Raw genomic sequence first — 56,073 nt, forward strand, 5'->3', positions numbered from 1 at the left:
CCATCAATTCCTAAAGAACTGATCGATGAGTTCGTCAAGGGTCCAATGAGTGCCGAGGCGATCCAGTCGGCGTCGATGGCCTTCAAGAAGGCGTTAATCGAACGGGCGCTGGGCGCTGAACTGGGCCATCACCTTGGATATCCGGTGGGCGCTGAACGGCCTGAGGAGCTCACCAATCACCGTAACGGCAAGAGCGCCAAGACGGTACTGACCGACGACGGTCCGCTGCGTCTAGAGATCCCGCGGGATCGCGACGGCAGCTTTGCACCCATCCTCATTCCCAAGCACGAGCGCCGCTTTACCGGCTTTGACGACAAGATCATCGCCATGTACGCCCGAGGCATGACGGTGCGCGAAATCCAGGGCTTTCTGATTGACCAGTACGGCACCGACGTATCGCCGGAGTTCATCAGCTCGGTCACCGATGCCGTCATGGACGAGATCGCCGTCTGGCAGTCCCGACCGCTCGAGCCGATGTATCCCGTCGTGTTCTTCGATGCCCTGCGCGTAAAAATCCGAGACGAAGGCGTGGTGCGCAACAAGGCCATCTACCTGGCTTTGGGCATGCTGCCGGATGGCACACGCGACATACTGGGGCTGTGGATCGAGAACACGGAAGGTGCCAAGTTCTGGATGAAGGTGTTTGCCGACCTGCAGACGCGAGGCGTACAGGACATCCTGATCGCAGTCACCGATGGCTTGAAAGGCATGCCCGAGGCACTCGCCGCAGTGTTTCCGGCCACTACGCTGCAGACGTGCATCGTGCATTTAATTCGCAACAGTCTGGACTTTGCGAGCTGGAAGGACCGGCGAGAGCTAGCATCAGCGCTCAAGCCAATTTATTCGGCGGCAAGCGCCGACGCGGCACAGGCTGAACTTAATGCGTTCGAACAAGGCGCCTGGGGTCAGAAATTTCCAACCGTCGTGGCGGCATGGCGACGCGCCTGGGACCGGGTGATTCCGTTCTTCGCGTTTCCGCCAGCAGTGCGCAAGGTGATTTACACGACTAACGCCATTGAGAGTATTAACGCGCGGTTACGCAAGATTGTGAAGACTCGCGGTCACTTCCCCAGCGACGAAGCCGCGACCAAGCTGATCTGGCTGGCTCTGCAAAACATCACCGCAAACTGGGGCCACGCGGCTCATGACTGGAAAGCGGCGATGAATCAATTTGCTATTCTCTATGAAGATCGATTCACCCGGCCGAGTTCATAAGGTTTGAGTCTGGTCCGCTGCGAAGCGGGCCTTTAACGCCTTGCACACAAAAACACTGACAGTTCCAAAAAGAAATGACGTGCCGCCACGCACAGTGGCTAATAGTGATAAAGAAATCAGCCAAGATATAACCTGCGAAGACCTAAAAAGCAGCAACCCGGCATTGAACCAGAACCGCTAACGCCAAACCCGTGCAACCCGACATTGAACCAAACCATTAACCCTCGAACCACCCCATCCACCCCAAGTGCAAACGAAAACCAATTTCCTGATAGCCACAAAACCAAATCCAGAGAAAAATCATACGTAAAGCTAAAACTTCCAACAACTCCGCTAGCCTACTTAACCTCCGACACCTGCACTAACGCATCAATCGCAAGCGCATAACCCTTGACACCCAGACCCACGATAATCCCACGCGCTGCCGGCGAAATATACGAATGGTGACGAAACGATTCCCGCGCGTGGACATTAGAGATATGCAACTCGATCAGCGTGACGCTCGCGCCCTTAATGGCATCATGCAACGCGATCGACGTGTGTGTAAAAGCGCCCGGGTTCATCACGACGCCCAGCATGTTGCCCGCCGCTATCTCGCGACCCGCTTCATGAATCCAGTCGATCAGCACACCTTCGTGATTCGACTGCCGGCACTCCACCTCCACGCCGAGCCGATCACCGGCCTCCATGCAAAGCGCCTCGATCGTAGCAAGCGTGTCGGACCCATACTGCGCGGGTTCACGCTGGCCCAGCAGGTTCAGGTTAGGTCCGTTGAGAACGAGCACCTTCTTCATGACACCACCTCATCAATATTTGATCTGCGAAACCGCGCGCAGTTGCTCAGGCGTGGCCGTGCCGAAACCAAAAAATTCAAGGTAGGCCGGTATCATTTCGAAGAGCATGTCGGTACCGACCTGCACCGCACAGCCCTTCTCTTTGGCAGCACGCAGCAACGGTGTGTATTCGGACTTCATGACGACCTCGCCAACGAACGTGCCGGACGAAATGCGGTCGATATCGAATGGCAACGGGTCGCCCTCGTTCATACCGAGCGGCGTTGCATTGACGACCACGTCGTAACCCGCAGGATCTTTGGACCCTGTCGTGACCACAAGCTGCGAATAGTGCTTGCGCAAGCGGTCGGCGAGGGCTTCGACTGCCGGGGTGTTGGTATCGAAGAGAGCAAGGTCCGCCACGCCCGCCGCCGCCAGCGATGCCGCGATAGCCGAGCCCACGCCGCCGCTGCCAAGTACAAACGCACGCGCGCCCTTCAACGGCCGGCCCTTTCGTTCGACGCCTCGCGTGAACCCCGCACCATCGAACTGATCGCCGAGCAGCGTGCCGTCAGGGCGTCGAAGAATGGCGTTGCACGCGCCGGCGATGCGAGCCGTCGGTGTCAGTTCATCGACGAGCCTCGCCGTCGTGACCTTATGCGGCATGGTCACCAGCGCGCCGCGAATGTTGGTCAGCCGGAACAACGACGGCAGCACGTCTATGTAGTCTTCCGGCTTCACGCCCATCGGCATCACCACTGCGTCAATGCCGTTCTGCTCGAACCAGGGGTTATAGATCATGGGCGCCTTGAATCCCTCCGTCGGATAACCGAGGTGAGCAATCAGGGTGGTTTTTCCGCTAATCATGGTTGCATGCCTTAATAAGTTCGCCGCTCAGTCGGTCAAATCAATCGGCTAAATCAACGCGGCGTACATCGCCGACAATAAACACATAGGACAGCGCACCAATCAGCGCGGCTGCTCCGACGTAAGCCAACGCATAGAAGAACGAGCCGGTCTTCGCCACGATCACGCCGATCACAAGCGGCGTGACAATACCCGCAAGGTTCGCGCAGAAGTTGAAGATGCCGCCGGTCAGGCCCATCAGGTTCTTCGGCGCGATGTCCGAGATCAGCGTCCAGCCAAGTCCGACCATGCCTTGCCCGAAGAACGCGATAGAAAGGATGGTGATGACCATCGCGTCGCTGTTGACGAAGTTCGCCGAAATGATGGTCGATGCCCCCAGCAAACCGACGATAATCGGCAGCTTGCGGGCAATGTTGGCCGAGCCGGTTCGCTTGAGCAGAAGGTCGGACACCCAGCCGCCGAACATCACGCCGACCGCTGCCGCAAGGAACGGCATGACGGCGAAGAAACCCACTTTGAGCCAGCCCATGTGGCGCTCGGTCGCAAGGTAAGTCGGGAACCAGGTCAGGAAAAAGACCAGCGTGGTATTGCCCGCGAACTGGCCGAGGCAAGCACCTGCGATCTGGCGGCGCTTGAGCAACCGGCCGACGTTACTCCATGAGAACGCCAGCGTTTGCCGTCCGCCGGGCGGCTCGAGTCCGCCGCCAGCGGCAATGTAGTCGAGCTCGGCTTGATTGACGGATTTCGAATCGCGCGGCTCGCGGTAAAAGATCCACCACACGATCCCGAACGTAATTCCGAGAACGCCGACTGCAATGAACAATGCACGCCAGCCGAAGTTGCCCATGATCCAGAACAGCGCCGGTGCGAAACACGCAAGTCCGAGGTATTCCCCCACCGTATAGATCCCGGTCGCGCGAGCCCGCTCGTGCTGCGGAAACCACGTGGCGACCACGCGGCTGTTGACAGGGAAACACGGCGCCTCGCTAACGCCCAGGCCAAAACGAAACAGCAGCAATGACTTGAGGCCAACGGCGAATCCCTGGAACAACGTAAAGAGCGACCAGAACGATAATGCAAGGAAGTACGTGACCTTGCTGCCGAAGCGATCGAGGAAGACGCCGCCGGGTATCTGTGCAAGCGCGTAGGTCCATGAAAACGCGGAGAAGACAATCCCCATCACGGCCGCGTCGATACCGAGTTCCTTGGTCATCGTCGGCGCGGCAATACCGAGGACCGTACGGTCAAGGTAGTTGATCATGGTGCCCAAGGCGAGCAGCGCGAGGATCACGAAGCGCGTACGCGAGCGTGTGCGGACCGCGGCGCCGGCGTGCACCGCCGGGGATTTATGAACGTCTTGCATGAGGCGCCTCCTGACTCAAAGTAGAGATATACCCACCCTGCGAGTGTGTTTCGCGAGCGATGTTATTGGTGTGGTGATCCTGGCGGCGATCCTGGAGCATAAGCCTGCACAACATTGAAGCTCGCCGCGGTCGCCGGGTATTCACCAAGATAAGAGCGGCGCCGTGCGTAGCAAGCCTCGTATCAGAAGCGGTGAATGATACCCACCCCTGCCGCAAACTGGCTTGGCGACGAGGAAGGCGCGGACTGGAATCCATCGCCCAATGTCGCCGTTGCATTGATGATGCTGGATGCACCCGGCGTTCCCAGTGTCTTGCCCTTCGCGCGCTGGTACGCCTGCAATGCATACAAGCCGGTTCGTTTTGACAGCGAGTAATACTCGGACAAATTGAACTGGTGGTATTGGGCGACGCTGTCTATGCCGTTCGATTTCGTCGCGCGCGTGTAGCTGTATCCGGTCGCCAGATCGACCGCTGCCGCCGCGTGCCAGTGAAGCACGGCGCCGGCCGTGTTGAAGATCGCGGTATCGCGGAACAGCGAGTGAATACCGGGAATGTACTGCACATTCGAATAGACAGCGGACACGTCCCACGCGCTGTTGAACGTATAGCCGGTACCAACGGCGATCCGCTGTTGCGCCTGCGCCGTCTGGTACCCATTCGTCACCGCTGATACACCCGACTGCCCGCCAGAATTCGTGGTTGAGTCCGTTCCGAATGCGCCGCCGCCCGGCGTCGAGTTGTTGATGCGCGTGATGGCCGCTGCAATCCCGAACGGACCGTTGGCGTACTGGACCGCGCCACTCCAGGTTGAACCCTGGTTCACGCTGCCCGGCACACCCGCGAATGAATACGAGCCGCTGAACGTGAAGCCGTAGAGTTTCGGAGACGTATAGACCAGCGAGTTATTCGCGCGGTAGAGGGTGTCCAGTTCATCGAGATCGCCGGGATGAGCGCCGTAGAATCCGGTCAACCAGTTGGTCGGGCTATACGCCGAGAGCAGCGTGTAATAGGACGTGTACTGGCGTCCGGCCGTGAACGTGCCGTACGTAGGATTCGTTACTCCAACCCATGATTGCCGGCCGAATTCGGCGTTGGCGTACTGCTGCCCACCGGTCGCACTATTAAAACCCGACTCGAGCTGGAAGATCGCCTTGGTGCCGCCGCCGAGGTCCTCTGCCCCCTTCAGGCCAAAGCGGCTTCCCGCCCATACGCCCGACGACACCTTGATGTTGGAACGTCCGCCCTTGGTTGAACCCAGCGTGGTCTGGCTGCTTTGGTAAGTCATCGAGTTATCGACAATACCGTACAGCGTCACGCTGGTTTGTGCATGCGCCGTCGTGGCCATTGCTACTGTGATGACAACCGCGGCTCCCGCTTGTCTGGATTGCTTCATCTATGTCTCCTCCGATTCAATTGGTTGGGGTAGTGCTGCAAGTATTTTTAATCAGCTTTCCTAACCTATATCGCTAAGTGCCGATGGCAGTCGGAAGGTTCTGGTACTAAAGGAATTTTGATGTCGCCTGAATGTGCCGCTGTTTCGTTGTTAAATCAGCACGTCCTCAGAATAGAGTGATGTGCAAACGCGGGCAATGTTTTGGGCTTGAAAGAAATCGATTATCGAACGCAAACGTCCGATAATCGCACACTAATGGGGTTTGCACTGAGCCTGGAAATCGCTCGCGCACAGAGTGGGCAGTGCCTCGCCGGCCGGACGGCGATCAAGCGGTTTAGTCAGACGCCTGAGTTGTTGTATCGGCGGAGATGTCGCTCACAAGAGCGAATACTCAAGCCTCCCGCGCCTTGCCGAGAGCAATCAAATTCCCTTCCCCGAATCCGTGATCGCCACGCCTCTCCACGATTTCGAAAAACATATCGCCGCGATCGCGTTGGATAAACGTCTGCAGGAAGAGCCGCGTGGTCCCGTCCGCGGCAATGGTCCCATCCACAAGGATGCCCCTCGAACGAAGCGCTTCGACGTCCAGTCCATGCCCGGGTAGACGTTCATCGAGTTGCTCGTAGTACCGTGCCGGCGGTTGCACGAAACGAATGCCTCGCGACCGCAGGATATCCACCGATGCGAAAATATCCTTCGCGACCAGCGCTATATGCTGGACGCCCTCGCCCGTGTGATCGGGCAGATAGTCCTGCATCAGGCTCGTGCGGTACGTCCCTTCCTCATACACAGGAATGCTCAACGTCTGGCAAGGTGACACGATCACAGGCAGATCCTGCGCCACCTTCCAGTCCGGATGTACTGCATGGATTTCCTTGAAATGAAGGACCTGCAGATAAAACTCGAGCCAGTCCGCCAGCCGCCCCGCTCCCACCGTCTGCGTGAAATGGTCGACCTTGCTCAACCCCGCATCGTTGGAATGGAGCGCCGTGCGCGTCTCCTGTGGGTCGAGCCAGGCGAAATCAATATCGTAGATGGACCGGGCCTTGTCGCTTGGCGCCTGCCGGCCTTCCCAATGGTCCACGAAGTAAATATGTGAATCGCCAATACCCTGGATCGCGGGTATCAACAATTCGTTCGGGCCGGTACGCTCGCCCTCGAAATCCCACGCCCCGGATTCAACGGCACGTTCGTGCGAAGTCTCCGCGTCGAACACCCTCAGCCCGATCGCGCAAATACCCACCCCATGATTTACCGCGAAGCGTGCCGCAAACGAATCGTCGTCGGCGTTGATAAGGAAATTCATGCTGCCCTGACGAAACAGGGTGACGTCCTTGCTCACATGGCGCGCCACTTGCGTAAAGCCAAGCTGCTCGAAGAGCGTCCGCAACCGCGCCGGGTCCGGGCTCGAAAATTCCACGAATTCAAGCCCGGCGACGCCCAGCGGATTGTCGCTGTCCTGCAGGGTTTGCGCCGAGGCAGCGCCAGGCAGGGAAGCATCGTTGGTCATCGGAAATCACCTCTGAGAAAGTCCGGTCCGTCTCTGTCTGTGCATTCGCGCGTCAGTCGTTGCACCTTGTCCTGCCGCGCTGACGTCGACACAGATTATCGTCTCCGGTAGCAAGGCGTCAAACTGTCGAGCACTACTCATGCCGGCAAACCACGGGCTCGGTCACGTCTTCCAGTCATCGCTCTTGATGGCGTCGCTGGGCATGGGCCGCGAGGCGAACCGGCGCGTTCACCGCGCCATAACCGTCGTAACCGCCCTTGCGTTGCACGACCTCCAGGAAAAACCGGTCCGCGAACTGCTCCGTGTAAACCTGGAAAAACTCGGCGCCCGCGTTGTCGCGGTCATACAGGATGCCGCCTTCACGCATATGTGCGATCTGGGCCGGATCGAAATCGTAGCGCGCCTCGAGATCGTCGTAATAGTTGCGCGGAATGTGCAGAAGCGGCACACCCCGCTCGCGCAGTCCCGCGACGGCAGCGAAAATGTCGTCGGTCGCGAATGCAACGTGATTCAGCCCGGAACCGCGATAGGTCGACAGTGACTCCACAACGGCCGTATGCCGGTCCGCCGACGCGTTGAGCACGATCCGCACGGAACCGTCGCGGCTGCGCACTGCGCGGCTTCTCACGAGCCCGTAGGGGTCTGGCAACAGGACAGACGGCTCGGCATCGAAACCAAACGTCGCCTTGAAGAAAAGCACCCACGTATCCAACGTGTCGGCGGGCAGGTTCAGGCACACGTGGTCAATACGGCGAAGGGCATCGGCCCGATCCTGCTTGCCGGTATCGGTCAGGTTGAAGTCGGTTTCGTAGAGCGTGGGCTCGCCCGGCGCCTCATCGACGAAGTACTGCAAGCTGTTGTCGGGCGCCTGCACGCTCGGCACCACGCGCTCGTTGGGACCCACCTTGCCCGAAAAAGGCGCGTAGCCAAAAGCGGCCGCGCGCTCGAAGGCTTGCGCGGCGTTATCAACCCGATACGCCGACGCGCACACCGACAAGCCATGCGCCTGGTGAAACGCGCTCGCAAAGGAATCGGATTCGCCGTTCAGGAGAATGCACGCGTCGCCCTGGGCGTAAAGCGTGACATCCTTTGAACGATGCCGGCCAGCCGCGCGAAATCCCAAGCGCTCGAGCCATTGCGCAAGCGTTGGACCGCCGGCTGGATCGACAGCGAATTCGAGGAACTGGAACCCCGTATGTGTAGGCGCGGCTGGCGGATGGAACGAGGTCTCTTCAGACGCAGGTTGTAAAGCGCCCGCACATTGCTCTTCCAAAAACAGCAGCGAACGATAACCATCGACCGCCGTCGCAGCGTTCGGCGCCGCGCGAAAACCGTCATTGAAAATTTCCAATGACAGCGGCCCCGCGTATCCCGACGCCAGCACCTGACGCGTAAAGCCAGCCACGTCGAGATCGCCTTGCCCCGGGAAACACCGGTAATGCCGGCTCCATTCAAGCACACTCATTGCCATCTTCGGTGCGTCCGCGATCTGTACGAACGCGATCCGGTCTGCTGGAATTCGAGCGATCTCATCGACTGAATCGCCGATAGAAAGCGTATGAAAACTGTCAAGAATCAAACCGAGGTTCGGATGATCGAGCGTGTCGACCAGCTGCCACGCATGTTTATAGGAGTTGACGTGGCGCCCCCAGGCAAGCGCTTCGTAACCCGCCATCACGCCTTCCGAGCGCGCGAGATCGGCGAACTGGCCGAGCTGATCCGCGATCAATGAGTCATCGCCGATTGTGTCCGCCGATGCGTTGCTGCACACCAGCACGCGATCCGTGCCGAGTTCATGCATCAGTTCGAACTTGCGCCGTGCGCGTTCAAGATTGCGTACCAGTCGTTCCGGCGATACCCCCTCGAAGTCGCGGAAGGGCTGGAACAGCATGATCTGGAGGCCGAGGTCGGCGCAGATGCGCCTGACGTCCGCGGGGGAGCCATCGAAATACAGCAAGTCGTTTTCAAAAATCTCGACGCCGTCGAACCCGGCGCGGCTGATGGCCTTGAGCTTCTCGACCAGCGTGCCGCTGATTGAAACGGTGGCAATTGAACGTCGCATCGTGAGTTCTCTTTCAACGGGCAGGCCATCGCCGAGATGCGAGGCATCGCCGTATTCCTGTAGCTATACCGGTTACCGGCGGGAGGCTAAAGCGCCGGTAAATGCAGCAGTTCCCGGGCCTGCGCCGCAGTTGCAACCGGACGGCCGTAGTCGCTGCACAGTGAGGCCACACGGCTCACCAGTTGCGCGTTGCTCGTAGCAAGCGTGTCCTTGTCCCAGCGAATGTTGTCTTCGAGACCGGTACGGCAATGACCACCCAGTTCAAGCGTCCAGTGGTTCACCTCAAGCTGGTGCCGGCCGATGCCCGCGGCGGTCCAGGTTGCATCGGGCAGCTCGGCGCGCAAGCGCTCGACTTCGAACGAGAGGATTTCGCGCTTGGCGGGTAATGCGTTCTTCACACCCATCACGAACTGGACATGAACGGGAGACGCCAGCAGCCCCTGCGCCACCAAATCCACAGTGCTATAGAGCATCGCCAGATCGAAGATTTCTATTTCAGGCTTGACCCCGTGATCCAGCATCGATTTCGCAAGCGAGCGTACGAAGTCAGGCGGGTTCTCGTAGACCGTGGTTGGAAAGTTGACCGAGCCCGTCGCGAGGGAAGCCATGTCCGGCGCCAAGTCGAGCATCGCGCCGCGCTGCTCGAAAGAACGTCCGCGTCCACCTGTTGAGAACTGGATGATGATGTCCGGGCAATGCTGCCGGATACCGTCCTGAAGCGCCTCGAAACGCGAGCGATCCGAGCTTGAATTCTCCTGCTCGTCGCGCACATGCAGATGCACGAGCGATGCGCCCGCTTCGTATGCCGCATGCGTGCTCTCGACCTGCTCGCTGATCGAAATAGGCACTGCCGGATTGTCCTTCTTGCGCGGCACGGAGCCCGTGATTGCAACCGAGATGATGCAAGGATCAGTCATGATTTTATTTCCATTAATGAGGGATGCGCGTCCATACGGAGAACTCAGCGCTTTATGCTCATGTTCGCTTCACGTCCGCTTCATGTCCGCTTCATGTCCGCTTCATGTCCGCTTCATGCCGCCGGCAACCAGCACGGAAATCAGGCAGCCAATAGCCAGGTACGCCGCAACCGGATGCCACGAACCGCCCGCGAAGCTCACCAGCGCCACGGCGATGAACGGCGTGAAGCCACCGCCGACCACGCTCGCCACCTGATAACCCACGCCTGCGCCGCTGTATCGATACTCGGTGCCGAACAGTTCGGTGAACATCGGCTGCTGGACGCTCACCACCATGTCGTGCGCGATGTTCGCCAGCATCACCGAGAAGATCACGATCCAGACGGTCGAGCGGGCATCGAGTGCGAGGAAGAACGGAATGGCGCTGAGCATGCCGACGATCGCGCCGATCATGTAGATACGGCGGCGTCCAAAACGGTCGGCGAGAATCGCGAAACACGGAATGGTCAGGATGCTGACCGCGCCCACCAGCAAGCCGATGTTCAGGAAGAACTGGCGCGGCATGCCGAGGTTGGTCGTTGAGTAGCTGAGCGCAAATGCGGTGACGATGTACATCGTGAAGAGCTCGGCAAGTCGCAGCGCGATGATCAGCAAGAATGCTTTCGGATGCTGGCGCAACGCTTCAAAGATCGGCAGCCGCCCGGCGCGCTGCCCCTTCTCGATGACCTTCTTAACGAACTCTTGCGACTCTTCCATGCTCGATCGCACCCACAGTCCGATCAGGACCAGTACGACACTGAACACGAATGGAACGCGCCAGCCCCAGGTCTTGAAGGTGGCGTCGTCCATGGTCTGGCTGAGGATGGAGACAATGCCGGTTGCGAGCACCAGTCCCACACCGTAACCGACCTGCACGCCGCTGCTGTAGAACGCCTTCTTTTTGCCGGGCGCGCTTTCGACTGCCATCAGCGCCGCGCCGCCCCACTCGCCGCCGACCGCGAAGCCCTGGATCGCACGCAACGCAATGAGCAAGACCGGCGCCCACCAGCCGATGGTCGCGAACGTGGGCAGCAAGCCGATCATCGCAGTCGAGAGACCCATCATCATCACGGTCAGCACAAGCATGCGCTTGCGGCCCAACCGGTCGCCGTAGTGGCCGAACACGAAGCCACCCAGCGGACGAAACAAGAAGCCAACGCCGAAGGTCCCGAACGCTGCGAGCGTGCCCATTGCAGGGCTGACCTTCGGAAAGAACTCGGTGTTGAAAACGATCGCGGCAATGATGCCGTAGAGCAGGAAGTCATACCAGTCGACCACTGCACCGACAAAACTGCCAAGCGCCGCCTTGCGCGCCCGGCCCTTTTCCCGGTCGACGGCTGCAACGTCTGAAGGCTGGATAGCGATAGTCATTACGTTGTCTCTATGTGTATTGATATGGGTTGCAGGACGTGTCCGGCAGGTGAAAGCGCACGGCGCGCCGCAGTGAATGGAGCATAGGGCGGGGGCATCATCCAATCAATGCTTGCCGCGAAAATGAAAACGATTATCGAACGTGAATGTGCGATTAGCGATCGTTTTCGGGGTTAGCACTAAGCGGGGATACCGGTGATTTGCGGGTGAACCGGGGAGTCTGAACTGCGCCGCAGCGCGTCCGGCGTGATCAGGTCCAGCAGATATCCATCGTCCGAACGAACGGACTTGGCAAGCTCCGGATAACCGAAAAACTCGAGATAAAGCGGCGTTTGCTGGATGAGCATATTGAAGCCGGGTTCTGCAATCAGTCCCCGTGAGCGCGCTGCGCGCAACAACGGCGTGGGCTGGTTTTTCATCAGGATGTCGCATACGACCGCGTCCGCGCGAATTGCGTCGACATCCACGGGAAGCGGATCGCTATCCTTCAAACCGAGTGGGGACGCATTGATGACCACGTCGTAATCATGCGGATCATTGGTCGGAACATCGCTAGCCTCGATATGGAAATCGCGCCTCAACATGGCGGCCAGATGCTGCGCTTTACCGTGGTCAGGATCGAAGAGCGTGAGCTTGGCCACACCGGCTGCGGCGAGCGCAGTCGCCACCGCCGACGCCGCGCCGCCAGCGCCCAGCATCAGTACCCGGCGGCCCGCGTAGGCCAGTCCTGCGCGGTCCATCAAGCCGATAAAACCAACGCCATCGAACAGGTCCCCTTCGAGTTCGCCGTCCGGATTGCGCCGGATCGCATTGACCGCATTCGCGGCCAGCGCAGCGCGGGAGCATCGGTCCACCGTCGCCGCCGCTGCCACCTTGTGCGGGATGGAGAGCGACACGCCGCCGACTGTCGGTGAAGCGAGAAGGCAACGCAGCGTTGCCGCAAGATGGCCTGCGGTGACACGCAGCGGCACCATCACGGCGTCGACTTCATGCCTCGAAAACACTGCGTTAAAGACCTCGGGCGCACGCACTTGATCGACGGGATCGGCGATGCAATAAAAAATCCGGGTCGTGCCGGTGATTCTCATGATGAGCCCCTTCGTTCCTTAAGCTAGTGGAACAAAGGATAAGGATTGCTCGTGTTTACACGAAGCAATGTTTCGAGAATCTGCGCGATAATCGCTCACACGTCACCACTGATCGCACGGAATGAGGGTTAATGCTTATGACTAAGCGACCGCCACTAGACAAGCGCGACTGGATCGCCGGACTTGAGAAAGGTTTGGCGGTACTCGAAGCATTCGACAGCGAGCACGCCCGCATGACCCCGACACAAGCAGGCGCCCGTACCGGCATGACCCGGACCGCGGCGCGCCGGCATTTGCTCACGCTGGAGAGTCTTGGTTATGTTGAAAGCGACGGCAAATTGTTCGGCCTGACGCCGCGCGTATTACGTGTTGGCTGGTCGTATTTCGATTCCGCGCGCTTGCCAAAACTGGTGCAGCCTTACTTGCAGCAACTGAGCGCCACGCTTAACGAGTCGGTTTATATCAGCGTGCTCGATGAATGGGAGCTGGTCTTTATTGCGCGCAACGGGACCTCGCGGGTCATGACCACGGGGTTCGTCCTGGGTGCCCGCGTGCCTGCGCCGCTGACGTCACCAGGGGTCGTTCTCCTTGCGTACAAGCCCGACGAAGAAGCCGTTCACGAGTGGTTGAACACGACCGTGCTGACGCCGTTTACGCCTCATACGCTGACGAATACCGTGCGTCTTGCTGAGAAAATCCGGCAGGCCCGGGCCGATGGATTCGCCGTCATCGAACAGCAATTGCAGGTAGGTGTGCGAGGTATTGCGGTGCCCATGAAGGACCGGCATGGTGAGGTTGTGGCGGCGCTAAGCACAAACATGCCGATGGGCAGGGAGACCACGGAGGCGGCAATTAACCGGGTAGTACATCACTTGCAAGAGACCGCATTGGCAATGCTGAATGTGCTTTAGGGCCGCGGCTTTTTGCAACCGGAGTTCTTCGCTCGCGTCGTCCCCAGTACCATCGAAAGCCCGACGCAGCCCGCAAATAGAGCCGACACAATCGCAATGCTCACCTGATAAGCATGCGCATAGTCCGCAGCCGATGTCCCCGCGGACAGAACCGAAAAGAAAGCCCCGCTGATGGCAGTCGCGCCGAACGCCGACCCGATCTGCAACATGGACGTGACCATACTCGATGCAAGTCCCGCCTGCGTCGGGCCAACTTCCCCGATCACAATCCGCACGACCGACGGCAGCACAATGCCATGCCCCATGCCGGCGAGCAGCAGTCCCGCATAAAACAGCGGGCCCGGTTCAACCCCTAGGAACAGCGCCCCCCCGGACGCCGCAAATCCCGCAGCGAGCAATGCAAAGCCAATGACAAGGATCCGGTTGCCGACCCGTCGCACAAGCAACGGCGACAACAACGGTCCGAGAATTGAACCGGCCCCAAACGGGAAAATGGCGAAGCCCGCCGCAAGCGGCGAAAAATGCAAACCATTCTGCAGATAGATACCGTAAGTCAGGAAAAAAACGCTGTCGCAATAGAAACAAAAGGCCAGTATCAAGCCAATTGCAAAAACAGGATTCCTGAAGAGTTCAAGGTCGACAAGAGGATCGCCGCCTTTCAGTTTCAATCGATATTCCAGCAACAGGAACATAGCTAAAACCGGCACACTCGCCGCTAGTGCAATGAGCGTCCATGCCGGCCATCCTGCCTCGCGGCCCTGTGTCAGCGGATAGATCACCAGCCCCATGAACAGGGACAAAAGCACCAGGCCCATTACGTCGATACCCGCGCTTCTTTCCGGACGATTCTCCGGCACGAAACGCCATGCGCCGATCAAAGCCAGCACTCCGACCGGCAAGTTGATCAGGAAGATCGATTGCCAACCGAGGCCGAATGGACGCATCGTGATCAGCGCGCCGCCGCCGATCTGCCCGACGACCGACGCAAAGCCATAGATGAATCCATACAGGCTCATGACTTTCGTCTGCTGCTCCTTGGGGAACACTGTCCTGATGGTGGCAAGGATCTGCGGCACCATCACCGATGCGGACGCGCCCTGAAGCAATCGCCCAATCACCAGGACCCTGCCGTCCGGCGCCCCGGCGCACAACGCCGACGACACCACGAAGCCCGCCATGCCGAGCATGAATATCCGCTTGCGTCCGAACATGTCGCCAAGCCGTCCACCCGTCACCAGGAAGACGGCGAAAGCAGCCGTGTACACGGACACGATCAGTTGCAACTCCGCCGAACTCGCATGCAAGCCTGAGCGAATGGCCGGCAGTGCGAGATTCACGATGAAGTAATCGAGCGGTGACAGGAACGCGCCCGTGAGCAATACGAGCAATGCCAAGGCGCCGGTCCGGGTCGATGCCGAATGCATGCCGACAGACGCGTTCTGCACAATTTGATCTGAGTTCATGACTGTATAGTCAATAAATAGGCAAAAAAATCAGCCCAAGGCACGCATGGCGACATCGACGGCCGAGGTCAGCCGCTCCTCGTCATGCACGATCTTCCCGAGAACTCGCAGGCCCTGTGTCATGCACAGCAGAAAGTCACCCACTGCTTTCTCATTCAGCCCCGGATTGAAGACCCCTTCCGCTTGTCCGCGAATAACGGCTGCAGCGAGCAAGGTTGATATTCGCCGCATGATCGACTCTATCCGCAACGCTACCTCGGGATCGCTGGGGATCATCTCTAATGCAGTATTCGTGATGAAACAGCCCGGTATGCCAGTCAAGGCCGACACCACCCGTGTATGGTGAAGCAACGCTTCACGCAAAGCCTCGTGAGGCGGAAGACCCGAATTCAGCCGCTCGGACAACCTGGCTATAGCACCCTCGGCGTAGTAATCCAGCGCCGCCAATAGCATGCCCCGTTTGTCGCCGAAAGCGCCGTAAAGACTACCGCGCAGAAGACCCGTTGCCTCGGTAAGATCGTCCAGCGAGGTCGAGTGATAACCGCGCTCCCAGAACACAAGGCCGGCGGCCTCGGATACGGAGGCCACGTCAAACTCACGCGGTCTGCCACGCTGCATGGCCGAAGCCGATTTTTTCGGACTGGAATAGGAACTCATGTCCAGAGTTTATGACTACGCAGTCAACAAATCAAGCACGGTTTTCCTGAGTTGCTCAAGGCGGTCAGCACGGAGCCACGAGGTTTTGATAACCTCTGCCGGTCCTTGACGCCTGATATTGTTTTCGTCACGCATGGCCTTCGCCACCACCTGCTCCTTGAACCACGCAACCATGAATCTCCGACACCTGCAGGCCTTTGTCGTCCTCGCGGAAGAACTCAACTTCAGCCGCGCGGCGGAGCGGCTGCACGTCGCGCAACCCGCGCTGAGTCAGCAGATCCGCGCACTCGAAGCACGCATGGGCACACAGTTGGTCGACCGCGGCAGCCGGCCGCTAAGGCTCACGGAGGCGGGCAGCTATTTGTGTATTGAGGCGCGCCAGATTCTTGCTTCCTTCGATCAGGCCGCGATTGGTACCCGGGAGATCGGCTTGGGCATGCGAGGCTGGCTGGGTATCGGCTTCACTCGTTCGGCCATGTACAGCGTGTTGCCGCCTGCGCTGAAGTCGTTTCATCGGGATTACCCCAAGGTCGAGTTGAAGCTCTTCGAAATGCTCACTGAAGAGCAAGCCGATGCACTGCATGAGACGCGCATTCATATCGGCATCGGGCGGCAGGTTCCTCCCATAGCGGGATGCACTACGTTGCCCCTGCTGCGCGAACGCGTGATGGTCGTGCTTCCGCCGGACCACCCGCTTGCGGTCGAAAAGAAAGTACGGATCACGCAGCTTGCCGACACGCCTCTCGTGCTTTACCCAAAGCACTCGAATGCACAGTTCTCACATTTTGTTGAATCGCTTTATCGCAATGCCGGCATTACGCCGCATATCGCGCATCGGGCTTACGAGATCCAGACGGCTATTGCACTGGTTGCAGCGGGGTTGGGCGTGACGTTCGTGGGTGAATCGGTCGCGCGGCATGGACGCTCCGACGTAGTGTATCGGCGCCTGAGCGGTCCGCTGGCGTCGCAGACCACGACGCTTGCGGCAAGCTTTCGCAGCGATGACAGCTCGCCCCATCTGCGCGCCTTTCTTACCAGTTTGTCGCCAACAGGGAAAGACTTGCCGCCAAATTCGCCTGAACTATAAGAAAATTATTATAAAAGGATAAAAACACAGTCTTGGACGTCCGGCACGGCGGTTCGTACCATGACATATCGAATCAATGGGGTCACAGGGCGCGCCGATGCCGATTTCGACCTTGTTCATGACATGTGCAAATCAAGTGCAAGTGGCATGCATCGCGCGAGATCGCCGGACACCGGAATAATGATTTTCGGATAACGCCCGTTTGCCACCGGTTTTCAACCGGCCGCGCGTCGTTGCCTCCTTGCTTATAGGTTCTTGTCGCGCTTTGATTGGCACCCGTCGAGGCTGTTAGCAATGCTTAGCAATCGTCGAACCGCGCAGAGGCACCTCAAACGGCCTTCAGACGCTGTACCGGCGGTATTGGCTGCGTCGTAAGCGCGCCCGAAGACTCGCGGCAGGGCTCCTGAATTTGGCCGAGGCGCCTCGTAGTCACAAGCAAACCACAACGACGTCCGACCCTACAGGCGCTCTACAGCAGGAGACATTTGATGATCGATCCGATCGAAAGCACGACCATGCGCCGCGTCTACGGCCGCCTCATGCCGTTGCTCTTCGCCATGATGTTCTTCAACTATCTCGACCGGATAAACATCGGCTTTGCCGCGCTCGACATGAACAAGCAGCTCGGCTTCAGCCCAGCCGTGTTCGGCTTTGCCGGCAGCATTTTTTTCTTCGGCTACATGCTCCTTGAAGTGCCCAGCAACCTGCTGCTCCATCGCGTTGGCGCGCGGCGCTGGATTGCCCGCATCCTGCTGACGTGGGGCGCGGTTGCCGCTGCAACCGCTTTCGTGTTCAACGAGTACAGCTTCTACGTGTTGCGTTTCCTCCTGGGCGTGATGGAGGCCGGGTTTCTTCCCGGCGTAGCCGTGTATCTGACGAAGTGGTTTCCACAGCGTTATCGCGCGCGGGCGGTCGGGGGTTACATCATCGCGGGCTCGTTCTCCGCCGTGCTCGGTGGCCCGATATCGACGGCGCTCATGACCTACGCGAATGGGCCGCTAGGCCTGCAGGGATGGCAGTGGATGTTCATCATGGAAGGGGTTCCGGCCATGCTCCTTGGGCTCCTGACGTTGCGCCTGATGACCGAGCGCCCGGCCGACGCCGATTGGCTGACCGACGCGCAAAAGCAGTGGCTCGAGTCCACGCTCGCGAAAGAACGCGAGGCCTTGGGCGCCGACAAACATTTTCCGATGCTGCGCGTAGCCAGCGACATCCGCGTATGGAGCCTCGCGTGCTTGTTCGGCTGTGCGCTCGTGGGTGTGTACGGCTTGTTCCTGTGGCTGCCGCAGATCGTCAAGAGCCTCGGTAACCTGAGCAACCTGGAGGTGGGTTTCCTGTCCGCCGCCCCGCCGCTGCTCGGTGTCCTCGGCACGCTGGTGATCAGCCGCAGTTCCGACCGGACCGGCGACCGGAAGAAGCATCTCGCGTTCGTGTACGGAATGAGCGCGCTCGCTATTGCAGGCAGCGCCTATGCGCCGAATCCGGTGATCGCCTATGTGCTCCTGTGCGTGACCGGGCTGTTCATCTATGCCGGCAACCCGCTGTTCTGGAGCCTCGCCTCTTCGTTCAGGACCGGCGCTGCCGGCGCCGCGACCATCGCGCTCATCAATACCGTCGCTCAGTTTGGCGGACTCGTCGGCCCCTGGAGCATTGGACTCGTACGCGCCGCCACGGGAAACTTCAAGTTCGCGCTACTGACTATTGCGGCTTTCCTGGTGGTGGCAACCATCATCGCGCTGGTCATGCGGGTCGCGCCTCCGGAAGAAGAGATTGACGCACTGCCGAGCGGTGAATCCCGTGCCGGCCACCTTCACTGAAATTCGCCTTAAATTTCGATCTGGAACCTCGCAATGATCATCGACTGCCATGGTCACTACACGACCTCCCCGCGCGAACATGAAGCCTGGCGCGCCGCCCAGATAGCCGCGCTCAAAGACGGTACTTCTCCCCCGCCACGTCCTGTCATTACGGACGAGCAGATCCGCGAGAGCATTGAATCAGGGCAATTGCGCATCCAGCGAGAGCGCGGCACGGATCTCACGATTTTTTCTCCACGGGCTGCGGGCATGGGTCATCACCTGGCCGGCGCCGACGCCAATGCGCACTGGTCGCAGGAAAGCAACGACCTGATTTATCGTGTCTGCCAGATGTTTCCGCGCAACTTCGTGGGAGTCTGCCAGTTGCCGCAAGCGCCCGGAGTAGCGCCTGAAAACTGCATTCCCGAGTTGCGACGCTGTGTCGAGCAACTTGGTTTCATTGGCTGCAATCTCAATCCGGATCCATCGGGCGGTTACTGGACCGGGCCGCCGCTGACGGACCGCTCGTGGTATCCGCTCTACGAAACAATGGTCGAACTGGGCGTGCCGGCCATGATCCACGTGTCGTCGTCCTGCAACCCCAACTTCCATGCGACCGGCGCGCATTACATCAACGGCGATACCTCGGCGTTCATGCAATTGCTCACGGCGGACTTGTTCGCCGACTTCCCCGACTTGCGGTTCATCATTCCCCATGGCGGCGGCGCCGTTCCTTATCACTGGGGACGATATCGCGGGCTCGCCCAGGACATGAAACGGCCGCTGCTCAAGGACTATTTGCTCAAGAACGTGTTCTTCGATACCTGCGTGTACCACCAGCCCGGCACCGACCTGCTGGCAAAGGTGATCCCGGTCGAGAACATCCTGTTTGCATCGGAGACGATCGGTGCGGTCCAGGGCATTGACCCCGAGACAGGTCACTACTACGACGATACCCGTCGTTATATAGACGCTATCCCCTGGCTCACGCCGGCCGATCGCCAGCGGATCTATGAAGGTAACGCGCGTGCCGTGTACGGGCGTTTATCAGACCAGCTTGATAAGCAATTTAATCATCAGCTTTCCTAAAGGAGATGAACTTGACGAATCCACCCGGATGGCGCCGTCATGCGTCAGCACCACAAGTCAGCCCGGACACATTGGAAGCACTGCGCGGTCTCGCCGTCTCCCTGCTCAGTGACAACATGGCGCGTGTCAGCGGCACGATCGGGCTCATTCCGTATCATCGTCCCAAGCCCATGGCAGGGACAGCGGTGACCGTGCGCACCCGTCCGGGCGACAACCTCGCCATTCACCGTGCATTCGATTTTTGCCGCCCCGGCGACGTGCTCGTGATCGACGGCGGCGGTGATATTACGCAAGCGCTGATGGGCGAAATCATGGCGACCTACGCTGAAAGCCTCGGCGTGCAGGGGTTGGTCATCGACGGCGCAATCCGCGACGTGGGCGCCATTCGCCAGCACGACTTCCCGGTCTATGCGCGTGCGGCTACGCATCGCGGCCCTTATAAGAATGGCCCCGGCGAAGTCAACGTGCCGGTTACCGTCGGCGGCATGGTGGTGCAGCCGGGTGACATTATCGTAGGCGATGAAGACGGTGTCCTGGCGATAGCGCCAGCGGACGTGGCGGCGGTCATCGAAGGCGCGAGACGGCAGGCGGACAAGGAAGCGGCCGCGTTACGTTCCATTGCCGAGGGCCGCTTTGATCGTGAATGGATCGGTCCGCAAGAGACGAAGATGATGGGTGGCTAAAAGAGCCTTGTTTCATTGCGGCAGCGCCTGCGGCGGGAGAGTCTGGAGAAACTCAGCGACATAGCTTTTCCAGACTTCGGGATGATCGATCGTCTCGTTCCCGTAAGAGCGCTCGCTCTCCGGCATTTCGACAAAACGCCCATGCGGCACGCGCGGTACAAGACGCTGCATGATGCCCAGGTCGGTCGGGTTCATCAGGTCGTCAGAGAAATTGACGGCGAAGAGCGGTGCCTTGATTGCCCCAAGGCCCGCTTCGGGATCGTAGTCCCACGACGACTCGAACCAGTACATCACGTCGTTGGCATCGTATTGGCGACCGCTGTAGACGGCGGCGTCGTAGGACCATCTCGAGGTACCCGGCGTAGGCGATAATGCCTGCATGCGTGCGGGATTCTTCGTGATCAGCGTAAAGACGGGCATGGCGCGCAACCATTGAATCGGCTGGCGCAAATAGTTGCCGTCGTTCCAGTCAGGGTCGCGCCGGATGGCGTCGATAATCATCTGCCGCCAGAACCCGTTGCGTCCGGTGAGCGCCACCGGTTGGCTTGCAATAGGCATGAGGCCGTCCATCATGTCCGGATAGCGTTCGCCCCATAACCACGTCTGCATGCCGCCCATCGAGGTACCGAGCACAAGCCGCACATGGTCAATGCCGAGTCCTTGCGTGACGAGCAGGTACTGCGCGTGGACGACATCGTTGTATCCGTACTCAGGGAACTCCGTGCGCAGCCCGTCGCTGGGTTTGCTCGATCCGCCCCGTCCGAGGCCATCCGGAATGATGATGAAATAACGGCTGGCATCGAGTGGCTGACCGGGCCCGAACAGTTCCTGGCGCATGGCAGCAGTAAGGAAAGCGCGGCCCGTGCCGGTTGTGCCGTGGAGCAGCAAGACAACGTTGGTGAAGTGTCCGTTGCCATCGCAGTGAGGCACGCCGAGGGTGACGTAGTGGAGCTTGACCTGGGGCAGCGAAGAGCCGTCTTCGAAGTGAAAGCCGGTGGCAATGAAGTCGCCGGATTGCTCGTATAACGGTGCCTGTTGCGCGGCGGCAGGGGGAACAAAACACACCAGGGCAAGCGCGAGCAGGAGGGAGCGCATGGTCTCCTCGCTAGTTGAGGTCTAAGCTTTTAGTTTAGGCCGATCCTTGCCGGCTCATCCGTATTTATATATCCCGATGCAACCGGACACAAACACGAACCCTTACGCGCGCCCCGCTCCGTTACGCAGTCGCCGTAACGTCTCCGATGGTAATTCGCCGAACTGCTCGCGATAGTCGTTGGAGAAATGGCCAAAGTGCCAGAAGCCCCAACGGGTCGCCGCGTCGGTGACCGAGCCGGCATGCAGCAGATCCTTGCGGACACGATCAAGCCGGACCGCACGCAGGTACGAGGCCGGATTCGTGCCGAGGATTTCATCGAATGCGTACTGGACCGTGCGCCGGCTGACGCCGAGCCGCAAGCATAGATCAGCGACCGATAGCGGGCAATCCGCCGACGCTTCCACCAGTTCGCGCACGGCGCCAACCAGTTTCCAGTTGCGTGACGGTCCGGTACGCGTGTCGGTATCACTCACATCGAGTAGTAAGTCAGATAGCCCCACGATCACCGAACGCTCAAAAGTCGCGCACGCGGTCGCGTCGGCGAGCGTCGATGGCGTGGACGTGACCGTATCCAGCAGACCCGCCAGCGTGCTCCTGAACGCTTGCAACCGGGCGGGATCGGCATTGAGCACCCCCGGCTGATTGCCGAGCGCTTGCTGGACGTTGTCCATAGCCAGGCGAAGCAGCGGGTCCGACAGTTCCAGCGGTGCTATCTCCAGATTCACGACCACGTGCTTGTCGGGCGATAAAAACTCGAACCCTCCGGGCCCCGAGAAGACATGCAGCCCATCGAGATGACTCACCTGGCCGCACAACAACGCGTGACCTTCGAGCTGGAACGGAATGCCCACAGCGATCCGCGAAACATCCACGCAACCGCGCTGGTACACCGTCCGGTTCATGCGTTCAACCAGAATACGCACCGCGCCCGCATGCACGGAGCTGACCGAGCCGTCGAAAGCGCCCCGCGAGATCTGGCAGTAGGTCTGGTTCCAGCTTTCGAGCAGCCGGGCCTGCTCGTCAATGCTCCGGCAGCAATGGATATCGACGGCCGGACGCACAAGTTGGACCGCTTGCATAAAAACTCCTTGGCGGACGGTACGCGTCAAAAAAGTGTAAACGACCAAAATCCCTGTCGATCATTCTGGCGTTCGCCGAGCGCCACGGCAAGCGCCCTGCGTGCGCGCGCCCATCGCTGAAAACCCTGTCCAGCGGGCCCTCGAACCTCCGCACGACACCGTTTGTAGTTTTTTTCCGATCTATCTCGCCCCTTTGCCAATTTTGGATAGTGCGTAAATTGTGTCGCGCCTAGCCTGAATAAAGGATAAACAACGAGAGGTCAGGAATGGGCAAATCCGAGTCTGTTGGCGGAAAACTCGCGGGCAAGATCGCGATCGTGTCGGGCGGGGCCACCGGTTGCGGCGGTGCGGCCTCCGTGCTGTTCGCCAAGGAGGGAGCGCAGGTCGCCATCGTCGATATCAACGCAGACGCCGGCACGCAGGTCGCGGCACAAATCCGCGAGAACGGCGGCGTGGCGGAGTTCTTCAAGGCGAATGTCGCGAAGACCGATCAGGTAGAAACCGCCGTGGCGCGGATCGCCGAGCGCTTCGGCACGATCGACGTGCTGTTCAATCACGCGGGCAGCATCGTCGTCAAACCCTTCCTCGATACCACCGACGAGGACTATCAGTGGCTCATGGACGTCAACGTCAAGAGCATGTTCACGATGACCCGCGCCGTGCTGCCGCACATGCTTGGGGCGGGCGGCGGCTCGATTGTCTGCACGGCGTCGATCTCGTCGACAGCGGCCACCCCGCTCGAAGTGCTGTATTGCACGACCAAGGGCGCGTGCGCGATGTTCGCGCGGGCGATTGCCGTGGAGTATCGCGAGCGTGGGATTCGTTGCAACGCGGTGTGTCCAGGTTTCATCGATACCCCGCACGGGCAGCGTGAAATCGCCGCGCTCGCGCAATACGGTTTCGATGCAAGCGAAGCAGCGCTGTCGCTTCAGCAAGGCCGTCTTTGTGCGCCCGAGGAAGTGGCCAAGGCGGCGCTTTTTCTCGCCAGTGACGACGCCAGCTTCATCAACGGCGCGCATCTCTACGTCGATAACTGCTTTACCGCCGCTTAAGTTCACAGCTGGTTTGCAGCTCCAATCCAACGTCCACCAGAAGCTTCAGCCATAAGGATCGACCACCATGGACATCAATACGGCAGTTCCGCCGCCAGAGAGCGCGGATAGCGACGTTTCATTGCTGCACAAGATGGGCTATGCACAGGAGCTCTCGCGCCGCATGGGCGCGTTCTCCAACTTCGCCGTATCGTTCTCTCTCATCTGCATCCTGTCCGGCGGAATCACCTCGTTCCAACTTGGTCTCAGCGCGGCCGGCGGTGCATCGATCGGACTGGGCTGGCCGCTCGGGTCCGTCTTCGCCTTGGTGGTTGCCGCCGCGATGGCGCAGATCGCCTCGTCTTATCCGACGGCCGGTGGCCTGTATCACTGGAGTTCGATCCTGGGCGGCAAGACCTGGGGCTGGCTCACCGCCTGGTTCAATTTGCTGGGACTCGTGTTCGTGGTTGCAGCCATCAACTTCGGTACCTGGGACCCGTTCTTTCGCACCCTGATCGCCCCGATGTTCGGTGTCAAGCCCGAGTCGCTCGGCTGGTGGCATCAGACCATATTTCTTACGTTGATTACTGCGTCGCAAGCTTTCCTGAATCACCGGGGTATCCGGATCGCCAGCAAGATCACCGACGTGTCCGGCTACCTCATCTTCGTCGTCACGGTGATCCTGGTTGCGTCGCTGGTGATCTATTCCCCGGTCAAGGTGGACTTCTCGCGACTCTGGACCTTCAAGAATTTCACGGGCGTGGACGGCGGACAATGGCCCGCGCAAACCATGGCGATGGCGTTCCTTTCAGGGCTGCTGCTGACCGCCTATACGATCACCGGTTTCGATGCCTCCGCGCACACGTCCGAGGAGACTCACGATGCTGCGCGCAACGTGCCGCGCGGGATCGTCAAGTCCGTGTTGTGGTCGACCTTGTTCGGGTACGTGCTGGTCTGCTCGTTCGTTCTCGTGATGCCGGACATTGGCGCAGCGATCAAGCAAGGCACCGGATTTTTTGAAGCCATCCTTGCGCCGATTCCCGGACCGCTGCGGATCGTGATCGAGTTGCTGCTGTTCTTCATCAACTACGTATGCGGGCTTGCCGCGGTGACATCGACATCGCGAATGATGTTTGCGTTTGCACGCGACGGCGGCCTGCCCGGGTCGAAGTTCCTGCGCAAGGTCAATGCGCACCGCACGCCCGGCATTGCGATCTGGGTGTCGGCCGTGCTGGCCATTGTCATCACGTTATATGGCGATGCATTTTCGGTGTTGAGCGCAGGCAGCGCGGTTTTTCTGTTCATCTCCTACGCCATGCCGGTCGCCGCCGGGATCTTCGCCGAAGGCAAGACGTGGACTGAAAAAGGGCCTTTCCAGTTGGGAATGTGGTCGAAGCCGTTTGCTGTTGCGGCAGTGATCGGTGCGTTGATTCTTGCTTATGTCGGCATCCAGCCACCGAATGAAAAAGTGATTTATGTGATTGTCGGCTTGCTCGCGGTACTGATGCTGATCTGGTACGGCGCCGGTGTGCGCAAGAGTTTTGCCGGGCCGCCAGTAGGCAATCTGTCGAAGGAACGGCGGGAGAAAATTGTCGGGCTCGAAGCGCAGTTGGAAGAGAACGTGGAGTAGGTTTTCGCTCGCGCCGGTGAACGGATCAACGTTTTACCGGCGCGAAAAAATCACATCGTCCGCCGCCGTTCAAACGACGCTATAAACAAAGCGTTATCCGCGGCGCTCCCAACACTCACCCGTATGCAGCTTTCATAACCCGGTTCGCGCCACGGCTTCACAATCACTCCATCCTCCAGCATCCGGCCAGCGAGCCTGGCCGCGTCTTCCCCGCAATCGAAGAACAGGAAATTGGCCCGCGAACGCGCCGGATTCACGCCCAGCCCGATCAACGCAGCGCGCATCCATTCGCGGCCGGAGCGGGCATCTTTCACGCTGGCCGCGACATGCGCCTGATCGCCAAATGCAACGGCGGCTGCCTGCTGCGCAATCTGGTTGATATTGAATGGCGTACGCACGCGGTTCATCAGCCCAGCGAGTTCCGGCGCCGACGCCACCCCGTATCCCACCCGAAGTCCCGCCAATCCATACGCCTTTGAAAACGTGCGCAGCAACAACCACGGCAAGCCTGATTCACGCAGCACGGCGAGACTGTCCGGGTAACCGTCTTCATCGCAGGCGTATTCGAAATAGGCCTCGTCCCACAGCACCAGCGTCCCCGGCGACACTGCGCTCAACAGCCGGCGCATTTCATCCACATTCATTGCGCATCCGACCGGATTACCAGGATTACTAATAATCAACATGCGCGTACGTGACGAAATGGTAGAAACCAATGCGTCGACATCGAATTCGAAGTCCGACCGCATGGGCACAGTGACCACCTTCGCGCCCACGCTCTGCGGATAGATGATGTGCAAGCCAAACGATGGGATCACGGTGATCACTTCGTCGCCGGGTGCGAGGAACGTATGGGCCGCGATGGCGAGCAAGTCCTCGGAGCCGTTGCCGAACAACAACTGCTCGGGATCGACCGCAAGCCGTTCAGCAATCAGCGCGCGTAGCACGCTGCATGAAGGATCGGGATAAAGCGCGAGCGCGCCGGACGTTGTCGACTCTGCAAGATGCGCAATCACAGCTGCGCTGGCACCACGCGGATTTTCATTGCTGCCGAGCTTGGCGACATGCAAAACGCCATAACGCGCCCGGACGTATTCCCCCGACAACCCCGCGTTATACGCAGGCAAGCCCCGCACGTCCGCGCGCAAGCTTTCTATAAACGCAGTTACGCTCATTGAGTTCCTTGTTCGGCAGCGGGCAGCACCTTGCCGGGATTGAGAATGCCGTGAGGGTCGAGTGCATGCTTGATCGCGTGCATGCAAGCGAGTTCGGCGGGGCTACGCGAGTAGCCGAGGAACGGCCGTTTAAGCACACCAATGCCGTGTTCCGCCGATATCGAACCGCTGTAATCGCGAACCATGCCGTACAACGCACGATCGACCTCTTCCACCGTCACGCCGGGAATCGAACGGGCGTCGAGCGTGACATGCAGGTTCGAGTCGCCAATGTGGCCGAAGTACAAACCATAATGCGTCGGCCAGCGTGCAGCGAAGTCCTTGCGGCAGGCATCGACGAAATGACCGATCTCGCCGACGGGCAAGCTGACGTCGGAATTGATCGGCTCGATCTGCACCGGCAATTCAGCGGTCGCTTCGCGAATGGCCCACAGCGCCTGAGTCTCCGCCTGCGACTGTGCAACGACCGCATCCAGCACCACGCCCGCTTCAAGCTGCGCGTTAAGCGCCGCGGCAAACCGCTCGCCGTGGTCGTCGGAGAACCCGGCCTGTTCGATCAACGCATAGAGCGGATACGCCTGACCAAGCGGTGACTTGCGGGAGCGTGTCAGCCCGACACCAAAGTCGTAGAACTCCGGCCACATGATTTCGAACGCGCCGATTTCATCGCCGAAAGTGGCTTGCAGCGAGCGCAGCAACGCGACTGCATCGTCGTAATCATTCAGTGCGCACAACGCGGTGTTGCGTGCCGCGCGGCGCGGTTTCAAACGTAATACCGCACGCGTGATCACGCCAAGCGTTCCCTCCGAACCGATGAACAGGTTTCGAAGGTCGTAGCCCGTATTGTTCTTGACCATCTTGTTCATTGAACTGAGCACGCTGCCGTCGGCAAGTACGACTTCGAGTCCGAGCACCTGGTCCCGCGCCGTGCCGGACTGCAGCACGCGCACGCCGCCGGCGTTCGTGGCGAGGTTGCCGCCGATCTGACATGAGCCGCGCGCGCCGAGGTCAAGTGCAAATTCAAAACCCGCTTCCTGCGCGGCGTCCTGCACGGTTTGCAACGTGGTGCCGGCAAGCACCGTCATGGTCGCTGCCGCACGATCAACCTCCTCGATGCCCACCAGTCGTTCGAGCGACACGCAAATATCGCCGCCGGAAGGAATGGCACCGCCCGCCAATCCGGTCATGCCACCCTGCGGGACAACGCTCTGACGGGCTTCGTTGCATAAGCGCAGCAGCGTTGCCACTTCGTCGGTTGAACGCGGCAGCACGACCGCCAACGGCGGCACCGGCGAGCGCCCGCTCCAGTCGCCGAGATAGCGCGGTTCGATGGCATCGCCGGACCGCACGGACCCGGCGCCCAGCGCATCGATCAGCTTTTGCACTATGCCGCTCATTGCGTTCTCAGCCATTTGCGCGCTTCTTTCTATAACCCATTGAATCGTTGATCCGCCCCAGGATGTAGTCGCCCGCAGCCACCGGTTCATACAGCGGCTGCATGCCCTCAAGCCCAAGATCGCGCGGGTCCACGCTCGCGCCATAAGTCGGGTCGTAGAAGGTCGCGATCGAATAACGTTCCTGGCCCGAGCGATTGATCACCCGATGCAGCGTTGATCGAAAGCGGTCGTTCGACCAGCGCGCAAGCAGGTCGCCGACGTTCACCACCAGCGTTCCGGGAATGGGTGGCGCGTCAATCCAGCTATCGGTTGCAAGCTCCTTCACCTGCAAACCACCCACGTTGTCCTGCCACAGCAGCGTGATGCATCCGTAGTCCGTATGCGGCGCCACGCCGAACTGATCCGCGTCCGACTTGGGCGCTTGGGGCGGGTAATAGACCATCTGCGTGCGCTGCATGCGCTTCGTGTATTTGCTCACGAAGAACGTTTCATCGATATCCAGGCTCACGGCCACCGCGCGCAACAGATCTGCACCGCATTCGCCGATCGCTTCGTAGTACCCATAAAGTGCCGGTCGCAACGATGGCATGAAGTCGGGCCAATTGTTCGGACCGCGCAGCGCTTCACCGGCGAGCACGCTTGGATCGTCTTCCGGCAACTCCAGTCCGATGCTGAAAAACTCCTTGTAGTCGGGTTTGGTGGCCTGATACATGACGGCATCGCCCAGCGCATTAAAACCCCGGTGCCGACGATTCACCGCGACACGCCGCTTCACCTCGGGCGGATACGCGAAGAATGCGCGCGCGGCTTTCACGGCGCTTTCAAGTACATCGGTTGGCACGCCATGATTGCTGACATAGAAGAAGCCGATGCTCGTGCACGCGTCACGGATCGCGGCGGCGGCTTCACGCAAGCCAGCAGGATCCAATGCACGAACCGCCGCCAGATCGACGATAGGAATGTGAGAAGTCGAGGTCATCCAGGCACTCCGAAGTTTCATCGCCGTCTATACCGTGCGGGCTGATTGCGCTCCTGCACGTTGGCGACGGACATCATGCCGAACCGGCGCAAGGCGCACGGCCGGCCCAAAAACAGTATCACTGCGCCTCGGCGCGTGATGTTTTCGCGGGACGCGACACATCCGGCGATGCACTGCCGGGACTCGGCCGCAAGCGTCTGCAGATAAGCCACGAACGCCCGCCGAAATCCAGATCAAGTCTCTGTATATACCGCCAATTCGCGGAACGCAACCCGGCGTTTTCGCGAAGTTAGTAAGCCTTGAGATAGTGCGGCCGGAAGTATTTTTGACGCGCTTGGCAATGCAAATTGACGGTATATACTGAATCGCACCACAGCAGGTCGGCGCACCGGTTCGCACCTTTGCTCAAGCCGGGTGCACTTTTAACCAGTGGAGTTCAAGAATGAATTTTTTCTCGAAGTGGAAGGGTCGTCTGCTCGTGGCCGCGCTGGTCGCGACAGCGGTTTCGGCGCACGCGGAAGACCAGTTGGCGAAGGTCAAGAAGGCAGGCGAACTGGTCGTGGGAACCGAGATGCAGTTTGCACCGTTCGACTTCCTGGAAAACGGGCAGCAACAAGGTTTTAATAAGGACTTCTTTGCAGAATTATCCAAGGAGATGGGGGTGAAAGTACGCTCCATCGACCTTCCCTGGCCAAGCGTGCTGCCCGGCCTTGAAGCCGGCAAGTTCGATATTGTCAGCGGCCCGGTAACTATCACCAAGGCGCGCATGGAGCGTTACGAATTCACCCTGCCGATTGCCGACGGTACGGTTGCGTTGCTCAAACGTGCCAATGACACGAGTATCAAAACCAACGCCGACGTGGCCGGCAAGACGGTTGGCGGCGGCAAGGCGACCGCGCAACTCGACCAGTTGAAGCAGTACGTTGCCACGCTGCCGGGCAAGACGAGCGTGCGTGAATACATCGACAACAATCAGGCCTATGCGGACCTCGCCGCTGGCCGGATTGTTGCCGTGGGCAATTCGTTGCCGAATATCGCGTACGTAGCGCGTCAGCGTCCGGATACCTTCGCGGTTGTGCAGCCGCCGTTCGGCACGAAGGTGTATTTCGCTTATCTCGGCCGCAAGGACGCGGACAGCAAGCCGCTTCTTGACGCGATCAATCAGGCAATCGTCAAGATGCACGGCGATGGCCGTCTTGCGGCGCTGCAGAAGAAGTGGTTCGGCGTCACCATGGACACGCCCACCACCATGCCTTCGCCTAACTATTGAACGTGTTGTACTGCCGAATCAGCGGATCATTGATGCCCTGCAAGGCGCCTTAGCGCCTTGCTCTTTGCCGGACAGCCCATGTTCAGCCTTCACGCGTTGCTCGATGCCCTTCCGTACCTGATCAAGGCCGCGCAAGCCACGGTCCTGATTTCACTCGTCGGGCTGGTGGCTGGTTTCATTATTGCGATCGCCGTGTGCAGCGCAAGACTCTCGAAGAACCTCTTCATCTCGAAGCTGGGCGGCGCGTATGTCGGCTTCTTTCGCGGCGTGCCCTTGCTCGTGCAGCTTCTGCTTACTTACTATTTCCTGCCCTTCATCGGCATCAACGTGCCGCCGCTCGTCGCCGCCGCTGCCGCCGTTTCGCTATGCGAAGCCGCTTATCTCGCCGAGATCCTGCGGGGTGGATTTATCGGCATTCCGCATGGGCAACTCGAAGCGGCGCAGTTGCTAGGCTTGTCGCGACTGCATGCCGTGCTGCGCATTCAAGTGCCTCAGGCGCTGCGCACGACGATGCCCTCGCTCGTCAACGAGATGGTCATGCTCGTGAAAGCGTCGTCGCTGATTTCAGTGGTGGGTGTCGCCGATATCACACGCACCGCGCAGAATATTGCTGCCAGCACGTATCGGCCGCTGGAGGCGTATGTGGCGGCCGGGCTGGCGTACCTGGTCATCAACGGGGCGTTGTCGCTGGCCGGGCATCGCGCAGAACGCCGCATGGAACGGGCTTAAGCCAAGCCAAATATGTCCATTCAATTCGATCCCACGGTTCTGACCGACTCCCTGCCCGCTCTCGCCGAGGGGTTTGCAACGACTATTGGCGTGTGGATCGGCGGCGTGTTGATCGGCATGGCGATCGGTTTCGCCGTCGCGTTGCTGCAGATCTTCTGCGGCAAATGGGTGCGCGGATTCTTGCGTGCTTACATAGAAGTGTTCCGGGGCACACCGTTTCTCGTGCAGCTTTTCGTGCTGTATTACGGTGGGCCTTCACTGGGGCTTTCGCTTGAACCACTAACAGCCGGCATTGTTGGATTGGGGCTTTATGGCAGCGCGTATTTCGCGGAAGCATTCCGCTCCGGCTTTACATCGGTGCCACGCGGTCACATAGAAGCAGCCGAGTGCCTCGGCTTCACGCGGCTGCAAGTCATCATGCGCGTTCAGTTGCCTCAGATGCTCGTCATCATCGTGCCGGCGCTGACCAACCTGATCATTGTGTTGAGCAAGGAAACCGCGGTGCTGTCGGTCGTCACGGTGCCGGAGCTGACGTTCGTGCTGACCGGTATCGGGTCGGAGCGGTTTGCGTTCGTCGAGACCCTGCTCGCGCTGTGCGTGTGTTATCTCGTGCTTGTCGAAGTGGCGTCGCGAGCCGGACAGTGGGTCGAGATCCGCGTAGGCCGTTTCCTCACGCGGTGACGCGCGTTGCGTCCCATCAAACTGAGCTGATCATGAAGAAACCCAATTCTGGCAACACGCTGACGCCCGCCGAATATCTTGTCGATGCACGGCATGTCGGCAAGCATTTCGGCGCGCTGAAAGTGCTCGATGATGTCTCGCTCGCTGTGAGAAAGTCGGAGGTGACTTGCATCATCGGGCCGTCGGGTTCGGGGAAAAGCACCCTCCTGCGTTCGCTCGCGTTCCTCGAGGAATACAGCGAAGGCGAGATCTATATCGAGGGCGAATTGATCGGCTATGTCACCGATCGCAGCGGCCGCCGTGTGCGGGCGCCGCAAGCCGAAATCAACCGCGTGCGGCGCAACGTGGGCATGGTGTTCCAACAGTTCAACTTGTGGCCCCATATGACGGCCGCGGAAAACGTGGCCGAAGCGCTGGTGCGGGTGCGCAAGCTCCCCAAGGCCGAGGCTCGCAAGCGGGCGCTGGCCATGCTCGACAAGGTCGGTCTCGCCGACCGTGCGGACAATCATCCGGCGCGGCTCTCCGGCGGGCAGCAGCAACGTGTGGCCATTGCCCGCGCACTGGCGATGGAACCGCACATCATGCTGTTCGACGAACCCACGTCCGCGCTCGACCCCGAGCTGGTCGGCGAAGTGCTGCAAGTGATGAAGAACCTTGCAAACGATGGCATGACGATGGTGATCGTCACGCACGAAATGGGCTTTGCGGCGCAAGTCGCGGACACGGTCGTCTTCATCGATCATGGCAAAATCGAGGCACACGGGTCCCCCGAGGACGTGTTCCACAACGCGCGGCAGTCGAGGCTTAAACAGTTTCTGCAAAACTATCTCGACCGGAACGCGTTCTGGGCACGACGTGAGGAACCGTCGGCGAGTACGGTCCAACCGAGCACCGAATCAGCGGGACATAACGAAGCTGAGAACCAAACCTGAGCTATAAGTAAGCTATAGATAAGCCAGACCTGAGCGAGACATGAATACAACCAGCCTTTCGAATCCGACATCCGCCACCGCGCCGCTCGCGCGCTACGAGCGTGTGAAGGAACATATCCGCACGCGCATCCTCTCCGGCGAATGGCGGCCCGGCGACCGGATTCCATCGGAGATGACCCTGGTCGGTGAGTTGGGCGTGTCGCGCATGACGATCAATCGCGCGTTGCGTGAACTGACGGAGCAAGGCGTGCTGACGCGCTTCTCAGGCGTGGGGACGTTTATCGCGGAAGAAAAACCGCAGTCCACGTTGCTGATGATCGCGCACATAGGCGATGAAATTCGCGCGCGCGGCCACGAGTACAGCTATGCGATCGTGCATGCCGCGCGAGAGGCAGCGGCCAGTGATGTATCGGCAGCACTCGGACTCGTGCCGGGCGCATCGGTCTTTCATGTGGTGTGCGTGCATCGCGAGAACGGCGTGCCGGTTCAGCTTGAAGACCGTTATGTGAACCCCGATGTCGCGCCGCATTTCCTCGAGCAGGACTTCGCCGCGGTGCGGCCCTCGGAGTATCTGTTCAATACCGTGCCGGCACACGAGGTCGAGCACGTGGTTGACGCGGTGTTGCCCTCGCGAGCGGATGCGAAACTGCTTGAGATCGGTCCGGACCAGCCGTGCCTCACGCTCGTGCGGCGGACCTGGGCGAATAATGTTGCCGTGACGTTTGCGCGCTTCGTGCACCCGGGAACGCGGTATCGGCTGGGATGCAGGTTCAGCGCCGACAACATGCAGCGGCAGAGTTGATCGCCGCTGCTGTCACCTGCGTTCAAGCGGTGAAGTTGAAGCCTCCCCTTCGGATGCGAAATGCTGCGGGCAGAATGCGGCAATCACTCCGCTTGTTACCTGCTTCGCCACGGCCACTATGTCTGTCACAACGCAGTGATCGAGCGCATAATGTTCGACATCCGAACGAATCGATTGCATGACGGGTTGAAGACGCGGGCTAGTTTGATGCGGTGCGCGCAGATCGACGCCTTGCGCGCAATGTCGATTTTTACGGCTCCGAACAGGAGCAAGCCAGTAATAAACCACAGCCCCTGTGACTGTCTATACCACGCCATCAACTCAGCGCCCTCCGCTCAACGCCGTAGCCGCTGCCGCAGTTCTTGTCTCCACGCCCAGTTTCTCGAAGATGTGCTCAAGGTGTTTGTTGACAGTCCGCGGTTTCATCCCAAGAATCTCGCTGATGTCGCGATTCGTCTTGCCTCGCGACAACCACAGCAACACCTCCGCCTCGCGCTGCGTCAGCCCAAAACGCAGCGCCAGATCTGCCGTATCGCGCCCATCGGCATGCTCCTCGAAAACCACGATCCAGGTGCCGCGATTCGCCGCACCGGCAATGCGTGCGACCAGCCGTTCACCGCCGGGCAGGATCTCGACGGTTTGCGCCCGGTCCTCGTCCGGGGCAGCGGAATAATCCAGCAGCCAGCTCGTCAACGCTCCCGGCAGCCTCGTCAACGGACTAGCCGCAACCCCCACGTCGCCGTCGTCGCCATAGAAATGCGCGAGCCGTTGCGGCGCAAGCGCGCTATGCCAGTGGACTTCACCCTGAGCCGTCGCAATCACAGCCGCCCGCGAGTTCAGTTCAAGCACGATATCCGCATGGCGCTGACTCGCTGCCCGGCGCACATGGGCCGCAATCCGCGCGACCACTTCGTCGGGACGAATCGGCTTCGTCACATAGTCGATACCGCCGACCCTGAAGCCCTGCACCACATGCTGCGTGTCGGCCAGCGCGGTCATGAAGATCACCGGAATGTGCTTGTAGAGATCATTACGCTTGATCTGCTCGCAAGTCTCGAAGCCATCCATCCCGGGCATGATGGCATCGAGCAGGATCACGTCGGGCGTAAGACGCGCGATACGTTCAAGCGCCGAAGCACCATCCAGCGCCACCAGCACCGCATAACCCGCCGCCACGAGCGCGCTGGACAGCATGGCGAGATTGTCCGGTGTGTCATCGACAATCAGTACTACGGGGCGTCCCAGCGGAATATCAGGCTGCATCGGGTGTCGCTGCATCAGGTAGGGCTCCGTCGACCGCGCGTAATTGCCGGTCAAGGTCGTCAAGCATGAAACGGCGTGCCGATTCGCGCAGCGGCGCGAGGGTATCGGCGAGGTCAGGATGGTTCTGCCCGGCTTCATCAAGCTGCGCGACGAAACCCTCCATGTACCCGAGTTCGAGGAAGCGGCGAAGCTCGAGCGCAAGCGCCGCAGGCAGCGGCAATGCGGTTTGCGACGACGCGGCGATATCGTCAACCGGCCCGGTCGCCTCGGTCAGCCATTCGATATCGAGCAAGGCGGCGACCTTGTCGAGCAGAAGCGGCAAGTGCAGCGGTTTGGCAAGGTAACCATCACAACCGGCCGCCGCGCCCTTTTCCAGATCACCCGCGAATGCATTGGCCGACAGGATCAGAATGGGCGCTTCGCTCAGCCGATGCTCACGAATCAGCTTGCTGACTTCGAAGCCGTCCATCGACGGCATGGCAACGTCCATCACGATCAGGTCGACGTTATGGGTTGCAAGAAGTTGCAGCGCCTGCGGTCCGCTATTCGCCTCGATCATGGTGAAGCCGAGCGGTTCGAGCACGCTGGTGACAATGCGGCGCTGGTCTGTGAGGTCGTCGGCGACCAGGATGGAGCGGCGTGACCCCGGATATCCCAGCACGTCGCGAGGCCGCGTGACGAGCACACGCGGGTCACGCACTTCGGGCAGGAACAGTTGCAAGACGAAGCGCGTGCCGGACCCGACCCGGCTCTGCACGTCCAGCCGTCCGCCCATCATTTCTGTGAGCAAGCGGCAAATGGTCAGTCCAAGGCCAGTGCCATGATCGTTGTGGCGCGCCGCCTCGCCGCGCTCGAAGGGCAGGAAGATCGCTTCGAGTTGCTCGTCAGGAATACCCGATCCGGTGTCTTCAATCTCGAAGGTCGCCAGGCCCCACGCATGACTTGTCCGCAACCTGACCGAACCATGCGACGTGAAGCGGACCGCGTTGCCCAGCAAGTTGATCAGGATCTGACGCACGCGTTTTTCATCGGCACGAACGACCTCCGGGATGCGGCCGCTGGTCTCCAGATGGAACGCCAGGCCCTTCTCCGCCGCCTGCGGTTCCATCATTGCGCCGAGTTGGGTCAACAGGTCGGGCAGCGCCACTTCGGAGACATCAAGCTGTAGCTTGCCGGCTTCTATCCGCGCGACGTCGAGCAGGCCGTCGACGAGCGCAAGCAGATGTTCCCCGCTGCGATAGATGGTCGCGAGCGCATCGCGTTGGGGTGCATCGACAGCACCGGAGCCGCGCAGCAGCAACTGCGCATAACCCAGGATACTGTTGAGTGGCGTGCGCAACTCGTGGCTCAGGCCAGTCACGTAGCGGCTCTTGGCGCGATTGGCGGCATCCGCGGCGGCGCTGGCTTGTTGCAGGCGGGCATCGGTCAGCCGGTGCGCCTCGATCTCCTGCATCAGCAGCAAGGTCTGCCGTTTCGATTCCTCCTGCGTCACCGCGCGGCTCTCTTTCGCGAGCACGAGCCACCAGACGCCGATGCAACCCACCAGCGCCAGCGCGAAGAACGCCTTGAGATACCCGCGCAGCAGCGTGTCCAGCGCGCTCTCGTTGCTGGTGGCAAGCGTCAGCGCGGTCTGGCTGTACGAGAGGTAAAGCATCGCGCCAAGCAACGACAGCGTGACGGACAGGTAGATCAGGTAACGTCCGACCCGCAACGTCTGCGACGTGGGTTCCAGGGTCGGAAACGCGCGTTTGAGAGCGACCGTCAATTGCGAAGAGAAGCGCGCGTGAGGCTTGCAGGTGTCGCCGCAACGTGAATCGAGCGAGCAGCACAACGAACAGATAGCGCCCGCATAGGCCGGGCATGACGCCATGTCTTCGCGCTCGAACTGGTTCTCGCAGATCACGCAACGCAACACCGACCCCGCTTCGAGATCCGCGCTGCCACGGGCGAGATAAAAGCGGCCACGGGTAGCGATCGCGATCAACGGCGCGCAGACAAATGCAACCGCCAACGCGATGAACGGCGCCAGCGCTTGCGTAACTTCGCCTAAATAACCTGCTTGGGACAGCGCCGCTGCAACCGATGCCACCAGCATCGCGCCGATGCCGACCGGGTTGACGTCGTAGAGATGCGCGCGCTTGAACTCGACGTCCTTCGGGCTGTAACCCAGCGGCTTGTTGATCACGAGATCGCCGACGAGCGCGCCAATCCACGCGATCGCCACGTTCGAATACAACGCCAGCACCTTGCCGATTGCACCGAACACGCCAAGCTCGACCAGCATCAAGGCGATCAGCACGTTGAACACCAGCCAGACCACGCGGCCCGGATGACTGTGCGTGAGACGCGCGAAAAAATTCGACCATGCAAGCGAACCGGCATACGCGTTGGTCACGTTGATCTTGACCTGCGAGACGATCACGAAAAGCGTGGTGGCGGCCAGCGCAAAACCGGGGGAATCGAAGACATAGCGGAACGCGACCAGATACATTTGCGTGGGCTCGGTGGCCCGCGACGGATCGATCTGGTTCTGCAGCGCGAGGAACATCAGGAACGCGCCACCGAGCATTTTCAGCGCGCCCGGCACGATCCATCCGGGACCGGCGGCGAGCATCGCACACCACCAGCGCACCCGGTTCTTCGCTGTGCGCGGCGGCAGGAAACGCAGGAAGTCGACCTGCTCGCCGATCTGCACCACCAGCGCAAAAATCACCGTGCAGGCCGCGCCGAACGGCATCAGGCCGAATTGCCGGCCGCCTTGCGCGTAGCCCGCGAAGGTCGCCCAGTCGGAGAACAGATGGGGCTCGCGGATCAGGATGGCGATATACGGGGCGACCAGCAGCACGATCCACACGGGCTGCGTCCAGCTCTGCAAACGGTTGATCAGCGTAATGCCGAACGTCACGAACGGCACGATCGCGAACGCGCTGATGAGATACGCGACCGCGATCGGCATATGGAAATACATTTCCAGCGCGAGCGACATGATGGCCGCTTCGAGCGCGAAGAAAATAAAGGTAAAGCCCGCATAAATCAACGACGTGACCGTCGAGCCGAGATAACCAAACCCCGCGCCACGCGTCAGCAGGTCCATGTCGACACCGCAATTCGCTGCGTAGTAGCTGATGGGCAAGCCGGTCAGGAAGATCAGCACGGACGTCACCACGATCGCCCACACCGTATTGGCGAAGCCGTAATTCAGCGCAAGCGAGCCGCCGATCGCTTCCAGCGCGAGGAACGAGATCGCGCCCAACGCCGTGTTCGCGACCCGGAATTCGCTCCACTTTCGAAATGACCGGGGCGTAAAGCGCAGCGCGTAGTCCTCGAGTGTTTCGTCGGCGACCCAGGCGTTGTAGTCGCGCCGGATCTTGACGATGCGCTGGGTGCCGAGCGCGGGCGCGGCGGCAGGGGAATCGGACGGATGCATGACTCTCGCGGGTACCGGTCGGGCGGAATGGGCATGAAAGCGGCACTGGGCCACGCGGCGGTGAGGCGTTGAACCCCACATTGCACGCGTCGTGTCGTGAGGTCTCGTCATGAGTCTAGCGAGCCATAAATACGCGCGCTGTACGTCAAAAGACGTATTTCGGTGCGCGTATCGGCCACTTAACTTCTGCCCCATGCCAGCGCAACGTCAGCGCGCCGGAACAAGCCCACGCCGCCTACCACGAGCCTCCAAGGAGAATGTCCCATGCCTTTTGACGACCAGCACGACGCACCCGATGCAGCCAGTCCATCCGACAGCCGGGAGATGATCTCCCAGCGCCGCCGCAAACTGCTGCTCGGGCTTGCCGCCGCGCCTGCGCTTGCCGCGCCCGCTTTCGCCTTCGGCCAGTCGATGTCGACTGCCCAGGTGAACACGACCAAGCTCGCCGTCACCGATACCGAAGTCACCGTCGGCCAGCTCCATTCCGCCACGGGCACCATGGCGATCTCCGAGACCGGCTCGATACAGGCCGAGCGTCTCGCGATCGACCAGATCAACGCAGCGGGCGGCGTGCTGGGCCGCAAGATCAAGATCATCCAGGAAGACGGCGCGTCCGACTGGCCGACCTTTGCAGAGAAGTCGAAGAAGCTGCTGGAGAACGATCACGTTGCGTGCGTGTTCGGCTGCTGGACCTCGGCGTCGCGAAAGGCTGTACTGCCGATCTTCGAGCGCGACAACGGACTGCTGTATTACCCGACCTTCTACGAAGGGCTTGAACAGTCGAAGAACGTTTTCTATACCGGCCAGGAAGCGACCCAGCAAATTCTGTGGGGACTTAACTGGGCATCGGAGACGAAAAAAGCTAAATCGTTTTTCCTGATCGGATCGGATTACATCTGGCCGCGTACGTCGAACAAGATCGCCCGCAAACATATTGAGGACCACCTGCACCTCAAGGTGGTCGGTGAAGAGTATTACCCGCTCGGACAGACGAATTTCAACTCGCTCATCAACAAGATCAAGATCGCCAAGCCCGATTGTATCTACGCAATCATCGTCGGCGGATCGAACGTCGCGTTCTACAAACAATTGAAAGCGGCCGGCATTACCGCCGACAAACAATTCCTGCTGACCATCTCGGTGACCGAGGACGAAGTGCTCGGCATCGGCGGGGAAAACTTCGCCGGTTTCTATTCGGCAATGAAGTATTTCGAGTCGCTCGACAACGCGAACAACAAGGCGTTCGTGGCCGCGTTCAAGGCGAAGTACGGACCCAAGTCCGTGATCGGCGACGTCACGCAGGCTGCCTATCTCGGGCCGTGGTTATGGAAAGCGGGGTGTGAAAAAGCCGGCAGTTTCGATGTCGACAAGGTCGTGGCTGCGTCCCCCGGCATCGAGTTGAAAACAGCGCCCGAAGGCTACGTGAAGATCCACCCGAACCATCACTTGTGGAGCCGCACGCGCATTGGCATGGCGCAAGCCGATGGGCAGTTCAAGGTGGTCGCGGAGTCGCCCGATCTGATCGAGCCGAATCCGTTCCCGAAGGGTTATCAGTAAGTAATCCTTCAGTCGTTAGTCGTCTATGTGGCGCACGAACGTGTGCGCCACATAGACCAGGTTGATACCAAGGAATCCGCCATGTCGCCCACCGATATTCTGAACATTACACTGATGCAGGGCTTCGCCGGCCTGAGCCTCTTTAGCGTGTTGCTGTTGATGGGGCTCGGCCTCGCGGTGATTTTCGGTCAGATGGGCGTCATCAACATGGCGCACGGCGAGTTCATGACGATCGGTGCGTACACGGTCTACGTGTTCTCGAAGTGGGCCGAGTCGATGGGCGTCGTCGCCACCAATACGTTCCTGCCACTTGCCATTGTGGCTGCGTTCGCGATTGCATTCGTGTTTGGGTGGATCGTGGAATGGTTGCTGATCCGCCACTTGTACCGGAGGCAGTTGGACACCCTGCTCGCGACCTGGGGCCTGAGCCTCGCGATGCAGCAGATGTTCCGCTCGACCTTCGGCCCGAAGGAAGTCAGTCCAACGCTGCCCGACTGGCTGATGGGATCGTGGTCGCCCGCGCCGGGTCTCGACATCCCGATCAACGGCCTGTTCGTGATGTGCCTCGCCATCGTGCTCACGGCTGGCGTGCTGGCAGCCATGTATCGCTCGCGCTGGGGCCTGCGAGTGCGTGCCACCGTCAATAACCGGACGATGGCCAACGCCGCCGGCATCGATACCAGGCGTACTGACCGGCTCACGTTCGCGATCGGCTGCGGCATGGCCGGTGTTGCCGGCGCGGCGTTCACGACCATCGGCTCGACGGGTCCCACTAGCGGGTCGCTGTATATCGTCGACTCGTTCCTCGTTGTCACGTTTGGCGGTGCAGCCAGCTTGCTCGGCACAGTCGCCTCAGCCTTCGGCATTGCACAGACCCAATCCATCAGCGAGTTCTTTCTCTCTGGATCGTCGGCTCGTGTGGTTACGTTGCTCACCGTCGTGCTGATCCTGATGGCACGCCCGCAGGGACTCTTCGCTTCAAAGGTGCGGCGCGTCTGAGCGTACCGAACCTCCCCCTCTTACCGGAGTTCGCCATGAACCGCGTTACCGATTCGCCACCCGCTTCCGCTCCGTCGCGACTCGCTGCGCTGCGCGACTGGCTAGCCTATAGGGGCTTCGGCAGCTTCGTGCTGCTAGCACTTGTTTTGCTGGTGGTCATGCCGCTGATGCTTGACGTGTTCCGCCTCAACCTCGTCGGCAAGTACCTGACCTACGCGTTCGTGGCTATCGGTCTTGTCATGGCCTGGGGGTACGCCGGTGTGCTGAGTCTCGGCCAGGGCGTATTTTTCGGGCTTGGCGGCTACTGCATGGCGATGTTCCTCAAGCTCGAAGCTTCAGACCCCGTCAGCACGAAAATCCAGTCGACGCCCGGCATTCCCGACTTCATGGACTGGAACCAGCTCAAGGCGCTGCCGTGGTTCTGGAAGCCGTTCGAGCATTTGCCTTTCGCGATTGCAGCCGTGCTGATCATTCCCACCGCGCTCGCTTTCGTCATCGGCTTCGCAATGTTCAAGCGGCGCGTCGGCGGCGTGTATTTCGCGATCATCACGCAGGCCATCGCGTTGATTCTCTCGGTGCTAATCATCGGCCAGCAGGGGTACACCGGCGGCGTGAACGGCATCACCGACCTCAAGACCATGCTCGGCTGGGACATCCGTCCCGACTCCGCCAAGATCATCCTGTACTTCGTCAATGCAGTGCTTCTGCTGGTCGCCATCCTGTTCTGCCGGCTGGTGCAGACGAGCAAGCTCGGCACCCTGCTGCTCGCGATGCGCGACAAGGAAGACCGCGTGCGGTTCTCCGGCTACGACGTCGCCATGTTCAAGGTCTTCGCGTTCTGCCTTGCCGCGCTGCTCTCCGCCATCGGCGGGGCGATGTTCACGCTGCAGGTCGGGTTCATGTCGCCGTCGTTTGTTGGCATCGTGCCGTCGGTCGAGATGGTGATCTACGCGGCCGTCGGCGGGCGCATGTCGCTGGTCGGCGCGGTGTACGGCACGCTGCTCGTGAACTTCGGGCGGACCTACTTTTCCGAAAGCTTCCCGAACCTCTGGCTGCTGCTGATGGCTGCGCTTTACATAGGTGTGGTGATGGCTTTCCCCGATGGCCTAGCGGGTCTGTACGAGTCGCATGTGAAACCACGCCTGGGCAGCTTGTTGCGCCGGCTCGGTAGAAGCAGCCGCAGTCGTTCCACTCTCGGGAGCCCGTGATGAGCAACACCGACTTCCTCCTGGCAGTCGAAGACCTGAGCGTCTCCTTCGACGGATTCAAGGCTATCGACGCCCTCAATCTTTATGTGGATCGCGGCGAACTGCGGGTCGTGATCGGACCGAACGGGGCAGGCAAGACGACCTTGCTCGACCTGATCTGCGGGCGCACGGCGGCAAGCAGCGGATCGGTCAAATTCAAGAACGTCGAGATGACATCGATGGCCGAGTTCCGCATTGTGCGGGCAGGTATCGGGCGCAAGTTTCAGACGCCGTCCATCTATGAAAATCTGAGCGTTTTCCAGAACCTGGAGGTGTCGTTTCCGCGCGGACGGGGCGTGTTCGGCGCGCTGACTTTCCGCTGTACGGAGGACGTTCGCGAGCGGGTGCAGGAAGTGGCCGAGGAGATCGGACTGGCTGCGTTGCTGCCGACCGAAGCCGGGCTGCTCTCGCATGGCCAGAAGCAGTGGCTCGAGATCGGCATGTTGCTGATGCAGGACCCCGAGCTGCTGATGCTTGACGAACCCATCGCGGGAATGAGCGTGCGTGAGCGGGAAATCACCGCCGAGCTGCTGACGAAAATTTGCCAGAACCGGTCGATGATCGTCATAGAACACGACATGGAATTCGTCGCACGGATTGCGCACAAGGTCACCGTGATGCACCAGGGAAAGATCCTCGCCGAAGGTCCGATGGATCAAGTGCAGAACGACCCTCGAGTGATCGACGTGTATCTGGGGCATTGAGGATTGAGGAGGCTACGGCCATGTTGCACGTAAAAGACGTATTCGTGAGCTATGGACAAAGCGAGGCGTTGCACGGCGTCTCGTTCGAGGCGGCCCGTAACGAGATCGTAGCGATCATGGGCCGCAACGGCATGGGCAAGACGACGCTCTTCAAGGCGTTGATGGGCGTGCTGCCCGTGAAAGGCGGCGCGATCGAACTGGACGGAGCCGATGTATCGAAAGATGAAAGCTTCCGGCGCGTGGCCAAGGGATTGGCTTATGTGCCACAAGGGCGGCAGATATTTTCTTCGTTGAGCGTGGAGGAGAACATCCGGACCGGGATGGAGCAGATCAAAACGCGAAGGATTCCCGATGAAATCTATACCCTCTTTCCCGTACTTTATGAAATGCGAAATCGCAAGGGGGGTAATTTGTCGGGCGGCCAACAGCAGCAGCTCGCCATAGCCCGTGCGCTTGTCAGCGAACCCAAGGTGCTGCTACTCGACGAGCCCACCGAAGGCATCCAGCCGTCGGTCATCAAGGACATCGCGCGGGCACTGCACGAGATCCGAAAGCTGCGCGAGATCACCATTGTGGTGTCCGAGCAGGTGCTGAGCTTCGCGATGGATGTGGCGGACAGGCTCTTCGTGATCGAAGGCGGCCGGCTGGTGCATGAAAGCCCACGCGATGCTATCGATACGGCCCGCATCCGGCAGTTCCTGTCCGTTTGAAACCGGCTCAACGCAGTGTGCAAGATTGAATGAAAAGCCATTTGTTCGCCGGTGCAGCCGGTACTTATAAAAGGAGAGTTACATGCCCGATACGCTCATCAAGGTCGACCTGAAACAGTCCGCGTTCGACAACGAGCAGGTTCACAACCGCTGGCATCCGGACATTCCGATGGCGTGCTGGGTCAAGCCCGGCGACGACTTCGTTCTGGAAACGTACGACTGGACCGGCGGGTTCATCAAGAACGATGACTCCGCTGATGACGTGCGCGATATCGACTTGTCGATCGTCCATTTTCTCTCCGGCCCGGTCGGTGTACACGGTGCCGAGGCAGGCGATCTGCTGGTGGTCGACCTGCTCGATATAGGCACCAAAGCAGAAAGCCAATGGGGTTTCAACGGCTTTTTTTCGAAGCAGAATGGCGGTGGTTTCCTGACCGAGCATTTCCCGTATGCGCAGAAAAGTATCTGGGATTTTCACGGACTCTTTACCGACTCGCGCCATATTCCCGGCGTCAGTTTCGCGGGGCTGATCCATCCGGGCCTGATCGGTTGCCTGCCGGACCCGAAGCTGCTTGGAACGTGGAATGACCGCGAGATCGGTTTTATCGCGACGCAACCTGACCGGGTGCCGCCGCTGGCGAATGCGCCGTTCGCGCCGACCGCTCACATGGGCAAGCTTCAGGGGGCCGCGCGTGATAGCGCGGCGGCGACCGGAGCACGTACGGTCCCCCCGCGCGAACACGGCGGCAACTGCGACATCAAGGATCTCTCGCGCGGTTCGAAGATCTATTTCCCGGTGTATGTGGACGGCGCGGGCTTGTCTGTCGGCGACCTGCATTTCAGCCAGGGCGATGGCGAAATCACGTTCTGCGGCGCGATTGAAATGGCGGGCTGGGTGCACATGAAAGTGGACCTGATCAAAGGCGGCATGGCGAAATACGGCATCAAGAACCCGATCTTCAAACCGAGCCCGATCACGCCGCACTACAACGACTACCTGATCTTCGAAGGCATTTCCGTCGATGAAGCCGGACAGCAGCATTACCTTGATGTGCATGTGGCGTATCGGCAGGCCTGTCTGAACGCGATCGAATACATGACCAAGTTTGGTTACTCGCGCGCGCAGGCTTATTCGATACTTGGCACGGCCCCGGTGCAGGGGCATATCAGCGGTGTAGTTGATATTCCGAATGCGTGTGCAACGCTATGGCTACCCACACAGATCTTTGACTTCGACATCAGCCCGAATTCGGCTGGCCCGATCAAGCATATCAAGGGAGGGATTGACTTGCCGCTGTCTTTGGATCTTTAGTCTAAATTTTCGCCCGATTCCCGGCGAGCAACGGTATGCCGGGAATCACACTCACGAGGACCTCACATGCCAACGTATGAATTCGAATGTGCTTATTGCGGTCCCTTCGACGCAAGGCGCGCCATAGCCGAACGCGACGCGCCCGCACGCTGTCCCACGTGCGACACCTCGGCGGCCCGGGTCATACGAAGTGCGCCGCAACTGTCCTCGCTTTGCGGTGTCAAGCGATCGGCACATGCAGTGAATGAACGTTCAGCGCACGATCCAGTTCGTTCGTCCGCGCACGGTGCGGGTTGCGGTTGCTGTTCTGGCAAGATCAAACTGCCGCGTTCCGCCGAGGCGCAAGCGGCGCCGCGTACAGCCGCCGGCCGGCCGTGGATGATCAGCCACTAGACTCGGTCCGCTTGAAGCAGACTCGCCAGTGGCTGTTGTTGCATAGCCGTCAGATACCCGCTTTATGCGCGGTGAAAATCAATCGAAGGCCAAGCGCGGCAATGGCGCCTGCGGCGAAGCGATCGATCCATTTCTTGGCGCGCAGGTAAAGCTCACGCGGACGGCGGCTGGAGAAACTCAAGGCGACAACCGTGTACCACCCTGCTTCAATCGCGAAGATCATGGGCGGCAGGATGAGGTAACACCAGAGCGGCGGATGTTGCGGCAATAAGGCGGCAAAGATACTGCCGTACCAGATCGCAGTCTTCGGATTGCTGAGTTGCGTCGTTAGACCGATCCAGAATGATTTACGCAGGTCATGGTTTTGCGCGTCGCGTCCGTCGTCCACGACCAGCGGACTAGACGCTCCACGCCAGATCTTCGAGGCGATGTAGATCAGATAAAGCCCGCCGGCCACTCTCAAAGCGACATAGAGCCATTCAACCGCGGATAGCAGCGTATAAAGGCCCGCAAGCGCGACACCGCTGAAGAAAACGCCGCCTACCCCCATGCCGAGTGCGGTCGCCAATCCGTCCGCCCGCGACAAAGCGATCGCATTGCGTGCGACCAGTACAAAGCTCGGGCCCGGACTCATCGCCCCCATTAATAACGCGGCAAGTATGGCGGCAACGGCGGCTAAGGCGGTCATCGGCGTTCTCCTGGAAGTAGGTTATGGGATGCGTTTTCCTGAAAAATAACACGAGCGGATCAGCGCCGCATTTGTAAATTAAGCGGATTGCTAAACACCGGTCATAATTCGAGTTGGGTCCGCGCAGTGTCAAGGGCCAGGCACACTGCTGCTGGAGATACACATAGCCGTGACCGGGCGCTGAAACCCGCCTCCCTACTGCGCGTATGAAGACCTCTCGTCATCAAGTACCGCCTTCATCTCGCTGAAGTGCTGGTCCGCGAAACCATCGTAGTCCTCCACCCATTGACGCATGGTCTTGTGCGCCACGCGGGCCGATGCAATTCGCAGCGGTTTCCCGGTCATCAACGCCGTGATGTAGGTCTCGCATGAACGCTCGAAGTAATAGAGAGATCATCGAATGCCTGGGCCACCGTCGGTCCAACCACCAGCACGCCATGCTGCCCCATCAGCAGCACCGGCTTGCCCTCCAGGGCACGGCTTACGCGCTCGGCTTCATCGCCCAGACCCATGCCGTCAAAACCGGTATCGACTGCCACACGCTCAAAGAAGCGCATGCAGTTCTGGTCGAGCGGCGGCAGCACCGGATTTTGCAGACCCGACAACACGGTCGCGTATTTAGAGTGAACGTGCAGGATGCAACGCGCTTCCCGATGCCGCCTGTGGATCGCCGAATGAAGCGCCCATGCGGTGATATCGAGCGCATCGGGGCGGTCGATGGTCTGAGGATCGTGTGTATCGACCAGCAGCAAGTCGCTCCCCTTGATGCGGGAAAAGTGCCTGCCTCGCGGATTGATCAGGAATTGTGCGCCGTCATCCGACACCGCGACGCTAAAGTGATTGGCAACGGATTCGTGCATGCCAAGACGCACTGCCCAGCGGAAGACACACGCCAGGTCCACGCGTTGTTGACGATGTTCCAACATGGAGGCATCTCCGTTTAGGTGATCAAAACCAGCCAATGGCCTTGGGTTCGAAGTTGACGTACGCATGCTTCAGTTCGGTGTATTCATCGAGTCCGGCACGCGATAGTTCACGGCCAATTCCACTCGCCTTATAACCGCCCCACGGCGCGTGAGGCAGCGTGACATTAAAGTCGTTGACCCACACAGTGGCCGCGCGCAAGCGGCGCAACACGCGATTCGCCTTGGCAAAGTCCTGCGTCCATAGCGCACTGGCAAGGCCAAATTCGGTGTCGTTGGCAAGAGCTACGGCTTCGTCTTCTCCGTCGAAACATTCCACTGTTATCACCGGGCCGAAGATCTCTTCGCGGACGATGTGCATGGATGCGTGCACATCGACAAGAAGGGTGGGTTCTATCCAGAAGCCTTTATTGAAAGGCGCGCCGCCAGGAGACTTGCCACCGCACAACAGACGCGCGCCCTCCTCGACCGCACCTTCGACCAGCGCGAGCACGCGGTCGCGTTGCGGAGCCGATATCACCGGACCCATCTGTGTGCGTTCCGAAGACCCATGTCACAGCCGGATTGCCCTGATGCGTGCGCTCAAGGCTTCGACGAATACGTCGTATATCGGCCGCTCCAGCAACAGGCGTGAACCCGCCAAGCACATTTGCCCCGCGTTGAAAAATGCCGCGTTCAGCGCCTGATCCACGGTTGCCTCAAGATTTGCATCGGCGAAAACGATGTTCGGATTCTTGCCGCCCAGCTCCAGCGATATCCGCTTGAAGTTCGATGTAGCCGCCTTCATCTCGCTAGCGCCCGCTGCATTGCTGCCCGTCAGGGAAATCAGATCGACGCTTGTACTCGATGCCAACGCTCCACCGACCTCCGCGCCCCCGGTCACCAGGTTGAAAACACCTTTGGGGAAGCCACAGGCATGGATCAATTCGGCCAAGCGGTGTGTGGAAAGCGGTGTGAGGCTCGCAGGTTTGATCACAACCGTATTGCCGGCCGCAAGCGCCGGCCCAAGCTTCCACGCGGCCTGCAGGATGGGATAGTTCCATGGCGTGATAAGTCCGCATACACCCACGGGCTCGCGCAAGGTCATGCTGATCACATTCGGCGCGGCGCCGTTCAGCACACCGGAATCCGTGCCAATCAGGCGCGCGAAGTAGTCGAACGCGGCGATCGCGTCGCCCACATCAGACTGACCCTCCGTGATCGTCTTACCCGTGTTCAACGCTTCTATTTTCGCGGTCTCGTCAGCGTGATTCCTCAACGCGCTAATTAATGACCGCAGGTACGCCGCACGTTCGCTGTTGCTTAAAGCAGGCCACGGACCGTGATCGAACGCTTGGCGCGCGGCGCTTATCGCCTGCTGCGCATCCGCGGCTGATCCCTGCGCGACGCTTGCTATGGCGTCGCCCGTCGCAGGGTCGATGACATCCCGGTAACGGCCGCCAATAGCCTCGGTCCACTCCAGCACCGCCCCCTGACCCCGTCCCGTCCCGTCCCGTCCAATCCCGAGTGCGAACGAAACTACCTCGCTAAATGCGTCCTGTACCTGCTTAATAGCACCGCCCTCGCCCCTGGATACCGCTCGCCCGTTTCATCGGCTGACGCGATCCTGTCGGTGCGAAAACTACGAAAATTCTGGCGTTTTTCGCACCATGCGCCAAGAATGCGGACGTTGTCGAGGAAGCCGAGTACGACCGGCCAGACGACTCGATCTGACGCCTCGCCTTGCGCGTCCAGATACCCTATCCGCAGTTTGCACTGGCCACGAATGGCCGCGCGCAGGCTCGCAAGCGGCACGGCATTGATGGGAAAATCCGGGACCGGTGGGCCGGAATGGACGGTCGGGGCACGCATGGCATCCTTGCCCGACGCGTTCAATACAGCATCAATCTTGGCTAGCGCTTGAGCCGCGGCCTTACGCAATACGTCATCGCCGCGCTGGTCCACATACCGCAGGCCCAGCGCCACGGCGTCGATCTCGTCTTCGCTCAACATCAGCGGCGGCAGGAATAATCCCGGCCTTAGCACGTACCCTATCCCCGCTTCGCCGTGTATCGGCGCGCCCTGTTCAATCAGCGTCGCGATGTCGCGATACAGCGTGCGCTCGGACACGCCCAGGTCCGACGCGAGTTCGGACGCAGTCACCGGCACACGCTTCGCGCGAAGCCTCTCCAGCAAGGTCAATAAACGAGCGGTTCGGGACACCCTGACTCCTGACAGTATCTGACAGGAGCTAAACGTACCATGAACTTCACCGGGTCAATCCGGCGCCCTCAACGAATCCCCTGGAACCTCATGCCCGCCTATGTCATTTTCGTCCGCGAGAAAACGCGCGACGCCGATCAGTTGGACCGTTACAAGGAAAAAGCGCAGGCCGTCTTCGCGAATCATCCCGTGACGTTTCGCGCTTACAACGGCCGTCATGAAGTGCTCGAAGGTCCGAACGCGGAGGGCGTCTTGATCCTCGAATTCCCCTCATTCGATGCCGCCCGCGCGTGGTACCACGACCCGGTGTATCAGGATGCATCGATGCACCGGTTCGTGGGTTCAGACTATCGATGCATCCTGGTCGAAGGGATGTGATTGCTTGACTAATGGGCCGGCGCAGCGTTCAGCGTCACCTGCCTGTCTTCATTGCATAGGGCAGCGTCTCGCCACAACGTCCCCGCCCTTGTTCAGCCCGCATAGTGCAGGCTCCAGCAGATCGCTGGAGACTGTCCTAGGCGACGGCTTCTCAAACCACGCTCCTTCTGATTTACAGCACAGCGTCGACATTGCGAACTGGATAGCCGAGCACAAACTTCAACCGGTTGGCCGCGATAAACTGCTCGACTGCCGTGAGCGGACCGCCAATGATTTCCGTCCCGATGCTGTCAGTCCCCGCCAGCAGACCTTCCTGCTGATCGATGGTGACCGCCTCGAAGTGCTTGCGCATGACGGTGGCGTTTTGCAGGCCGAAGTTTCGAGAAACGTCGACACCGTGACGTGTTCGTATTGCATCGGCGTACCGAGTGCGCGGCTCACTTCCGCAGCCAACTCTTCACGGCTGTACTCCACTGGACCATGCAGCGATTAGATCTTGCCGGCATGAGCACCTGCGTTCGCGATAATGCCAGCCACGATCCTGGTGATATCGCCGCTCGACGACAGATGGCAAGACATGGTGCGCGAGGCAGTCGATGTCGGCCTGCGTGTCGGCATGCATCGGGCACGTCCAAATTCATTACGACGATGCCACGCGTAATCGTTGGATATCCTACCTACTTTGATCGCGCCGGCATGCCGCTGGTGCCGGCTGATTTGACGGAACATCGGATTGTTGGAGGCCCGGCTGCAACGCGGGCCGCCTCATGGCAATTCGAGCGGGACGGCGAAGAAGTCAACGTCGAACTTCATCCGAACATCTCGACTAACTCGATCGCAGGCGCCATCGCGTGCGCGACGGGCAATCTGGGAATCACATCGGCTCCGCTGTGGGGTTGCCAGGATGAACTGCAGCGCGGAAAGTCGCGCGAGCGTTCGTGGAATTTATAACGGAAGAACTTCGAAAACAGTAGCCGTGGCGACGCAGCAGGCGCGCCCGGCACATGCCTAGCGCTCTTCAAATCCACTGATCATTCTCGACGGTACGCTCGCCCTTCGCGCCATCGCCAGTGTTCACCACGCCTCTCGGCTCGATCAGCATCATCTTCACTTCCCCGTTTGCGCTGGGCCTATGTTCGACGCCCTTCGGCACCACGGCCATTTGACCTGCTCGCAGCACAATTGATCCATCGCCCGAAGGCCCGCCACGTACGTCGATACGCAACTCGCCTTCCAGCACGACAAACGTTTCGTCAGTATCGGCATGCCGGTGCCACGGGAACTCGCCTTCGACCTTCACGACCTTGAACTGGTAGTCGTTCATTTCGGCGACGACGCGCGGTTGCCAGTGACCGTCGATCTGCGCGATCTTGCCGATCAGGTCGATGGTCTGGCATTGGCCGCGCTCGGCCGGCGCGTCAATGTGCTCCGGGTTGGGGTTGGGGTTCGGGTATTGGGACATCGTTCTCTCCGCTAAGGTGTTTGTGCGTCGAGGATACGCAGGCTCCTTGCGGCTGTATTGAACGATCGTGGGTGTTTTTCAAACGCGCTGGATACCGCCCGCGACCCGGAGCCAATGCCCCGGCGTCAGCCCGAAAGTCTTCGTGAAATGTCGCGTCATGTGGCTCTGGTCAGCAAAACCCGCGGCGGCCGCCGCATCAGCGAGCGAGGTATTGGCGAGCAGCATGCGCCGCACCGCATCGAGGCGCCGCATTGTCAGATAACGGTAGGGGCTCGTGCCATAGAACGTGCGGAAATCGTGCGACAGGCTCCAGCGATCGCGGCCGGTCGCCGCTTCGAGTTCGTCGAGCATGACAACACGAGCGCAGTTCGCGTGCAGATAGTCGCGTGCGCGCCGCGCCGCAAGGAAATCGCCTGCCGAGCGCCGTGCAGGCGTGCCGGCAACAGCCGCCAACGCGTGCGCCAGTTCGGCGAGCGCATCGCTCTGCTCGAGTGGCTCGAGCGTATGACCCACGTGCTGAAGCAAGGTCGTGGTTGCCGCTGCAAGACGCAGATCGGTCGTCACGCCGCCATCGAGGAATGGCAACGCGCGCCCGCCGAGCACGTCCTGAAAGAGCGCCGGTTCGACATAGATCATCCGGTACTGGAATCCCTCGTCGGTGCCCGCCTGACCGTCGTGAGCCTCATCGGGATGAAGGACGATCGTGTTGCCGGGAAGGCTGTTTCGCTGACTGCGCCGATAGTTGAAACTCTGGACGCCCGCGAGCGTACGGCCAATCGCATAGGTGTCGTGGCGGTGCATGGCATACGCCTTGCCGTGAAACCACGCTTCAATGCGCTCGACGCCTTCTATAGGCTCGGCACGTCTTACCCAGTCGGGATTCAAGCGCGGTGCTGGTCGGTTCACGATGATTAGCCCTGGACGTTTCGAGGTGTCGTGCTGCAGCGCGGGCGCTGTACGGCCCGCAACCTCTGCCCAAATTGTCGCACGGGACAGATTATTTCGATGTTCGCCGGCTCGTTTTCATGTCCAAACTTGAAAGTGCGTTTCGACCCTAAGGATCAGTTCTCGCCTGCGGCTCACGGCCAACGCTCGCCGGGCTTTCAGTGCAGCCCATTTTCCTCGGGGCGCAACGTCAAGACTTGCACGCCGTTTCGGGTCACGGCTACGGTGTGCTCGAATTGCGCGGACAGTTGCCCATCGCACGTGACGACGGTCCAGCCATCTTCTTCGGTCCGAACGGCATTTCGCCCCTGGTTGATCATCGGTTCAATGGTGAACACCATTCCTTCTTGTAGCACCAGACCCGTTTTCGGCTTTCCCCAATGCAGTACCTGGGGATCTTCATGCATTTCACGCCCAATGCCATGCCCGCAATATTCTCTCACCACGGAATAGCCGTTTTTTCTCGCGTGCCGCTCAATGGCATGGCCTACATCGCCAAGCCTTGCCCCTGGACGAACAGCCTTGATCCCCTTCCACATCGCTTCGTAGGTTACTTGCACGAGACGCTTGGCCAATGGATTCACCTCGCCTACCAGATAGGTTTTGCTGGAGTCAGCGATATAGTCATTTTTCTCTAACGTGATGTCGAAATTAACGATGTCGCCGCTTTGCAAGATGTCGCTAGTGGACGGAACACCGTGGCACACCACCTTATTGCGGGAGGAATTGAGTGCGTAGGCATAACCGTACTGCCCCTTGCTTGCCGGGCGTGCGCGGAGTTCATTCACTATGAGGCTGTCGACCAGATTGTTGATCTGCATGGTCGACATGCCAATCAGGTTCAGCCGATCCAGATAGCCGAATACATCGGCTAGCAACTTGCCGGACTCAGCCATCAACGCGATTTCTTCGGGTCGCTTGGTCATGTCAACGCCACTTTCACGGCTTGCGTCACAACGCCCGCGGCACGCATTTCACGCGCAACGATTTCATTGAAACTCTGCGTCGGATTCATTTCGCATAACATACCAATCTTGATCCAGAACGCCGCTTGCGCATTGATCGACCGGCACGAGACGCCGCTCGCCTTGCGTATTTGATCGTGCAAATCATCGTCGATATTAACAATACCCATGTCACTCTCTCTATATGAAACGTATACGAATCATATAGCCCTTCGTGATGGGAGCGCAAGCGTGGTCTTTACGAAATTCATCGGCGAAGCAAATTCCCGGCGCGGGTTAACGCTCGAGTAAGGTAACGTGAGCGTACTCAACTTCCCGTACCTTTCTAAACGATGACAGACCTGTATTCAATTCGTCGCGCCCGCGCTACTGACCTTCCGGCGATATATGCCGGCGAACTCGACTATATTCGGCAGATCGAGCCGGAGCAGGAGGTACGCTGGAGCGGTGGAATGTATTGGCACATCAAGCAATGGGCCAGCAATCTCGAGCGCATGTTCGTTGCGCAACATGATGGGGAGGCTAGCGGTTACTGCTTCTGGGAGGCACACGACAACACCGCTGTCCTCGCGTCCATTTATGTCCAGGGTGAAAGGCGCGGCGCCGGACTCGGCCGGCGACTCCTTGACGAGTTCATAGCCGACGCACGCGCGCAAGGTTTCGCTGCGCTCACGCTGGGTGTGAAGGCTGACAATCCGGCGCGGTCTCTTTACGAAGGAGCGGGGTTCGTCTATACGCACGACCACGGCGGCTATCGCCACTATGCGTATCCGGCGGAGCGGATCGTTTAGTGGCTGTTAAGTCTCAAGCAAAAGCGAGAGAGACGGGCGATTTCTATCGTAGCTCTGCTTCGAAAAAACGCACCACGTCAGCGTTGAGTTGCTCGTGAAATGCCGCTCGATCAAAACCCGGCTCGCTGTTGCAAACGGCCGGCATTTTCCGCGAGAGGCGCGCATCGCAAGGCGGCAGGAAATCGTAATGTCCGGCGTTGGCGACCACGTGATATTCAGGGGTTTGAGGCAAGTCCGCGCGTATCGCTTCCTCATAGTAAGGGTGCGGCTGATGATGATCGTCGGCTGCTCGCCAAAGCTGGATGGGAGCATGCACGCTGCTTAACCCCCCGCGACCGAAGCTGAAGCCGAATGCCGGCGCGGCGATAACCGCGGCCTTGATACGCGGATCGTGGATCCATACGTCAGCAGGAATGTCTGCGCCCAAATGGGGATCGACGCCGGCATGCTTCAGCACCGCGCACAAGTCATGATCCGGGTGAGCCTCGCAATACGGTGCGATCGTCGAAAGATCCGGGGTCCCGCCTGCGGCCACCAGCACGGTAAACGCGCCGTTTGAAAAACCAAACGCTCCAACTCGGGCCGCATCCAGTTGGGCATGCGAAGGCCATTCGTCAAGCATGTAATCCACTAGCCGATGAAGCTGGGCGGGACGGCGCCACAATTGCAAGACGCGGCTCTGGTCATTGAAAGTGTCACCGGCGTGACTGACGGCCGCGACCACCAAGCCGGCGTGAGCGAGGGCAAGCGCCGTATCGTAGTGACCGTCATACCGCCCGCCGCCGCCATGTGACATCACGATAAGCGACAGGCCACGGCCGGCAAGCGGCCCGTCGAGTGCCACGGTCTGAGTGGCATCTCCCAACGAATGCGGTGTCGCGGGTGCGTCAGTCGGATACCAGATCCCGGCGGTCAGCGGCGGCTCCGCGCCATTCGATATCTTCACTTCCTGAAAGCCGACATCGGCAGCGCGAGCCGGCGCAGCAAGCAGGGTAAGCATTGAAAACAGGGCGGCGATCACGGCGACGAGTCTCACGGCAGTCTCCATTATTGTCGTCGCCCAGATCGTACGATATTGAGTGAGCGCGGCAAAGCGGACTCTACCCCAACGCTCCTCAACTATTCAACGCCCCGCTATTGCATCAACCGCCTTCAACACCAGCCCGAAAAATTCATCGGCGTGAGCGGAATTCAGCCAGCGGACCACCACCGCCATCTTCCGTTCGGGTTCGATCCATGTGAACGCACTCCCTGCGCCAATCCCAAAGTAGCTCGACGCGGGTACGCTCGGAAACACGCGGCGTTCATGATTGAGCCACACCAGGTAACCGTAATATGGCGCGAGTGCACAAGGCGTTTTCATGCGCGCGAGCCATTCACTCGAGATGATGCGGCGACCATCCACTTTCCCGTCATCGATAAAAAGACGCGCGACCTTGAGCTGATCGTTCGCGCTGATCGACAGTCCCCCACCCCAGTGTGTTCCGCCCGGCACCGACTGCATGCGCTGCCCATTGAGCTCAATCCACGCGTTGTCATACCCCACCCATTGCCAGTCTTCACTGGCACCAAGCGGCTGCATGATCGCCTCGCGAAACACCTCGGGCAACGGCCGGCCAAACACCTTCAGCAGTGCCAACGAAAACTGGTTGATGCGGACGTCGTTGTATTCCCAGTAGGTTCCCGGTGCCTGCACCCGCCGCAGGTCGCCCTTCTTGCCATCGGGCCCACGGCCAAACGTTACGGCACGAAAATGGTCCGCCTGATCCGACAGCCCGAAACACTCGCCTCGCCATTCACTGGTTTGTTGAAGCAGATGCGCCCACGTAATCCGGCTATTGTGCTCATCGTCGAAACCGATACCCGGAACGCGACTGTGCACCGGCTCGCTCACGTTCGGCAGCAAACCGCGATCAAACGCCACGCCCGCCAGCAGCGCGAGGTAGGTCTTGGCAATGCTGAACGTCAGGTCGGCGCGATCCGGTTCGCCCCATGTTGTCAGCACGCGGCCATCGATGGAAATCGCCCCGGAAACCGGACCGCGATCATGCACGGGACCCAGTAGCCGGTTCCACGGCGGCGGATCATTGACATGCACGCCCCAGGCGCCATCCACATTGCGGTCCCAGAGCGATTCATGATCTATCGAGAACTGTATGGCTTGCTGAAAATCCTTCATATCGGTCATGTCGAGAAATTCCATCCAGCGGTTTAATGCACTTTCAGGCGCGATCGCGCCCACAGAAGCGTGAAGAGACTGACGACGGCCGCGAGCATCAGATAGAGACCGGGCGCCAGGTTATTGCCGGTGAACGCGATCAGCGAGGCGACCGCGAGCGGCGTAAAACCGCCGAAGACCGTCGTACCCACGTTGTAGCCCACCGCCATGCCAGTGGTCCGCGTACGCACCGGAAACAGGTCCGACATCAACGCGGGAATAGGCGCGAAATAGATGGCCTTGAGGACCGCCACCCAGATGACCGCGGCCAGCAGGGTGAGTAGCGAGGGATGCGCGTTCATGTACACGAACGCGGGATAAATGGTCAGGAAGAACACCGATCCCGCGCCGAGCATGATGCGCGTGCGGCCCACTTTGTCGGACCAATGGCCGACCATCGGCGTCAGCACCATCACGATAAAACCCGCTGCCAGCGTCGCGATAAATCCATAAGACGGCGCGAGTCCAAGCTGCCTGGTTGCATACGTCGGCATGTAGAGCAGCATGTAGTTGGCGGTCGTCGTCAGCACCAGCGAACCGATGCACACCAAGAGCCGTTCCTTCTGCGTAGCCATCACTTCGCGAATAGGCGATGCGGAGCGTTCCGTGCGTTCGAACTCCGGCGTTTCATCGACATGCCGGCGGATATACCAACCCACCGGACCGATCAGCATGCCGAACAAAAACGGAATGCGCCAGCCCCAGCCTTCGAGTTGCGCAGGCGTCAGCGTACTTGTCAGCACTGCGCCGAATGCCGATGCAACCAGCACGCTCGCGCCCTGGCTCGCGAACTGCCAGCTCGC

The 56,073-nt window shown here is 60.0% G+C and carries 54 protein-coding genes and 1 pseudogene (1 of these 55 only partly in view); 23 read left to right on the forward strand and 32 right to left on the reverse strand.

What is annotated here, in order from left to right; all coding sequences use genetic code 11:
- On the forward strand, window positions 1-1,215 hold a 1,215-nt coding region (locus ACMX25_RS26270; RefSeq protein WP_414952933.1), incomplete at its 5' end, for an IS256 family transposase.
- Window positions 1,216-1,553: 338 nt separating this feature from the next.
- Here ACMX25_RS26270 and aroQ read toward each other — a convergent pair.
- From aroQ to ACMX25_RS26315, 9 genes are all read right to left on the reverse strand, one after another.
- The gene (gene aroQ, locus ACMX25_RS26275) at window positions 1,554-2,009 is read right to left on the reverse strand and encodes a type II 3-dehydroquinate dehydratase (RefSeq protein WP_414952934.1); all 456 of its coding nucleotides are present in this window, start codon (window positions 2,007-2,009) and stop codon (window positions 1,554-1,556) included.
- 12 nt (window positions 2,010-2,021) lie between these two features.
- Complete coding sequence (locus ACMX25_RS26280; protein WP_414952935.1) at window positions 2,022-2,855, reverse strand: shikimate dehydrogenase family protein; 834 nt, start codon at window positions 2,853-2,855, stop codon at window positions 2,022-2,024.
- A 40-nt stretch (window positions 2,856-2,895) separates the two neighbouring features.
- Window positions 2,896-4,218, reverse strand: coding sequence for an MFS transporter (locus ACMX25_RS26285; protein ID WP_414952936.1), 1,323 nt, complete (start codon window positions 4,216-4,218; stop codon window positions 2,896-2,898).
- 182 nt (window positions 4,219-4,400) lie between these two features.
- Window positions 4,401-5,612, reverse strand: a complete 1,212-nt coding sequence (locus ACMX25_RS26290) for a porin (protein WP_414952937.1) — start codon at window positions 5,610-5,612, stop codon at window positions 4,401-4,403.
- A 391-nt stretch (window positions 5,613-6,003) separates the two neighbouring features.
- Complete coding sequence (locus tag ACMX25_RS26295; RefSeq protein WP_414952938.1) at window positions 6,004-7,122, reverse strand: 4-hydroxyphenylpyruvate dioxygenase family protein; 1,119 nt, start codon at window positions 7,120-7,122, stop codon at window positions 6,004-6,006.
- Window positions 7,123-7,297: 175 nt separating this feature from the next.
- On the reverse strand, window positions 7,298-9,184 hold the full coding sequence (locus ACMX25_RS26300) for a bifunctional sugar phosphate isomerase/epimerase/4-hydroxyphenylpyruvate dioxygenase family protein (protein WP_414952939.1): 1,887 nt from the start codon (window positions 9,182-9,184) through the stop codon (window positions 7,298-7,300).
- A gap of 86 nt (window positions 9,185-9,270) precedes the next feature.
- A complete protein-coding gene (locus ACMX25_RS26305) occupies window positions 9,271-10,101 on the reverse strand; it encodes a 3-oxoadipate:acetyl-CoA acetyltransferase (protein WP_414952940.1) in 831 nt (276 codons plus the stop codon).
- 102 nt (window positions 10,102-10,203) lie between these two features.
- Window positions 10,204-11,511, reverse strand: a complete 1,308-nt coding sequence (gene shiA, locus ACMX25_RS26310) for a shikimate transporter (RefSeq protein WP_414952941.1) — start codon at window positions 11,509-11,511, stop codon at window positions 10,204-10,206.
- Between the two features lie 179 nt (window positions 11,512-11,690).
- Window positions 11,691-12,599, reverse strand: coding sequence for a shikimate dehydrogenase family protein (locus ACMX25_RS26315; RefSeq protein ID WP_414952942.1), 909 nt, complete (start codon window positions 12,597-12,599; stop codon window positions 11,691-11,693).
- A gap of 137 nt (window positions 12,600-12,736) precedes the next feature.
- On the opposite strand from ACMX25_RS26315, the gene ACMX25_RS26320 reads away from it, so the two are divergent.
- Entirely contained in the window at window positions 12,737-13,510 is a 774-nt protein-coding gene (locus ACMX25_RS26320) for an IclR family transcriptional regulator domain-containing protein (RefSeq protein WP_414952943.1), read from the forward strand.
- On the opposite strand, the gene ACMX25_RS26325 is transcribed toward ACMX25_RS26320, so the two are convergent.
- From ACMX25_RS26325 to ACMX25_RS26335, 3 genes are read right to left on the reverse strand one after another with little or no spacing between them, the layout of a single operon-like run.
- A complete protein-coding gene (locus ACMX25_RS26325; RefSeq protein ID WP_414952944.1) occupies window positions 13,507-14,973 on the reverse strand; it encodes an MFS transporter in 1,467 nt (488 codons plus the stop codon). The genes ACMX25_RS26320 and ACMX25_RS26325 overlap by 4 nt on opposite strands.
- A gap of 30 nt (window positions 14,974-15,003) precedes the next feature.
- Entirely contained in the window at window positions 15,004-15,630 is a 627-nt protein-coding gene (locus tag ACMX25_RS26330) for a TetR/AcrR family transcriptional regulator (RefSeq protein WP_414952945.1), read from the reverse strand.
- 15 nt (window positions 15,631-15,645) lie between these two features.
- Window positions 15,646-15,804, reverse strand: a complete 159-nt coding sequence (locus ACMX25_RS26335; RefSeq protein ID WP_414952946.1) for a hypothetical protein — start codon at window positions 15,802-15,804, stop codon at window positions 15,646-15,648.
- On the opposite strand from ACMX25_RS26335, the gene ACMX25_RS26340 reads away from it, so the two are divergent.
- The 4 genes from ACMX25_RS26340 (at window position 15,803) to ACMX25_RS26355 (ending at window position 20,285) form a co-directional block, all read left to right on the forward strand.
- The gene (locus ACMX25_RS26340; protein WP_414952947.1) at window positions 15,803-16,717 is read left to right on the forward strand and encodes a LysR family transcriptional regulator; all 915 of its coding nucleotides are present in this window, start codon (window positions 15,803-15,805) and stop codon (window positions 16,715-16,717) included. The genes ACMX25_RS26335 and ACMX25_RS26340 overlap by 2 nt on opposite strands.
- Before the next feature lie 488 nt (window positions 16,718-17,205).
- Entirely contained in the window at window positions 17,206-18,534 is a 1,329-nt protein-coding gene (locus tag ACMX25_RS26345) for an MFS transporter (protein WP_414952948.1), read from the forward strand.
- A gap of 33 nt (window positions 18,535-18,567) precedes the next feature.
- Entirely contained in the window at window positions 18,568-19,602 is a 1,035-nt protein-coding gene (locus ACMX25_RS26350) for an amidohydrolase family protein (RefSeq protein WP_414952949.1), read from the forward strand.
- Between the two features lie 11 nt (window positions 19,603-19,613).
- Window positions 19,614-20,285: an RraA family protein gene (locus tag ACMX25_RS26355; protein WP_414952950.1), complete on the forward strand. Its 672-nt coding sequence runs from the start codon at window positions 19,614-19,616 to the stop codon at window positions 20,283-20,285.
- 12 nt (window positions 20,286-20,297) lie between these two features.
- Here ACMX25_RS26355 and ACMX25_RS26360 read toward each other — a convergent pair whose 3' ends face one another.
- Both ACMX25_RS26360 and ACMX25_RS26365 read right to left on the reverse strand, forming a co-directional pair.
- Window positions 20,298-21,380, reverse strand: a complete 1,083-nt coding sequence (locus ACMX25_RS26360; protein WP_414952951.1) for an alpha/beta fold hydrolase — start codon at window positions 21,378-21,380, stop codon at window positions 20,298-20,300.
- Between the two features lie 102 nt (window positions 21,381-21,482).
- On the reverse strand, window positions 21,483-22,460 hold the full coding sequence (locus ACMX25_RS26365; protein ID WP_414952952.1) for a helix-turn-helix domain-containing protein: 978 nt from the start codon (window positions 22,458-22,460) through the stop codon (window positions 21,483-21,485).
- A 266-nt stretch (window positions 22,461-22,726) separates the two neighbouring features.
- On the opposite strand from ACMX25_RS26365, the gene ACMX25_RS26370 reads away from it, so the two are divergent.
- Window positions 22,727-23,512 carry an SDR family NAD(P)-dependent oxidoreductase gene (locus ACMX25_RS26370; protein WP_414952953.1) on the forward strand — a complete coding sequence of 262 codons (786 nt, stop codon included), beginning with the start codon at window positions 22,727-22,729 and terminating at the stop codon, window positions 23,510-23,512.
- A 67-nt stretch (window positions 23,513-23,579) separates the two neighbouring features.
- Window positions 23,580-25,121, forward strand: coding sequence for an amino acid permease (locus tag ACMX25_RS26375; RefSeq protein WP_414952954.1), 1,542 nt, complete (start codon window positions 23,580-23,582; stop codon window positions 25,119-25,121).
- A gap of 50 nt (window positions 25,122-25,171) precedes the next feature.
- Here the strand turns inward: ACMX25_RS26375 and ACMX25_RS26380 are convergent, their stop codons facing one another.
- The 3 genes from ACMX25_RS26380 to ACMX25_RS26390 are packed head-to-tail and all read right to left on the reverse strand — an operon-like array spanning window position 25,172 to window position 28,672.
- On the reverse strand, window positions 25,172-26,296 hold the full coding sequence (locus ACMX25_RS26380) for an aminotransferase class I/II-fold pyridoxal phosphate-dependent enzyme (RefSeq protein ID WP_414952955.1): 1,125 nt from the start codon (window positions 26,294-26,296) through the stop codon (window positions 25,172-25,174).
- Complete coding sequence (locus ACMX25_RS26385; RefSeq protein ID WP_414952956.1) at window positions 26,293-27,708, reverse strand: FAD-binding oxidoreductase; 1,416 nt, start codon at window positions 27,706-27,708, stop codon at window positions 26,293-26,295. Before ACMX25_RS26385 ends, ACMX25_RS26380 begins: the two co-directional genes overlap by 4 nt.
- On the reverse strand, window positions 27,701-28,672 hold the full coding sequence (locus ACMX25_RS26390) for an isopenicillin N synthase family dioxygenase (RefSeq protein ID WP_414952957.1): 972 nt from the start codon (window positions 28,670-28,672) through the stop codon (window positions 27,701-27,703). The genes ACMX25_RS26385 and ACMX25_RS26390 overlap by 8 nt, the downstream gene beginning before the upstream one ends.
- A 442-nt stretch (window positions 28,673-29,114) precedes the next feature.
- Between ACMX25_RS26390 and ACMX25_RS26395 the strand changes: the two genes are divergently transcribed.
- From ACMX25_RS26395 to hutC, 5 genes are all read left to right on the forward strand, one after another.
- Window positions 29,115-29,942 carry a transporter substrate-binding domain-containing protein gene (locus ACMX25_RS26395; protein WP_299703906.1) on the forward strand — a complete coding sequence of 276 codons (828 nt, stop codon included), beginning with the start codon at window positions 29,115-29,117 and terminating at the stop codon, window positions 29,940-29,942.
- 78 nt (window positions 29,943-30,020) lie between these two features.
- Window positions 30,021-30,671, forward strand: a complete 651-nt coding sequence (locus ACMX25_RS26400; RefSeq protein ID WP_414952958.1) for an amino acid ABC transporter permease — start codon at window positions 30,021-30,023, stop codon at window positions 30,669-30,671.
- A gap of 12 nt (window positions 30,672-30,683) precedes the next feature.
- Window positions 30,684-31,352, forward strand: coding sequence for an amino acid ABC transporter permease (locus ACMX25_RS26405; protein ID WP_414952959.1), 669 nt, complete (start codon window positions 30,684-30,686; stop codon window positions 31,350-31,352).
- Between the two features lie 32 nt (window positions 31,353-31,384).
- Window positions 31,385-32,284, forward strand: coding sequence for an amino acid ABC transporter ATP-binding protein (locus ACMX25_RS26410; RefSeq protein ID WP_414952960.1), 900 nt, complete (start codon window positions 31,385-31,387; stop codon window positions 32,282-32,284).
- Between the two features lie 40 nt (window positions 32,285-32,324).
- Window positions 32,325-33,086, forward strand: coding sequence for a histidine utilization repressor (hutC, locus tag ACMX25_RS26415; RefSeq protein WP_414952961.1), 762 nt, complete (start codon window positions 32,325-32,327; stop codon window positions 33,084-33,086).
- A 321-nt stretch (window positions 33,087-33,407) separates the two neighbouring features.
- Here hutC and ACMX25_RS26420 read toward each other — a convergent pair whose 3' ends face one another.
- Together ACMX25_RS26420 and ACMX25_RS26425 are read right to left on the reverse strand one after the other, a co-directional pair.
- Window positions 33,408-34,364 (reverse strand): response regulator, encoded by a 957-nt coding sequence (locus ACMX25_RS26420; RefSeq protein WP_414952962.1) that lies wholly within the window; start codon window positions 34,362-34,364, stop codon window positions 33,408-33,410.
- Window positions 34,339-37,776, reverse strand: coding sequence for a hybrid sensor histidine kinase/response regulator (locus ACMX25_RS26425; protein ID WP_414952963.1), 3,438 nt, complete (start codon window positions 37,774-37,776; stop codon window positions 34,339-34,341). The genes ACMX25_RS26420 and ACMX25_RS26425 overlap by 26 nt, the downstream gene beginning before the upstream one ends.
- Before the next feature lie 264 nt (window positions 37,777-38,040).
- Between ACMX25_RS26425 and urtA the strand changes: the two genes are divergently transcribed.
- From urtA to ACMX25_RS26460, 7 genes are all read left to right on the forward strand, one after another.
- On the forward strand, window positions 38,041-39,333 hold the full coding sequence (gene urtA / locus ACMX25_RS26430) for an urea ABC transporter substrate-binding protein (RefSeq protein WP_414952964.1): 1,293 nt from the start codon (window positions 38,041-38,043) through the stop codon (window positions 39,331-39,333).
- A gap of 81 nt (window positions 39,334-39,414) precedes the next feature.
- A complete protein-coding gene (urtB, locus tag ACMX25_RS26435; protein WP_414952965.1) occupies window positions 39,415-40,332 on the forward strand; it encodes an urea ABC transporter permease subunit UrtB in 918 nt (305 codons plus the stop codon).
- Between the two features lie 35 nt (window positions 40,333-40,367).
- The gene (gene urtC, locus ACMX25_RS26440) at window positions 40,368-41,540 is read left to right on the forward strand and encodes an urea ABC transporter permease subunit UrtC (protein ID WP_414952966.1); all 1,173 of its coding nucleotides are present in this window, start codon (window positions 40,368-40,370) and stop codon (window positions 41,538-41,540) included.
- Window positions 41,540-42,283 (forward strand): urea ABC transporter ATP-binding protein UrtD, encoded by a 744-nt coding sequence (gene urtD / locus ACMX25_RS26445; protein ID WP_414952967.1) that lies wholly within the window; start codon window positions 41,540-41,542, stop codon window positions 42,281-42,283. Before urtC ends, urtD begins: the two co-directional genes overlap by 1 nt.
- Window positions 42,284-42,303: 20 nt before the next feature.
- Window positions 42,304-42,993 carry an urea ABC transporter ATP-binding subunit UrtE gene (gene urtE / locus ACMX25_RS26450; RefSeq protein ID WP_414952969.1) on the forward strand — a complete coding sequence of 230 codons (690 nt, stop codon included), beginning with the start codon at window positions 42,304-42,306 and terminating at the stop codon, window positions 42,991-42,993.
- An 82-nt stretch (window positions 42,994-43,075) separates the two neighbouring features.
- The gene (gene fmdA / locus ACMX25_RS26455; RefSeq protein ID WP_414952970.1) at window positions 43,076-44,305 is read left to right on the forward strand and encodes a formamidase; all 1,230 of its coding nucleotides are present in this window, start codon (window positions 43,076-43,078) and stop codon (window positions 44,303-44,305) included.
- A 66-nt stretch (window positions 44,306-44,371) separates the two neighbouring features.
- Window positions 44,372-44,698, forward strand: a complete 327-nt coding sequence (locus ACMX25_RS26460; protein WP_414952971.1) for an FmdB family zinc ribbon protein — start codon at window positions 44,372-44,374, stop codon at window positions 44,696-44,698.
- 49 nt (window positions 44,699-44,747) lie between these two features.
- Here ACMX25_RS26460 and ACMX25_RS26465 read toward each other — a convergent pair whose 3' ends face one another.
- The 5 genes and pseudogenes from ACMX25_RS26465 to ACMX25_RS26485 form a co-directional block, all read right to left on the reverse strand.
- Window positions 44,748-45,386, reverse strand: a complete 639-nt coding sequence (locus tag ACMX25_RS26465; RefSeq protein WP_414952972.1) for a LysE family translocator — start codon at window positions 45,384-45,386, stop codon at window positions 44,748-44,750.
- Window positions 45,387-45,581: 195 nt separating this feature from the next.
- Window positions 45,582-45,731 carry a hypothetical protein gene (locus tag ACMX25_RS26470; protein ID WP_414952973.1) on the reverse strand — a complete coding sequence of 50 codons (150 nt, stop codon included), beginning with the start codon at window positions 45,729-45,731 and terminating at the stop codon, window positions 45,582-45,584.
- On the reverse strand, window positions 45,731-46,312 hold the full coding sequence (locus tag ACMX25_RS26475; RefSeq protein WP_414952974.1) for a class II aldolase/adducin family protein: 582 nt from the start codon (window positions 46,310-46,312) through the stop codon (window positions 45,731-45,733). The genes ACMX25_RS26470 and ACMX25_RS26475 overlap by 1 nt, the downstream gene beginning before the upstream one ends.
- A gap of 22 nt (window positions 46,313-46,334) precedes the next feature.
- Window positions 46,335-47,774 (reverse strand): annotated as a pseudogene (locus ACMX25_RS26480) (aldehyde dehydrogenase family protein).
- Between the two features lie 53 nt (window positions 47,775-47,827).
- Window positions 47,828-48,511: a helix-turn-helix transcriptional regulator gene (locus tag ACMX25_RS26485; RefSeq protein ID WP_414952975.1), complete on the reverse strand. Its 684-nt coding sequence runs from the start codon at window positions 48,509-48,511 to the stop codon at window positions 47,828-47,830.
- Between the two features lie 90 nt (window positions 48,512-48,601).
- Between ACMX25_RS26485 and ACMX25_RS26490 the strand changes: the two genes are divergently transcribed.
- A complete protein-coding gene (locus ACMX25_RS26490; protein ID WP_414952976.1) occupies window positions 48,602-48,889 on the forward strand; it encodes a DUF1330 domain-containing protein in 288 nt (95 codons plus the stop codon).
- A gap of 172 nt (window positions 48,890-49,061) precedes the next feature.
- On the opposite strand, the gene ACMX25_RS26495 is transcribed toward ACMX25_RS26490, so the two are convergent.
- Window positions 49,062-49,241, reverse strand: a complete 180-nt coding sequence (locus ACMX25_RS26495) for a hypothetical protein (protein WP_414952977.1) — start codon at window positions 49,239-49,241, stop codon at window positions 49,062-49,064.
- A gap of 215 nt (window positions 49,242-49,456) precedes the next feature.
- On the opposite strand from ACMX25_RS26495, the gene ACMX25_RS26500 reads away from it, so the two are divergent.
- Window positions 49,457-49,840, forward strand: coding sequence for a LysR substrate-binding domain-containing protein (locus ACMX25_RS26500; RefSeq protein WP_414952978.1), 384 nt, complete (start codon window positions 49,457-49,459; stop codon window positions 49,838-49,840).
- Window positions 49,841-49,907: 67 nt separating this feature from the next.
- Here ACMX25_RS26500 and ACMX25_RS26505 read toward each other — a convergent pair whose 3' ends face one another.
- From ACMX25_RS26505 to ACMX25_RS26520, 4 genes are all read right to left on the reverse strand, one after another.
- Window positions 49,908-50,351, reverse strand: a complete 444-nt coding sequence (locus ACMX25_RS26505; protein WP_414952979.1) for a cupin domain-containing protein — start codon at window positions 50,349-50,351, stop codon at window positions 49,908-49,910.
- Window positions 50,352-50,429: 78 nt separating this feature from the next.
- Window positions 50,430-51,257 carry an AraC family transcriptional regulator gene (locus tag ACMX25_RS26510; RefSeq protein ID WP_414952980.1) on the reverse strand — a complete coding sequence of 276 codons (828 nt, stop codon included), beginning with the start codon at window positions 51,255-51,257 and terminating at the stop codon, window positions 50,430-50,432.
- A gap of 197 nt (window positions 51,258-51,454) precedes the next feature.
- Window positions 51,455-52,222 carry a type I methionyl aminopeptidase gene (map, locus tag ACMX25_RS26515; RefSeq protein ID WP_414952981.1) on the reverse strand — a complete coding sequence of 256 codons (768 nt, stop codon included), beginning with the start codon at window positions 52,220-52,222 and terminating at the stop codon, window positions 51,455-51,457.
- Window positions 52,219-52,431, reverse strand: coding sequence for a ParD-like family protein (locus ACMX25_RS26520; protein WP_414952982.1), 213 nt, complete (start codon window positions 52,429-52,431; stop codon window positions 52,219-52,221). The genes map and ACMX25_RS26520 overlap by 4 nt, the downstream gene beginning before the upstream one ends.
- 162 nt (window positions 52,432-52,593) lie before the next feature.
- On the opposite strand from ACMX25_RS26520, the gene ACMX25_RS26525 reads away from it, so the two are divergent.
- Window positions 52,594-53,052, forward strand: a complete 459-nt coding sequence (locus ACMX25_RS26525; protein WP_414952983.1) for a GNAT family N-acetyltransferase — start codon at window positions 52,594-52,596, stop codon at window positions 53,050-53,052.
- Window positions 53,053-53,095: 43 nt separating this feature from the next.
- Here ACMX25_RS26525 and ACMX25_RS26530 read toward each other — a convergent pair whose 3' ends face one another.
- From ACMX25_RS26530 to ACMX25_RS26540, 3 genes are all read right to left on the reverse strand, one after another.
- The gene (locus tag ACMX25_RS26530; protein ID WP_414952984.1) at window positions 53,096-54,088 is read right to left on the reverse strand and encodes an alpha/beta hydrolase family protein; all 993 of its coding nucleotides are present in this window, start codon (window positions 54,086-54,088) and stop codon (window positions 53,096-53,098) included.
- Between the two features lie 87 nt (window positions 54,089-54,175).
- On the reverse strand, window positions 54,176-55,240 hold the full coding sequence (locus ACMX25_RS26535) for a serine hydrolase domain-containing protein (RefSeq protein WP_414952985.1): 1,065 nt from the start codon (window positions 55,238-55,240) through the stop codon (window positions 54,176-54,178).
- A gap of 23 nt (window positions 55,241-55,263) precedes the next feature.
- Window positions 55,264-56,073, reverse strand: partial view of an MFS transporter gene (locus tag ACMX25_RS26540; RefSeq protein WP_414952986.1) — the 3' portion only. The gene runs 477 nt beyond the window's last position; the window shows 810 of its 1,287 coding nt (coding positions 478-1,287); the start codon falls outside the window, past its right edge — the gene reads right to left on this strand; the stop codon is at window positions 55,264-55,266.

Source organism: Caballeronia eucalypticola (genome assembly GCF_047608185.1).
In the GTDB taxonomy this organism is placed as follows: Bacteria; Pseudomonadota; Gammaproteobacteria; order Burkholderiales; family Burkholderiaceae; genus Caballeronia.

What these genes read in the sequence shown, in the direction of transcription:
- aroQ (WP_414952934.1), bottom strand. Translation starts at nt 2,009, where the DNA reads ATGAAGAAGGTGCTCGTTCTCAACGGACCTAACCTGAACCTGCTGGGC.
- ACMX25_RS26280 (WP_414952935.1), bottom strand. Translation starts at nt 2,855, where the DNA reads ATGATTAGCGGAAAAACCACCCTGATTGCTCACCTCGGTTATCCGACG.
- ACMX25_RS26285 (WP_414952936.1), bottom strand. Translation starts at nt 4,218, where the DNA reads ATGCAAGACGTTCATAAATCCCCGGCGGTGCACGCCGGCGCCGCGGTC.
- ACMX25_RS26290 (WP_414952937.1), bottom strand. Translation starts at nt 5,612, where the DNA reads ATGAAGCAATCCAGACAAGCGGGAGCCGCGGTTGTCATCACAGTAGCA.
- ACMX25_RS26295 (WP_414952938.1), bottom strand. Translation starts at nt 7,122, where the DNA reads ATGACCAACGATGCTTCCCTGCCTGGCGCTGCCTCGGCGCAAACCCTG.
- ACMX25_RS26300 (WP_414952939.1), bottom strand. Translation starts at nt 9,184, where the DNA reads ATGCGACGTTCAATTGCCACCGTTTCAATCAGCGGCACGCTGGTCGAG.
- ACMX25_RS26305 (WP_414952940.1), bottom strand. Translation starts at nt 10,101, where the DNA reads ATGACTGATCCTTGCATCATCTCGGTTGCAATCACGGGCTCCGTGCCG.
- shiA (WP_414952941.1), bottom strand. Translation starts at nt 11,511, where the DNA reads ATGACTATCGCTATCCAGCCTTCAGACGTTGCAGCCGTCGACCGGGAA.
- ACMX25_RS26315 (WP_414952942.1), bottom strand. Translation starts at nt 12,599, where the DNA reads ATGAGAATCACCGGCACGACCCGGATTTTTTATTGCATCGCCGATCCC.
- ACMX25_RS26320 (WP_414952943.1), top strand. Translation starts at nt 12,737, where the DNA reads ATGACTAAGCGACCGCCACTAGACAAGCGCGACTGGATCGCCGGACTT.
- ACMX25_RS26325 (WP_414952944.1), bottom strand. Translation starts at nt 14,973, where the DNA reads ATGAACTCAGATCAAATTGTGCAGAACGCGTCTGTCGGCATGCATTCG.
- ACMX25_RS26330 (WP_414952945.1), bottom strand. Translation starts at nt 15,630, where the DNA reads ATGAGTTCCTATTCCAGTCCGAAAAAATCGGCTTCGGCCATGCAGCGT.
- ACMX25_RS26340 (WP_414952947.1), top strand. Translation starts at nt 15,803, where the DNA reads ATGAATCTCCGACACCTGCAGGCCTTTGTCGTCCTCGCGGAAGAACTC.
- ACMX25_RS26335 (WP_414952946.1), bottom strand. Translation starts at nt 15,804, where the DNA reads ATGGTTGCGTGGTTCAAGGAGCAGGTGGTGGCGAAGGCCATGCGTGAC.
- ACMX25_RS26345 (WP_414952948.1), top strand. Translation starts at nt 17,206, where the DNA reads ATGATCGATCCGATCGAAAGCACGACCATGCGCCGCGTCTACGGCCGC.
- ACMX25_RS26350 (WP_414952949.1), top strand. Translation starts at nt 18,568, where the DNA reads ATGATCATCGACTGCCATGGTCACTACACGACCTCCCCGCGCGAACAT.
- ACMX25_RS26360 (WP_414952951.1), bottom strand. Translation starts at nt 21,380, where the DNA reads ATGCGCTCCCTCCTGCTCGCGCTTGCCCTGGTGTGTTTTGTTCCCCCT.
- ACMX25_RS26365 (WP_414952952.1), bottom strand. Translation starts at nt 22,460, where the DNA reads ATGCAAGCGGTCCAACTTGTGCGTCCGGCCGTCGATATCCATTGCTGC.
- ACMX25_RS26370 (WP_414952953.1), top strand. Translation starts at nt 22,727, where the DNA reads ATGGGCAAATCCGAGTCTGTTGGCGGAAAACTCGCGGGCAAGATCGCG.
- ACMX25_RS26375 (WP_414952954.1), top strand. Translation starts at nt 23,580, where the DNA reads ATGGACATCAATACGGCAGTTCCGCCGCCAGAGAGCGCGGATAGCGAC.
- ACMX25_RS26380 (WP_414952955.1), bottom strand. Translation starts at nt 26,296, where the DNA reads ATGAGCGTAACTGCGTTTATAGAAAGCTTGCGCGCGGACGTGCGGGGC.
- ACMX25_RS26385 (WP_414952956.1), bottom strand. Translation starts at nt 27,708, where the DNA reads ATGGCTGAGAACGCAATGAGCGGCATAGTGCAAAAGCTGATCGATGCG.
- ACMX25_RS26390 (WP_414952957.1), bottom strand. Translation starts at nt 28,672, where the DNA reads ATGACCTCGACTTCTCACATTCCTATCGTCGATCTGGCGGCGGTTCGT.
- ACMX25_RS26395 (WP_299703906.1), top strand. Translation starts at nt 29,115, where the DNA reads ATGAATTTTTTCTCGAAGTGGAAGGGTCGTCTGCTCGTGGCCGCGCTG.
- ACMX25_RS26400 (WP_414952958.1), top strand. Translation starts at nt 30,021, where the DNA reads ATGTTCAGCCTTCACGCGTTGCTCGATGCCCTTCCGTACCTGATCAAG.
- ACMX25_RS26405 (WP_414952959.1), top strand. Translation starts at nt 30,684, where the DNA reads ATGTCCATTCAATTCGATCCCACGGTTCTGACCGACTCCCTGCCCGCT.
- ACMX25_RS26410 (WP_414952960.1), top strand. Translation starts at nt 31,385, where the DNA reads ATGAAGAAACCCAATTCTGGCAACACGCTGACGCCCGCCGAATATCTT.
- hutC (WP_414952961.1), top strand. Translation starts at nt 32,325, where the DNA reads ATGAATACAACCAGCCTTTCGAATCCGACATCCGCCACCGCGCCGCTC.
- ACMX25_RS26420 (WP_414952962.1), bottom strand. Translation starts at nt 34,364, where the DNA reads ATGCAGCGACACCCGATGCAGCCTGATATTCCGCTGGGACGCCCCGTA.
- ACMX25_RS26425 (WP_414952963.1), bottom strand. Translation starts at nt 37,776, where the DNA reads ATGCATCCGTCCGATTCCCCTGCCGCCGCGCCCGCGCTCGGCACCCAG.
- urtA (WP_414952964.1), top strand. Translation starts at nt 38,041, where the DNA reads ATGCCTTTTGACGACCAGCACGACGCACCCGATGCAGCCAGTCCATCC.
- urtB (WP_414952965.1), top strand. Translation starts at nt 39,415, where the DNA reads ATGTCGCCCACCGATATTCTGAACATTACACTGATGCAGGGCTTCGCC.
- urtC (WP_414952966.1), top strand. Translation starts at nt 40,368, where the DNA reads ATGAACCGCGTTACCGATTCGCCACCCGCTTCCGCTCCGTCGCGACTC.
- urtD (WP_414952967.1), top strand. Translation starts at nt 41,540, where the DNA reads ATGAGCAACACCGACTTCCTCCTGGCAGTCGAAGACCTGAGCGTCTCC.
- urtE (WP_414952969.1), top strand. Translation starts at nt 42,304, where the DNA reads ATGTTGCACGTAAAAGACGTATTCGTGAGCTATGGACAAAGCGAGGCG.
- fmdA (WP_414952970.1), top strand. Translation starts at nt 43,076, where the DNA reads ATGCCCGATACGCTCATCAAGGTCGACCTGAAACAGTCCGCGTTCGAC.
- ACMX25_RS26460 (WP_414952971.1), top strand. Translation starts at nt 44,372, where the DNA reads ATGCCAACGTATGAATTCGAATGTGCTTATTGCGGTCCCTTCGACGCA.
- ACMX25_RS26465 (WP_414952972.1), bottom strand. Translation starts at nt 45,386, where the DNA reads ATGACCGCCTTAGCCGCCGTTGCCGCCATACTTGCCGCGTTATTAATG.
- ACMX25_RS26470 (WP_414952973.1), bottom strand. Translation starts at nt 45,731, where the DNA reads ATGACCGGGAAACCGCTGCGAATTGCATCGGCCCGCGTGGCGCACAAG.
- ACMX25_RS26475 (WP_414952974.1), bottom strand. Translation starts at nt 46,312, where the DNA reads ATGTTGGAACATCGTCAACAACGCGTGGACCTGGCGTGTGTCTTCCGC.
- ACMX25_RS26490 (WP_414952976.1), top strand. Translation starts at nt 48,602, where the DNA reads ATGCCCGCCTATGTCATTTTCGTCCGCGAGAAAACGCGCGACGCCGAT.
- ACMX25_RS26495 (WP_414952977.1), bottom strand. Translation starts at nt 49,241, where the DNA reads ATGCGCAAGCACTTCGAGGCGGTCACCATCGATCAGCAGGAAGGTCTG.
- ACMX25_RS26500 (WP_414952978.1), top strand. Translation starts at nt 49,457, where the DNA reads ATGGCAAGACATGGTGCGCGAGGCAGTCGATGTCGGCCTGCGTGTCGG.
- ACMX25_RS26505 (WP_414952979.1), bottom strand. Translation starts at nt 50,351, where the DNA reads ATGTCCCAATACCCGAACCCCAACCCCAACCCGGAGCACATTGACGCG.
- map (WP_414952981.1), bottom strand. Translation starts at nt 52,222, where the DNA reads ATGACCAAGCGACCCGAAGAAATCGCGTTGATGGCTGAGTCCGGCAAG.
- ACMX25_RS26520 (WP_414952982.1), bottom strand. Translation starts at nt 52,431, where the DNA reads ATGGGTATTGTTAATATCGACGATGATTTGCACGATCAAATACGCAAG.
- ACMX25_RS26525 (WP_414952983.1), top strand. Translation starts at nt 52,594, where the DNA reads ATGACAGACCTGTATTCAATTCGTCGCGCCCGCGCTACTGACCTTCCG.
- ACMX25_RS26535 (WP_414952985.1), bottom strand. Translation starts at nt 55,240, where the DNA reads ATGACCGATATGAAGGATTTTCAGCAAGCCATACAGTTCTCGATAGAT.